This is a genomic window from Pseudoalteromonas sp. PS5, from assembly GCF_004103255.1.
Taxonomy (GTDB): domain Bacteria; phylum Pseudomonadota; class Gammaproteobacteria; order Enterobacterales; family Alteromonadaceae; genus Pseudoalteromonas; species Pseudoalteromonas peptidolytica.
Window position 1 is genome coordinate 57,672 of the sequence record NZ_RCSQ01000056.1, and the last position, 57,671, is coordinate 115,342.

Below are 57,671 nucleotides of genomic sequence, written 5' to 3' on the forward strand. Positions count from 1 at the left end.
ATTGGCTTTGTTAGCTCAAGATACCAGTCGCAGAATTGGTTCCATGTGAACTCATAAATCGTATTTGCTGCAAGGTCAAAACGGTAGTTATCTAAGTGCTCAGAGAACACCTTAACCGTATTTTGGAATTGCCCTAAAATCCAACGATCGGCAAGAGAATACACTTTTTCGTTCTCATTGAAGCCACAGTCTTGTTCTTCTGTGTTCATCAATACATAACGGCTAGCATTCCAAAGCTTGTTGCAGAAGTTACGGTAACCTTCAAGACGATTCATATCCCAGTTGATATCACGTCCCGTTGACGCCATTGCTGCTAGGGTAAAGCGCAAGGCATCTGTGCCGTGTGCTTCAATACCATCGGCAAATGTTTTGCGCGTGTTTTTCTCAATTTTTGCAGCTAGTTGTGGCTGCATCATGTTGCCCGTGCGTTTAGTCACTAGGCTCTCAAGATCGATACCATCAATCATGTCTAGTGGGTCTAACACGTTACCTTTTGACTTAGACATCTTATCGCCATTTTCATCGCGAATAAGGCCAGTCACATAAACGGTCTTAAATGGAACTTGAGGTTTACCATCTTCATCTTTGATGAAGTGCATGGTCATCATGATCATGCGAGCTACCCAGAAGAAGATAATGTCGAAACCAGTAACCAAGGTATCTGAAGGGTGGAATACCTTTAGATCTTCTGTGTTTTCAGGCCAACCTAATGTTGAGAAAGTCCACAGTGCTGAAGAGAACCAAGTGTCTAATACGTCTTCATCTTGTGTAAGTACTACGCTTGCATCAAGGTTATGGTTTTGACGTACTTCTACTTCGTCACGGCCAACATATACATTACCTTCATTATCATACCAAGCTGGGATCCTGTGGCCCCACCAAAGTTGACGGGAAATACACCAGTCTTGAACATCACGCATCCAAGAAAAGTACATGTTCTCGTATTGCTTAGGTACGAATTGAATATCACCATCTTCTACCGCTTTTACCGCAGGCTCTGCAAGAGGAGCTACGCGAACATACCACTGATCGGTAAGTAGTGGCTCGATAACTACGCCAGAGCGGTCGCCGTAAGGCACAGTTAGGCTGTGGTCGTCGATTTTCTCAAGTAGACCAAGCTGCTCAAACTCGTCAATAATTAGCTTGCGCGCATCGAAACGGTCAAGGCAGTGGAAACGCTCTGGAATTGGGGCATCCATCGCTTCAAGTGGCTTACCATCAAAAGTAAAGCACTCACCCGTATTCAGAACAGCTGCGTCTTTGTTGAACACGTTGATCATTGGCAGCTCATGACGCTTACCAACTTCGTTATCGTTAAAGTCGTGTGCTGGTGTGATCTTTACGCAGCCTGTACCTTTCTCCATATCCGCATGTTCATCAGCAACGATAGGGATGCGACGGTTGACGATAGGAAGTAGAATTTCTTTGCCAATTAAGTCTTGGTAACGTTCATCATCCGGGTTTACTGCAACACCAGTGTCACCTAGCATGGTCTCTGGACGTGTGGTTGCTACGATAATGTAGTCTTTACCATCTTTAGTGGTTACGCCATCCGCAAGCGGGTAGCGCAAATTCCACATATGACCCTGTTTATCTTTGTTTTCAACTTCTAAATCAGAAATCGCAGTGTGTAATTTTGGATCCCAGTTAACAAGGCGCTTACCGCGGTAGATTAAGTCATCTTGATATAGGCGCACGAATACTTCTTTTACCGCTTCAGACAGACCATCGTCCATGGTAAAACGTTCTCTATCCCAATCTACAGATGCACCTAAACGGCGTAACTGTTTGGTGATTGTGCCACCTGATTGCTCTTTCCATTCCCAGATTTTATTGATGAATTCGTCACGGCCTAAATCATGGCGTGATTTACCTTCTTCGGCTGCAAGCTTACGCTCAACCACCATCTGAGTTGCAATACCTGCATGGTCAGTGCCCACTTGCCAAAGCGTGTTCTTGCCTTTCATACGCTGGTAGCGGATCAACGTGTCCATGATAGTGTCTTGGAACGCGTGGCCCATGTGTAGACTACCTGTGACATTCGGCGGTGGGATCATAATCGAGTATGCGTCACCATTGCCTGATGGCTTAAAGTAGCCATTTGACTCCCAGTCTTGATACAAAGACTGTTCAATATCTTGTGGATTGTAGGTTTTATCCATTACACAGAACCCTAAAAATGCTATTTCTCAATGTCTTCAGTGGAAATTGTTGCGCCAAGTGCACGAAGTTGCTTAAAGCGTTCTCGCGCGGCTTGCTTAGCGCTGGCTTCAACAGGCACAAAATCTATCACCTGCTCAAAGCGACGAATAAAGTCAGGGATGACCCGAGCCAGATTAATGAGCACGGGGCGACGAGCAGCAGGAGGCATAGTGCCAATTTCCACTGGTGCGCCGCCTTTGGGGCCTTCGCCTTGTAAGTTGTGGGGCACAAATCTGTCTGCGTCAAAACACCAAAGATGCTCATCGAATAAATGAGCGTCGTCAGTATTATCAACGTTAACAAAGATACGGTGTCCAGCTTGATATAAGCTCGCCGCAGTTTGTGCTGCCAGATCAAAATGAGCCGGAACGCTAACCCCCGGCTCATCGTTTTGTTTTAACACGTAAAAGCGCGCTTTGATAGTCATGATAATAATACCAATTGCGAGGAGTCCTGAGGTTTGCCACAGACTCCACAGCTGCTCAACATCTGTAATGTTTTTACTGTGATTGAGTAGACTAATAAAGTTAGTATGCGCGGCTTAGTTTAAAACTAAATATAGCGCCATATAAATGCACATAAATAAGGCTGTATTCTGCCATATAAAGGCAATACCATCAATCAAGAACCAAACTAAGCAGAATAAAATATAATTAAGTGGTGGGGATCGCCGACTTGGGAAATTTAAGTACTCTGTAGCCTTTGGCTATGATGGGGGAATAGGCCGTGATTTGATGTCGCGAACTTGCTTAAACAAGTTCGCGACCAAAAGTGTTAATCTTGCTGTGCATCCGTGATATTGGCGCGGTTAAGTAAATATTGCATCAGCATAGGCACAGGACGGCCCGTGGCGCCTTTGTTTTTGCCGCTACGCCATGCGGTACCCGCGATGTCTAAATGCGCCCAGTTGTATTTTTTAGTAAACTTAGATAAGAAGCATGCTGCTGTGATTGTGCCAGCTGCACGACCGCCTAAGTTAGTAAAGTCTGCAAATGGGCTTTCTAACTGCTCTTGATAATCATCCCAAAGTGGCAGTTGCCATGCTCTGTCACCACTTTGCTCAGATGCTTTGAGTAAATCATGGGCTAGCGGGTTGTGGTTAGATAACAAACCTGTAGCATGACTGCCAAGTGCGACAATGCAGGCACCAGTGAGTGTTGCAACATCTACAACCGTCTCTGGCTCGAAGGCTTCAACATACGTTAAGGCATCACATAGCACCAACCTACCCTCGGCATCCGTGTTAAGTACTTCAACGGTCTGGCCAGACATAGTTGTTAGAATGTCGCCAGGGCGATAAGCATCGCCGCTAGGCATGTTTTCACAGCCTGCTAATACACCTATGACGTTAAGTGGTAGCTGCATTTGTACTACTGCGCGCATCAAACCAAGCACGCCAGCGGCACCCCCCATGTCGTATTTCATTTCGTCCATGGCTTCTCCTGGTTTTATAGAGATGCCACCGGAGTCGAAAGTGAGCCCTTTGCCCACGAATACGATTGGTGCTTGCCCTTCATCACCACCATTATAGTGGATCACCGACATCACCGACTCGTTATGGCTGCCACGGCCAACTGCTAGGTAAGAGTGCATACCCAGCTCTTCCATTTCTTGTTCGCCAACAAGGTTTACCGTCACATTATCAAAGTCTTCAGCCAATTGTTGTGCCTGCTCACCTAAATAGCGTGGGTTACAGATATTTGGTGGCATATTTGCTACGTCTTTACACAGCTTGCTTCCCGCGGCGATCGCTAGGCCATGTTCAATCGCGCTTTCACCAATAGTTAGTTCACGGCGTGTGGGGACGTTAAACACTATTTTGCGAAGTGGGCGTCTTGCTTCGCTCTTTTTACTCTTTAATTGATTAAAGGTATATAAACAGTCTTGTGTGGTCTCAACAGCTTGGCGAACTTTCCAATAGGTGTCACGGCCTTTTACATGTTGTTCTGTTAAGAAACATACCGCTTCCATTGAGCCGGTTTCATTCAATGTATTGATGGTCTTTGAGATAATTTGTTTATATTGCTTGTCGTCTAATTCTCTTTCTTTACCACAGCCGACCAATAAAACACGTTCACTTAACACGTTAGGAACATGGTGCAGCAGTAAAACTTGCCCTGGTTTGCCTTCAAGATCACCACGTCTGAGTAAGTTGGAGATGTAGCCTTCGCTTATTTTATCCAGCTGTTCACCAATTGGTGAGAGACGGCGTGGTTCATATACACCTACAACAATACATGCACTGCGTTGTTTCTCTGGACTACCACTTTTAACGCTGAATTCCATTGCGACTCCTGAGTCTTGTTATGTCTTTTTGAACTTTTGATGTCAACACACTTTCCTACATTAAAGTCGTGATTATGCTTTAACCTTAGGTAGGATATTGCGTTACATTGACATATAATAAACTGACTAAAATAATCAGTTTACTCAATTTTTCCCACTATTCCAGTGAAACGAGACGTTTTATAGGGACGAACATTGCTTATTTTCCGCTATTTAACGGGTGAGGTACTAAAATCTCAGATTGCGGTTTTTCTCACCCTAATGACAATTTTTTTGTCACAAAAGTTTGTACTCATTCTGAGCTCTGCATCTGAAGGAGGTATACCCGGTAAGTTAGTGCTTGCTATGCTAGCCTTAAAATTGCCGCAACTGGCTGGCTACATTTTACCGCTGAGCCTCTTTCTTGGGATAATTCTTGCGTATAGTCGCATCTATGCTGACAGTGAAATGACAGTATTAAAAGCCTGCGGGGTAAGCGAATGGTATGTTGTGCGAGTGACGTTGGTGTCTAGCGCCTTTTTCGCGTTACTTGCGGCTTGCGTGAGCATGTATATAGCGCCATGGGCCAGTGAAAAAGAGTATCAGCTAAGAGAGCAGGCTGATGCCGAGTCAGGTTTATCTGCTCTTCGTGCAGGTAGGTTTCAACAAACCGGAAATGAAAAAGCGGTGGTATTTGTCCATGGGATCAGTGACCAGGGACGTGAACTAAACAAAGTATTTGTAGCACAACTCCCTGAAAAAGATTCTAATCAGGCTGCACGCTTAGTGTATGCCAAAAAAGGTGAAGTCATAGAATTAGAGACCGGTGAGCAGCAGCTGTTGCTTCATGATGGTAAACGCTACGAAACCGATGGTTTCAGTCAGGCGCTAAATAGAACTGAATTTGGTAGCTATCAAGTGCAAATTAAAGAACAAGAAATAGAGCATCAGCGTCGAAAACTAGAGGCTATTCCTAGTCTACAGTTACTAGAAATGGATACGCCTGAAGCCAAAGCACAATTTCAGTTGAGACTGTCAGTACCTATTTCTATTTTGTTGCTAACCCTGCTCGCAGTCCCATTGAGTGTGGTTAACCCAAGGCAAGGCAAATTTGCGAAATTGGTTCCTGCTATCGCATTATATTTGGGCTATTTTATCCTCCTCAATGCCGGTAAATTTTTACTAGCGGAAGAAAAAGTTCCTGCATCTGTTGGTTTATGGTGGATCCACCTATGTGTACTATTTATTGGTGTTTATTTAATCGCTAAGGGGCGGCCGTTTGGTGTTTGGGTGCGATCGGTATTTATGAAGCGGGAGACAACGGCATGATGAAGACACTAGATTGGTATCTAGGCCGAAGTATTCTGCAAACTACTGGGTTTGCACTGCTGGTATTTGTGGGTATTAATACCTTAATCAAGTTTATTGAACAGTTGCGCTCTGTGGGTCGTGGAAGCTATGACCTGCTTGGTGCGATGTTATATACCCTTTATAGCATGCCCAGTGATGTCGTGGTGTTTTTTCCTATGGCCGCATTAATAGGTGGCTTAATTGGGCTTGGCGCGTTGGCATCTAGCAGCGAACTTATTGTGATGCAGGCCGCTGGTTGGTCACGCCTGCAAATTATAATGTCAGTAATGAAGACCGCGGTGGTACTGGCGTTATTTATGATGGCTTTAGGAGAGTGGGGCGCTCCTAAGGCAGAGCAAACTGCAAAAAAGCTTAAAAATGAAGCTATCTACGGTGGTGAAGTTTACAGTGCTCAGCGTGGTGTTTGGGCTAAAGACGGGAGCAATTTCATCAACATCAGTAATGTTGAAAAAAGTGGGCAATTAAAAGACATTGCCATCTACTACTTCGACGATTCGCTAACTCTTGCAAAAATTGTGCGTGCGCAATCGGCACAAAGTACCCCGAGTGGCTGGCAATTGCAGGATGTTGAAGAAGTGCTTTTGAGTCAGCAGCAAATCACTACTCACTATTCCAAATCCATGTTGTATGAATCTGAGTTAAGTGAGGACAGGCTTGGCGTAGTCTCAGTAGAACCAGACGCGCTATCTTTTACGGGGTTATGGTCGTTTTTAGCGTATTTGAAACAAAATGAGCAAGACGCAAGTAGTTACGAGCTGGCGCTATGGCGTAAGGTGATGCAGCCGCTGACGATAGGGGTGATGCTGTTGGTCGCACTTTCTTTTATTTTTGGGCCTCTTAGAACAGTAAGCATGGGAGCCAGAATTATCATGGGGGTGATCACTGGTTTAGCATTTCATTTGAGTAATGAAATTTTTGGTCCCATCGTGATGGTGTATCAAGTGCCTCCCGTTGTTGGGGCGCTGATGCCAAGTTTATTATTCATTGGATTGGCAATACATCTACTAAAAAGACAAAATTAATACCAATTTGCTAACTTTACTCCCTTAAATTTAGTTGGTATTACCTTTTCAGCTAAAAAATATAGGCCTTCAAGTGAGGCCTATATTTTTGCACACAGAATAACGGTTATTGCTGAGCGAAACTTCAGTCCAAGCTGTTGTATACCTTTTTATTTTCTTCTTTACTTAATACGATAACTTGCGTTCCACAGAGCAAATCTTGCAGCGATCTTTTCTTCTTAAAGTCGATTAACACTAATAAATTGCCAAGCCCAAGTAGAGCACATAAGCTTCTCGCAATTGCGGTTGGCCAAGTTAATAACTCACCATTATGTGTTTGTACTTTTAAGCGCCAAGCTCGCATACCGATAGTCTGACCGCTCTTTGTCCAGAAATAAGCGAAAAATAGTACAGATACAGCCACTAGTAAGACTGTTCTTGCCGTATATAAAATTGGGGTTGCTTGGATCAAAGCAGACACATCTTCATGGCTACCTAGTGACAAGAGCCCAAATGAAATAAATCCATTAATAATAAGCAGAAATACAATAGTCGTAAGCATGGCAAATGCAATTACAACTAAGCTGTCGTATATAAGTGAAGCCAAACGGCGTGCAAAGTTCGCAGGAACGATGTTGGACATAACAACTCTCATCATTACAAGGTTGACGCGTATTCTACACATAAACGTGTAAAACGTTTACTCAATTACATTAACTAATGGCCTAGCAATACGTTACCTTTATCATTTTTACAGCAATAAAGTTGACGTTTGGCTGAAATCTAGCATCTTGTGTGCAAATAACAAGCAGTTAACGCGATATTGCAAAAAAATTACTTGCCGTTCTGTATCGCCTTTGTATAATGCAAAGCATAGAGACGAAGGCAAATAAAAAAAGCCCAAGCTCAAAGTGGTTTTTCTTTATTTTCTCTTGTTTTAGAAGATGAAAGAAAAATTATGCCAGTGTGATGGAATTGGTAGACATGACGGATTCAAAATCCGTTGCCTTCGGGCGTGGCGGTTCAAGTCCGCCCACTGGTACCACTTTTTATAACCCTTGCTTTTTAGCAAGGGTTTTTTTATGCCTCGAATTTGTGTATTGAAAATAGTGGTGTCGGACTTGGTCGCCACGCGGGTGGCGCTAATACAAATTCAGAGTCCGCCTACTGGTGCCACTTTTTATAACCCTTGCTTTTTAGCAAGGTTTTTTTTATGCCTCGAATTTGTGCATTGAAAATAGCGGTGTCGGACTCACAGCAAGTGGATAGCGCCACGCAGGTTGCGCAAATATGAGTTTAGCGTTGACTGTGTGGCTAAGTGTTAGCCCGTATCGCGTTCTGAAAATGCGAAGCCAAACCATAATAACGCAGGCCAGAATAGATAAGATAAAATTTCTAAATTTTCGAAAAAGCTGTAGCAGATTAGTACAGTGAGCAAGCAAAACGCAATTTGCGAGGTTTTTGAGGTTTGTGCGTGCCATAAAAAATAAAGCGCTGATATAATCATCGGAATAGCCAGTGCGAATGCACCGACTAACCCTTTAACAAATAGCAGTCCGTACCAACTATGATGCGACCCTATCGGCATAAACTCAACCATCTTAGGCCCTCTTTCAACAATGCCATGCCCCCAAATCGGTGCTTCGGCCTGCCAGCGTTGGATAGCAATATTGGCAAGCGCCTGTCTGACTCGGGTAGAGCCTGGTCTTTGTTGCTTTATGGCTTCATAAGAGTCCATGATGGCGTTATAAATAGGTTCTCCCAAGAGTAAGATGGTCGGCACAATAACTCCAAGGCAGATAAGGAGCCATGGCTCTTTTAGTTTGTCACTAAAAATCACAAGTGGAAAAAGCATAATAAAAATAGCTATGCCGGCTCTTGATTGAGACAACAGTAACATAGCCCAGCACCCTGCAATTGCCCAGCGGCGTATTCGTGTGTTTTTTTCTTGTAAACAGAATACTAAATACGTACATGCCATAAAGCCAGCAGCAGGTGCCCATGGGGTGAAAAAGCGCCAACGTCCAGCCCCTGTTTCGGGGTTGATACCATAAAAACTCACCATAAAGAAACTTTCGCCTGGGCCTCCTATCACTTTTAACGGAGACAAAAATATATCTCCGGGTAATCTGACAATGTAAAAAGCAAGAGAAACTAGCGCAAAGATAAAAGTATGAATCGCAATAATACAAACGCCACGGACAACAACTTCTTTACGGATCTGTGCAAGATTTGCAATCAATGGGAAAATTGCCAGTAGTGCCCAGCCTTTCATCCACCCTATTGACGATTTTATTGTTTGTGGCAGCCCGAGAGACCATTCACTATGTGCCATTAGTAAGGCTACAAGCATGACTAACATAGCGATGAGCCAGAGCCAAACCATGAACGAAATGGGAGTATATTTGCGATGTGTCTGGACATACATACGCAGCATTATAACAAATGCGATTATCCACCCGATTACTGAACCCATCACGTATAGCATACCCAATAAAAACATCGGGTAGGTAAGAACAAGCCCAGCCCACACCAGCATCTCTTCGGTACTGATGAAGCGCTTGTCCTGCCCTGGCAAGGCGGCTTTCATTAACATCGTTAGCTCCTTGATTTATTGTCCTGATTAGCTGCGTCTACTCTGGTTTTTGCAAAATAGCTGACACTATCTCTCTGCGCTTGTTCACCATGAGCATACCCATTGTTAGGAAGATCATTGCAGCTAATGCTGCTGCTATCGCAATACTTTTTTTCGGACTTGTCGAATTGATTGCAAGTGAAGGCGGTGTCATTAATTGGATAACCGGGTATGATGCAAATACGTCCGCTTTGCTCGCCTCTAAGCGGGCTGCTGCTGAAGTAAATACGGCTTCAGCTAAGTCAAACTCTCTTTCTAGCCGATCTAATTCAGCGGCTTCACGTGCATATATTTTGATTTTCTCACTCAATAATTGTGCTGAATTTTCGAGTTCAGAGCGCTTGGCTTCGATGCCTTTTTTGGCAGCAAAAGCGCTAATAAGATCAGCAAATAGTTGCGCTCTGTTTGGATTGCTCTCAAGATCCATTGTTTGAAAAGCATGTGCTGCATGTGGACCTATCAAACCTTCTGAGCGTGCTCGAAGGGCTTGTTTTGATTGCTCAAACCTGGCCCGTTCTGCTTTTACTTTCGGATGTCCTTCATCCCAGCGAGAGCGGTATTCACTTAACTGTGATGAGGACTCAGTGAGTTCAGATAAATAAGCTCTAAACTCACCATCGGACTGCAAAGCGAAGGCCTGTCCTGCCATTGACGGTGAAACACCAAGGTCAACGCTTAATTGCGTGACATAATATTCGGAGCGGCCAATCTCTGCTTTTGTTATAACAATTTGTTCTTTGAGGTTAGCAAGGGTGGCAATATGTTGTGTTAGCTGGTCTTTGGATACAAGTAAGGAGCGCTGTTGGAAGTCTGTAATATTATTTCTGGCAATGTTAAGGCGTTCTCGGTATTGATCTAACACAGCTTTAATGCTCTCGTCTCTGCGAGATACTTCATCAGCTCTTAAAAATTTAAGTTGCTCCTGTAGCGCGTCGAATAATGCCCATGCTTTTTGCTCTGCCAGCTTGGCTGACGAGGCGCTTATCTCAACATTTAGAATTGAGGTTTGTTCGGTAAGTCTAACCTTTGGGCGACCAAAACTTTTCAGGTCCATGTTGAGTGACATTGCTGCGCTTTCAAGTAAGTTTCTGCTCATCAACATTTCTTTGTAATTGACTCTAGGGTTGTAGCCCTTTCCAAAAGGAGCGCTGGTGGATGAGACGACTTGACCTACTTCATCTAGCGATACATTACTATTTGCACCTGTACCGGGTAAAACCATATCTAAATCACTGCTGTATTTTGGGGGCTGTTGTAAATAGAACAAAACCAGCAGCATGATCACGCAATAGCTGATCAGACAAGTCACCAGATATGGTCTTCGTAATGTGCGATAGATTGATGCTCTAAAGCGACTATATGGAGTCGTAGTTTGTAAGTGGTTACTCATAACAAGTCCCCCTTAATTTAGAGCCGAAAACGGCGCGATTAAGTCAAGTAGTGTACCCGCGATGTCTCTAAGGTTAGTAACATCAGAGTCGTAGCAAGCAATGGCATCATTTGGCATGACATAGGGGTTAATTAAATCCCGATATGGCATTCTCATTAACTGTTCAACAGAGCGCTCTATTACTTGAGTTTGACCTGTAATTGGGTTATTGCTCACCAACGCCACACGTCGAGGGGCATTAGTGTAGGCTTTGCCACCAACACAGTTTGCAGAGATAGCAGCTTGAAGTAAACGCGTTCCATAGGGTAGGTTGCTAGAAAAACGTCCAATAGCTGCATTGGAGTTGCTCATTGCTGAGTCAATTAAATTTGACATAAACACCCTGAATCCTTTTGGTGTTATTTGTGACGGTCTAACTAAGTGCGGTTGAAAGCAACCAGTACTTGGCACTATCACTTGATCGCCAGCAATCAACGCATAATCTTTAACAGGTTGACCGGTTAGTATGCCGCTGAGGTCAGCTTCAATCTGCCAGCCTTGTCTGATTAGTATCACTTGATCAAGCTTTGCGTCAGGACGGATCCCAGCCGCAGCTCGGATAGCTTCAGACAGCAAGCGTTGGTTAGAATAATCACCAGAGGCACCAATGCGCTCTTCCATTACTTGCTCCGGTAAAGCAGAGTTAATAGTCACTCTTCCTGGTTGAAAAACAGCACCGGACACAGGTACTTCTATCGCTGCCCAATTTAACACTTTAACGCTGACATCAATGGTATAAGCTTTAAATATTTTTGCTTTCGTTAGGGTCAACTCTAATTTTTGTGCTAACTGGTGACTAGTTAAGCCCGACGCTTTTACTGCGCCTGCGACCGGCAAGAAAATGGAACCCGTAGTATCGAGAATATAACGGCCGTTAAAGCCCTCACCATACTCCATACTCAGTTCTATCAAGTCTCCAGGGCTTAAGGGGAGAGACTCTGATGAAAGTGAAGTGGTGATGGCATGTAGCATTTGTTTTGAGTCAGGTAAGAGTAATGGTTTGTCGACACGAAAATTAGTGGGGGCGGCGAATTGTTGTGCATCAACACAATCAATATTAGTGGCAAACACGGAACTTACGGCTTGGTGTTTGATTGCTTTACCTGTAGCGTTTGGATAGCCATAAAACTGCATATCGTCATCTTCAAGCTCCACTAATGCAGCGTTGTTAGCGCATCCCAGTAATATCCCACTCACAAGGGTAACTGTAAGTATCTTTATCCATGTGGCTTTATGTACATGTTTCATAGTGGGCTCCTTGTGGATGCGTTCACTTTGGTTGTTGCATTAATTAGACCAAGTTAATGGCTTGATGCAATCAAAACCCAGTTGTATTACCATTATGTTGTTACTTCACCATTTTATATTAAATAAAAACAATAACTTATTAGTAGTTTGCTGCTAAAGGTTATGTGTAGTGTGCCTTTACGAGTTGCAACTAAGCTGCTGCGCTGAGAAGCCCACTTTTACTTCTATATTAGTAACTATATGCGGCATTTTGAGATTTGCATTGCAAAATGAAAAAGGCCAGCTGAGCTGGCCATAAGGTCGAGGGCTTATGCGGTAGTGCGTTTTTGTAATAGTCCGATGGTGCGCATCGTTAGTCGCTCAATGGTGGAATAGACTTTATTGGGCAAAATGCACAGCAGTGAGCAACACCAGGTTAATGTAGTTCTGGTTGGTTCTTCTGTGAGTATTCTCCAGTTAGTCCAAATCGCTTGATGAATAAGTTTTAATGCTTGGAATTTATTCCGTGACTGCAATGCTCGGCGGCTGAGATATCTAAGTTGATAGGCCTGAGCCAAAGAACCAAACTGCTCAAAAAACCAAGCATGTTTTTTACTATTTTTATTTATAGCGTACTGCCAGCTTTTGAATTGATTTGTTAAATTAGCAGACAAACCAGATGCGTTTACACGATAAAAAGTCAGTGGTTCTTCAATACCTTCAAATTTCCATTGAGTGTTTAGTGCTATGCGCAGCCATGTCTCGATATCTTCTGACTGTTTTAAATTTTCATCGAAATACTGGCGCCAGCTTCGTTTTCCGTCATTAAATGCGATCTGGCTAAGTACATCTTTTCTAATGACAGGCGCAGAACCATTGCCGATAGGATTTCTACATAGTATGGTTTTAGCATTGATGTGCTTAAGTGATGGAAATTGTCCAATACCTAATGGTTTGCTCTGCTCATCGACAAATAAAGAAGGGCAGTAGCTAACCCCTAACTCATAATCACGATCTAAGTGATATACATGCTTTTCAAGCTTTCTAGGATCCCAAAAGTCATCAGCATCAAGAAACGCAATATATTTACCACGTGCAACACGGATCCCAGTATTTCTAGCCCCGGAAAGTCCTCTATTTGGTTGGCGGACAATTTTGATCCGTGCGTCTTTATAGTCAGTCAAATAGTTCAATGTGTTGTCTGTACAGCCATCATCGACACAAATAACTTCAAAATTCTTAAAGGTTTGATTCAGCACCGAGCAGATACACTCATCAATATATTTTTCGACGTTGAACATCGGGATAATGACACTTACTTTTGGATACACCTTATTTTTTGAACTTTTCATAGTACTCTCCGATAAGATTTTAAGCTGGATCAGGCTGTAGATATCTTGATGTGATATCAGCCAAAGGAAATAGAAGCCAAACTATGCTGCCGCCTAATAAGGTAACAGCAAGTTGAACGGGTGAACTGGGCATGACAATTGCGACGCTAAGTAGCGATACGACTAATGCAAACACGCAAAAGTGGCAATCTCGCTTGTACTGTGCTTCGCTTCTTAGCACTGTGGTGTAGGTGTCGACCCATACTGAGCTTACCGCCACAAGACACAGTAACGATGTGGTATCAAAACTGCTTTGCCATTGTGACGAAAATAAAATTGGCACGTATACTGGCACTGCTAGGGCTTGAATCATAAATATGCTTGATACTGCAAACGTTGTTATAAAAATAAGCTTTTGACTATTGTGGTCGCTGTTGTTTTGCAGTGCACGGCGGCATATAAACGGATATAGCGCGCTGGTGTAGGCTTGACTAATCGACATCGCCAGCCCAATTCCTGCGCTTTTTGCAAAACTGTAGATCCCAAATAACTCCGGCGTTAATAACCGTGCTGCGATAAAGGTATCCATGTTTATTCTTAAAGACCGCAAGATTTCGCTGATGGCGAGTTGCGATGAGGACTTAAGTAATAAACGAAAGGTGTCTTTGTGATAACTCAGTTTGTGTGAAAGGCAAGGTACGAACGAAAAACACGCGAGCCACAGAAGGGCGAAACACCACTTGGCTATGACTACAGCCATCATGTGCGCATCAAAATAGAGAGCAACAGCAATAGTGACATTTTCAACAATAATGCACGCGCTACTTATTAGGCTAAATAAGCCCATTCTGTTGCTACGTTGAAGAAGAAAAACGCGGGTACTTACTGCGGGAAAGGCAAGATATGTGAGTGCCATTAAAGCAACTAAAGCGAATATATCATGCTCTGGAAAAGCCCATTGTGCACTCCATCCTATGGCAATTTGAATGAGACACAGCGACGTACAAAGCAGCCATTGTATCAACAAACCATTTCCTAAAAATAATGGGAGCGATTCATCCGAGGCGCGAATTATTTGCACGCCAGCGCCAGAGCGAAGAAGTAATCTAAGTACTTCATGGATGGTGAGAGCAAGCATCACTGCACCATACTCTGTGGGGGTGAAATACACCGCCATGGCCATGATGCTAAAAAGTCGAGAACCTTTTGCAACGATTTCAGCACCAACCAAATATGAGGTGTTGGATACAAGAATACTTGATGTGCTTTTTGGATTACTCATAGCAGGCGGCCTCTAGAAACTATGGGTATACATTTCCAAGAAGCATGCCAAATAGAGGTTAGATAGTAATTTTGCTTATTCTATTGATTTTTATTGGTTTTTATTTTTTTTCAGGACGGTGAAGCAAATTTGGAGAGGAAAATCGCACTTTGCGAATTTTATCTTTTGCAAAGTGCAATTCATTTTACGTGTACTAAATTAATGCTATGAAGTCGCCTCTGACCATTGTTGTATCTTTCTATATAAGGTAGAGGGGCTAACTTCTAATAGGCTCGCTGCTTTTACGACATTGTCATCACATAAAAGCAATGCTTGTTCAATGGCAACACGTTCAACTTCCGCTAAGGGTGCTACGTTTTTACTCTCTTTTTGAATGCTAGTGGAATCTTGTCCTATCGGTGGAATGTCAGCAGCCTTTGGGTTCAGTTCGGTTTTAGTAACCAAGGGGGTTGGGGTATCACCAGGAAGGTGCGCTTGAACAACATCATAATCTATTAATGGCCCGTCTGACATCACAACAATGCTATGCACAAAGTTTTCTAGTTGGCGCACGTTTCCTGGCCAGTCAAACTGTAATATGAGTTGCTCTGCACGGTCAGAGAACCCAACAAAAATTTTATTCTCTAATTCGCTAAATCGTTGTAAAAAGTGTTGTGCCAGTAGTAAGACATCCCGCCCCCTATCATGCAGTGGCGGTAAATCGATAGAAATAACATTGAGTCGATAATATAAATCTTCCCTTAGGTGATTATCTGCAATAGCTTGATAGGGATCTCTGTTGGTAGCACAAACAAAGCGCACATCGACTTTTTCAGTTTTTGCACTGCCCACTTTTTGAAACGAACCAGTTTGCACAAAACGTAAAATTTTAGCCTGTAAAGCAATATCCATTTCTCCTAATTCATCAAGAAACAGAGTACCACCATCGGCCTCGGAAGCTGCGCCATCACGATTGGCAATTGCACCAGAGAAGGCGCCTTTGATATGGCCAAATATTTCAGATTCCATAAGATCTTTAGGGATCGCGGCGCAGTTCAAGCATATAAAAGGCTCATTACTGCGTTCACTTGAGTGGTGAATGGCCTCTGCTGCAAGTTCTTTACCCGTACCGCTTGGTCCCGTGATGAATACATTTGCTCTACTTGGTCCTGCTTTTTCTATTGCTCTATATACGGTTTGCATGGCGATAGAATCACCAATAAAGCGATGAAACCCTGCGCGGTATTCGCTTTTGTAGCGTGCGAGGCTAGAGCGCAGCATATTGCGCTCGGCAATCAGCATCTTAGTCTGTAACGCCTGTTCTATCGTTAATTTAATGCTATCAACTTCGAATGGCTTTTGCAGGTAGCCCCAGACTTTTCCTTGGTTAATGGCATGGATCAGCCCGTCTAAATCCGTAAATGCAGTAAGCATAATTCGTAAGGTATCGGGGTATCGCTCAGCTACTTTGCCAAGGAACTCTATCCCCGACATATTGGGCATCATTTTATCGGAGATAACGACATCAATTGGACGTTCCTCAAGTAGTGCAAGCCCTTCCTCACCACTGTTTGCAGTAAGAACTTCGTATGGCTCGTCTCTTAACGCCCTGATCAGGGAGCGAAGTATAAGCGGCTCATCATCTACAAATAGTAGCGTAATATTGTGTATTGGCTCCATTAATCTCTCACTACTTTGGCTTTCCTGTAACTTATTTATAGCAGTTCAACGGCTATCTAATCAAAAAGAAGTGCTGTTTAATTAAACATATTTGATTATTGTTTATCTAAACCGAAAAAGCTGCACTTCTAATCCAGAAGCGCAGCTGTCATCGGGGCGAGGGCTTATTGGCCAGAGTTTTGCAGAATTAACGCGGTTCTGGTGACCGTCTTCTGTGCCAAATCACGTTAACACTATGCTCTTCGGTCAACTAGTGATGTATAACTTCATCAAGTTATCCCCAAAGCGCCACTACTGAGCAATAAGTTGATGAGAGCTTTAACACAATGCGTTACCTCATTCTTAACCTCCGTCGTTTATCAGTAAAACTGATGGCTAATCGTTGATTGCTTTTCTACTGGCACTAGCAAGTGATTGTTCTCCAACATACCATCAACACTGATCAACAGGGTCTTATAGTGAGAAGGAATGTCAAGGTTAAGGCCGAGCTGTCCTGCCGAGTTAAATCGGGTGGTTGCAAGTAGCGCCTTTTCTACTAATGCTTGCTCATCGTACTGACTTACGCGGTTTTTTAACGCATACACTTTCACTGTTTTAGTCGCTAAAGAAGCACCAAAAACGTCATTGCCACTTAAGTCCAACGTCACAGCGCTACTAGTTTTGAAGGCAAACTTAGGTTTGACATGAAGTTGCTTGGATGTGGCAGCAGTCGAACTTAGCAGCATAGGATCCGGCTCATACTGGTTGGTTTTAATTTGAGAAACAGGTTGAGATGCTGTTTTCATCTCAGTTTCGTTGTTTGTATCGCCGTCACTGCATCCAAGTAGTGCCAAGCTTACGAGCATAAATAATTTTGTCTGTTGGTTATGTATTTTCATCACAGCCTCCGATTACTGTTCACTATACGTATGTGTTGTTCTTTCGTTGGTGAGATACCAATCTTGTGCCTGTTCACCATTGCTCTCGACCCACTGCTCATAGTCTGGATAAGCCCAAACAACATCAATATATTCTCTTGGGTAATTCCAGTCTTCACTGATCATTAATCCCCAAGATAGGTTTTCAGCTGTTCTAAAGTAGCGACCACTGGCAGCATCTGAGGTATCATCTTTTCTACCAAGTCGACTATCGTCAAATAAGTCAGTTGGTGGATAATCAGCCATATGTACTTCCCACGAGCGATCCCAACTGCGATATAAGAAAAAGTCGAAGTCTGCCAAAGCCAAAGCGGAAATGCTGTAGTCGAACTTTACATCTAGTGTAAATGGTACTGGGCTGAAGTTGTCACAGCTCATGACCGTGTTAAAGTGGGAGCAACTGCCTGATTGTCCAGTTGTCGTAAACACATGAGTATTGCGCCAAAGTGTAATAACTGCATTTGATTGATATTCTTCTGCGCGTTTTTCATAAGTTTGCCCATCTATTTGGATACTTGCTTCTCCAATTAAACCTGGTTCAGAGTCCATCAACCTCAACCCGAACCCGTTATTGTTAGCCGCACCTCTGGCTGTTATAAAACCATTTAAAATAAAGCCACTTACTTGGTTATCTGCGTCATAGGTGATCCGAATTTGCTGTTTGACCACTAAATCATTGAGGTCATGGTCGCCACGATTCGGCCAATTATCTTCAAAAGCGAAGGTTGCTATACCCGATTCTGATGGGAAATACTGGCTGGATACACGATCATAATCGTTTGGAAATTCATCTTGGTCATCAGGCACGCCATCTGCATCGCTGTCGTTCGACTCCGGCATGGGGTTTAGATTTGTGGCAGCAATAGCACTAGCGGGAGAGCTTTTCACACTGAACAGAGCGTCGTTAAAGTCGTTGTCACCCCATGTTCTTGGTAAGTCTTCAAAGCCTATTACGACTTCATCCTGCTCCTCGTCATAGAGTAAGACACAGTGCTGCTTGAGAGACTCATCAGCTTCTGGATTTAAGTTAGATAAGGAGTAGTAGTAGGGAACCCTGAATGGTTTAACTCCAGTGTAATACCAAAAGCCATTAGCAGCGATAAAAAAGCCAATACTAGTACCGGCAGGAAACTCACCAATACTTACCCGGTGTCCATTGGTTAAATGTGGATAGCTGAGGTTGGGAAAGACGATGGTTTCTTGCACTTCTTCCGGTGACTGTGGTGGATTCTCTGGGTCAAACGTAAAGTAGCCGAATGAGTTTTTGTAACCAGCGCCTTCGTGAATGAATGTGATAAATACTTCTGCATCCTCAGATAGGTGGATTGTTGAACCTTGGTCGCCAGTGATAAAAGCCTCGTTTACTCGACTTTCAGGGAGTGCATTGGCGATCCGCTGAAAAAATTCTGGCGTGTATTCCCCGCGGTTGTAGGTAAGTTGATCAGGCTTTCCGGTGTTTTGGTTATAGCCTAGTGGCCAAGATTGGCCAGAGTTGAATTGCCATACGTAGTTACCACCTTGCTGCTCTACTGAAAGAGATGCTGTGCTCACACATAGTGTGCTTGCAACAAACAACGACTGCGGTAATAAAGACCTATTTTTCATAATTGCCTCCGTGGGCATGAATGGAGATACGACTCACAACGCAGTTATCATGCCAAAATAAAAAGCTTATACTTATTAATGCTTTACGCCTTTTGGTGTACTTGTAATTTGAATTTTTCGCATTTTGCAGCGCAGTGTGGTTTGCACAATGGTGAAAAAGATTAGAAAGTCATGAAGAGTGTCAATTAGCTTTCTATATTGCGACTCTAGTTATTGAGTTTGTTTGAAGTCAGAAATAATAAAAGTATTTTAAATCAGTTTGTTACTGTGTTTTGTTTTGTTCGAAAGGTTTGTTATTGGCAGCTGGAGTGGTATTTGCATACCTTTATATCACCTTGGAGGTGATCTATGACAAACGACAACATACTAATATTCAGCATAGCCTTGAATGGTTATCAAATTCGATACCGCCGCCATCTTGCAAGCCAGCGGCGTTACGCTGAGCGCATGGGGTACGACTACACTGTGGTGGCAAAGCCTTGGGTGACAAATCTTGGTGCGGAGTGCTGCTGGTTAAAGCTGTATCTATTACGCTCAGCGCTGTCGGCTGGCTATGATTATGTATTGTTTGTCGATGCCGACGCTTACATTCAAGACTCTTGCCCCAACCTATCGAGTGTTATTAAGCCTGATAAGTTTTTGTTTATGGCAAATGGTTATAGCGGCAGGCTAAACTCAGGGGTGATGTTAATGAAGGCCTGCCCCGAAGCGTTGTTGTGGCTCGATAGTATTATCAACGCTATCACTGAGCCTGTTGTCGATATTGAGTCAGTAGGGTGGGGAGAAAATGGTCATGTCATTCACTTTGCGAAAAATTGTGATGGACTTGAGCTATTAAACGAAAAATGGAATAACACTAAAAGCCCACAGTGTTCAGACTATATTAGACATTATAATTACGGACCGATGAAAAATTCAGTAGTCGACCGATTATTTCACAAATTAATATTTAAGCTTTCAAAGCTATTGCTCCACTGCAATTTAAATAATAAGTCAGAAATGCCGCTTAAATTAAAAACGGTAAAAGAACGCATTCCTATATTATTCCATCGTGTCATTTCCGAGTACAAACACTTTTCCTGAGGCCCTATAGGCCTCTTTTGTTATCTGGTATTTGTTTTTTAATTTCATTTTTTAATTCGGAATTGCTTTTGCATTTTGCAACAAATTTACTCTGATATTCATCTATTTTTATTTATAAACAATGGGTTATAGGTTTGGCACGGTAATCGCAGAACTAAGACAAAGCAAACCACACTGAGGTGGATTATGAAAGTCTTAGATTTTGAAACTCAAGTCTCTAGTTCAAAAAGCACACGCATATTCGCGGTGATGATAGCTTCTTTGCTACTGGTACTCCTTATGCCTCTATATGCCGTTAATGTGGTCATAGCGGTTTTATTCTTTTGTGCACCGATAAAGAAAAGATCTTGGATGGACATAAGTGGATGTAGAGTAGAGTTGTACCAGTGGAGTAAAGGCATATTTGCTGATAGCGCTGCATTATTTAATGTCATCAAAGGAGACATTGAGTTCGTGGGAAACCCGCTGGTGAGAGACAATGTTTCTATCCCAAAAGTAGATAACTTCCGCTCGCCGTGTAGCAAATCAGGATTATTTGATTATCTACAGCTTCATAGCCTTACCGGATTAAAGGCCGAAGACCCACAGGCACTGCTTAATAAGCAGGTACAACAGAGCGTCTTGGCCGACCTTGTCATGGTGTTTAAGATTCTCATCTGCCGACTGCTTTATTCAGGCAAGACACTTGACCACACGTCGCGCCCCGTTTTTGGTCTGCCATTCAGTAATTGTCAGATGGAAGAGGCGGTTTCTTGGGTACTTGACAGCACGGCATTGCAAACTTGTCGTACCGCGTTTTTTATCAATGCGAATTCTATCAATCTTGCGGCTGAGAACTCTGCGTTACGCTCAGCGTTAAAAAGCAGCAACTGTAACTTTATCGACGGCTCGGGTATGCGGTTAGCTGTAAGAAAAGTTGGAGTACAACTAGCTGATAATTGCAATGGTACAGATATGCTCCCGCAACTTTGCGAACGTATGGAAGTGTCTGGAAAATCAGTATTTTTACTTGGTGCAAAACCCGGTGTTGCTGAAAAAGCGGCGCAGTCCCTACGTCAAACATATCCAAATTTGCGGATCGCAGGGTCACACCATGGCTATTTTGACGATGATGAAGCTGTGATTGCGCAAATCAACCAAAGTAAAGCAGATATCGTACTGGTGGCATTAGGCTCACCTCGTCAAGAGATATGGGTAGATAGCAACAAACATAAGCTTGAAGCCAGCTGTGCGCTAGCGGTTGGTGGATTATTTGACTTCTTTTCCGGTGATGTTCCAAGAGCACCACTTTGGCTGCGTGAGCTAGGACTTGAGTGGGTTTGGCGATTAATACAACAGCCTAAAGCTAAGTTTCACCGCTACGTTATTGGAAATCCGATATTTTTATTCCGTGTTTATATTCTGAATCAGGCATTGAGAGGGCTTTAATCATGACTACTATCAAAAAATTATCAACCAATATGGCATTTACTCAAACTGCAACCGCGCCCGACTCAACCTCTGTGCGCGACGGTCGTCACCACGGTATCCCTGTTATGCTACAAAGAGCAATAGCTGGACTCGGTATGCTATTTATCTCACCATTACTTATACTCGTGATGTTGCTGATTAAACTAGAAAGCCAAGGACCATGTGTGTACAAGCAAGTGAGAGTGGGCAAACTCGGTCGTCGCTTCACTATGTATAAGTTCCGTTCTATGTATATGGCAGATGACCCAAAATTCAAAGCGCCAGATCCAAGCCAAAGTAACCGTGATGGCGTATGTGCAAAATTTCATAATGATCCTAGGATCACAAGAGTAGGACGCTTTATTCGTAAGTACTCGATTGACGAGTTACCACAATTATTCAATGTTGTATGTGGTGATATGCTGCTGATCGGTCCACGACCAGCACTAGAAAATGAAGTGAGTGCCTATCAAGTTAATGAACTTGCGCGTTTAAACTGTGAACAAGGACTTACAGGTCTTTGGCAGGTAACTGGGCGCGCTGACACCACCTTCGAGCAGCAAGTGATGTTGGATACGCAGTATATAGATAATCAGAGTACGGTTCAGGATATTAAAATTATATGCAGAACAATACCATGTGTATTAGGAGCGCGGGGTGCGTACTAGCACGTCAACGTGATTGCTAGTAACGTAACATGAGGTAGTGTGTAATAACATTAGTTTTAATACCTACAATAAAGAATCTCATGTGCTTTAGCTGAGGGTACATATTGCTCGCCAAGTAGAGCTCAACACAAACAGGGTCACCAGTTATCTCGGTGACCCTGTTTTCACTTTAATAATAATGCAATGCAATCTGCGAATAACGCCAAATGAAATGCAATATAAACCTTTAAAATCAACATCTTAAATTTTGGCATGCTAACTGCAATATCAAGTTATCTTCTTGAATCGGTGGAATTAGCATGATGAAAAACTTGGACGCGTATCTAGTCGGGTACTACGGCATGAGAAACAGCGGTGACGATGCCCTCATGCAAGCAACAATGCTAGGTGCTAAGACATTTCTTGGTAGCGCTTCGATTGCGGTGAATGCCCTAATCAATAATCCCATAGTACGAGAGTCGGGATGTATAGGCCAAACTGACGTGGTATTTCGCGGTCATCAACGGCTTAAACATTATCACAGATCGCTACACTCAAAAGCGGTGATATTTGGTGGCGGGTCGGTGTTACACAGCTGTCGCGATATCGCGCAGAAGCGTCATATGATAGCACTTGCCGGCGCTAAAAATTCAATGGCGTTAGGTGTAGGGATTGAAGGTTTTAGTGATATCAATGCTGAGAGACAATGTAAGAAGTTTTTGAATGAGTGTGGACTTGTCACTGTCAGAGACAAGCAAAGCTATGAGATTGCGACTTTACTAGCGCCGCATGCCAATATTAGGCATACATTTGATCTAGCTCCGTCTTTACTACATTACTTCGCTGATAGGCTAAACCCGGTTGAGCGCCAAGGCATCGCTTTTAATTTTTGTCCAAAAGTGATCACACCATTTGGTGATGTTAATGAGCAAGCAGAAGTAAACCGTGTCAACAAAGCTGCCAAGCTGATCACGGCAACTTGGGAAGCCACACGAGAGAAAATCTATTTGATTGAGCTGAATGATCAGCCGCTGATAAGCGATAGATTAGTTCACGACAAAATTATAGCTGCGCTGCCCAGTTGGGTGGAAGTCCAGCGCATAAGTTATGTTGCCAACCCATTAGCGACACTTAAATGTATCTCCATGTTCAAAGCCCTGATAGGGATGCGCTTACATGCGCTGGTTTATGCTTACATGATGCAAACACCTTATCTTAGCCTTGAATATCACAATAAATGTGCACAGTGGTGTATGCAAACAGCAACGAGTACTGACAATCGTTTTGATGCCAATGAGTTTAGTGTTGCTGAAATACATAATCGAATTACCCACGGGTTGAGATATGGCTTCATACAGCCGAAGTTTCCTCTACATCAAGCAATTTCTTTATCAATTTCTAATTGGAGCGAGAGCCATGAGCAAAATACAATTCTCCGTCATTATTCCCCTATACAATAAAAGCGGCTGTATTGAGCGTGCGTTAACAAGTGTTATGGCGCAAAAGCATCCCGCAGCTGAAATTATCGTAGTCGATGATGGCTCAACAGATGATAGTGTAGACAAAGTACGAGCATTGAACTTGGATAACCTAAAGCTGATCCAGCAACCAAACCAAGGCGTTTCAAGTGCGAGAAACAACGGGGTAAGACAGGCATCAAGTCGTTATATTGCATTTTTGGACGCAGATGATACCTGGTCCCCCTTCTTTCTTGCGAAAATAGCTCAACTTGTCCAGCGCTTTCCTAACGCAGGGCTTTATGCTAGCCGCTACCAAAAAGTGAGAGGAGAGTGTGACTATCTTGATGCAAAAATTGCGTTAACGCACTGGAACCCTGATGGTTATCAAATGGATAACTATTTTGAAATTGCTGCCAATGGTGATTTGCCATTTACCGCTTCAAGCATTGTGTTAGATAAACAGACTTTTCTGAAAGTCGGTGGTTTTCCTGAAGGGGAGTGGATGGGAGAAGACCAAAGTTTGTATGTGCAAGTTGCATTGAATTCAACCATCGCGTACACACCTGCAATCGAGAGTTTTTATTATATAGGTATTGCTGACAGTGCCTGTGATAAAGCTCCCCCAAGCACCATTTGCCCCTTTGCTGAGCGTTTGATGACAGAGATTACACTAGGCAAAGTAGCCGATCGTACTGCCAGCATGGCGAAAAAGTATATAGGCGCACATTTGTGTGATTTGGCCAAGCGTAACATTAAACATCGCAGCTATCGAGCCGCACTTGCTCTGTTGGCTCACCCTGCGGCAAAGAGCAGGGTATTGCATTGGGGGCTTTATAGTTTGATAGCAAAACCTATGTCATTACTTAGCCGATAATTAAGAATAGTTTTGCTGCGCCAAAACAGAGTCATTGATTTGTCCCTTTTTGGCGTAAAACTCGCTATTTTCTTATCTTTGCCTATGCTTCAATAAAGCCAGTTGTTGTGATACTAAGTTTTAATTTACAGTGATTTAAGCACATACTTTTGGTAATAATATCTCAGGATACTCGGTCATATTAGTAAATTGCAGTTCAAAATGTGTCTGGCGTGATTGCAAGTGGCATCAAAAAAATACGCTTTTTACATAGCTATGATCTCGCATATGCGGTGGGCGTGTAGCATGTTAAGTGAAGAGCATAGGACAACAGTTTAGTTTTGAGCTGGCGACATTAACCTCATTAAGCGGTCATGAGTAAAGTACGGTGATAAGAATAACGATAGAAAAACCAACCATAGCGCTATTACTTTTATTTAGCTCAGTATTTTGGGGCCTTACATTTTATGCCGCAAAGCATATCGCCCACTCGATTGTCGTGCAGGAAATAAGCGAGAGAAAAGAAGTCGTGCGCTCAAATATTGCCCTAGTTCGAGCCAAAATAGAAAATGCAATCTTTATGGATACATACTTGGCTGAGAGCTTAGCTACATTTGTGACGATTGATTCGGACTTTGCTATTGAACATTGGTCTCTTGTAGCTGCAAAAGTGGTAGATGAATCGAGGTTAATTCGTCATGTCGGTCTAGCGCCAAATAACGTTATCAGTCATGTGTATCCTGCTGAGGGAAATCGCGCTGCAATTGGATTTGATTTTCGAACTCGCCCCGAGCAGTTTCGTACCGTTGAGTTAGCTCGAACTTCAAAGCGCGTATTTATTGCCGGACCGTTACAATTAGTACAAGGGGGAGAGGCGCTTATCGCTCGGTTTCCGGTCTTTTCTGATTACCCGCTAAACACAGAGTATTGGGGGGCTATCAGCGTTGTACTAGACTATCAGAAGTTACTTGATTCTAGCGGGATATTGGCACTTGATGACGCGAAAGTGGCTTTGCGTGGGCGGGATGGTCAAGGGCAAAACGGAGCTGTGTTTTTTGGAGATAGTGCGCTGTTCGGCGCACCAGACGTTACGATTCCAATCAGTTTGCCATCAGGTCAGTGGCAACTTGTTGCTGATTACCAAATTGACCCGAGCACTTATTCAAAATCTGAAAATCAAGTACGACTTTTTGTTCATGTGATAGCACTCGTACTTTTTTTATCTTTATTGATCCTTTATCGCGCTTACTATCTTGCACGTACGGCTTCGTTGCAAGACGAGCTCACAAAATTACCTAATCGCCGTCATGCTATCCGTCAACTGAGCTCATTACTTGGAAGAACTGAGCCACCATCATTTGCACTACTCAATTTGGATTTAAATGATTTTAAGCTAGTAAATGATAAATTCGGTCATGAGGTTGGTGATAAATTGTTGCTGCATGTGTCGTCGATATTGAGGAACTCAGTCAGGGTGTATGACTTTATTGCTCGGTTTGGAGGAGATGAGTTTATCATTATTGTTCACCGTGTCTCAGAAGAAGAGCAAGTAAATTCTATAGTTCAACAAATAAAGCAGCAAATCCAGCAGCATCCTTTTCAAGTCGATAGGCACTTGATAGCAATTTCAGTGAGCATCGGACATGCTTTCCCTCAAGCTGGTAATACGAGTGTTTCAGAGTTAATGGCGCGAGCCGACCATAATATGTATTACGATAAAAGTGTGTTTCGACAACAAAATCACAATGCTTTAGAAATTGATTAGCGTAGCTATTTAGACCGAATTGGTATTACTACCCATTTTTTCAACTCGGCCAATATTAATCCCTATTTGTACAAAAGTGCGATAGGGGTCATTAAAGCACGTTTGAACTGTACTAAGCTTATAGAAAACGCGGATAGGAGTTGTGTTGTGCAGCTAAAACAGTCTGTATTATTTTTTAAAGTCGCAGCGTTGGCATCGGCTCTTGTGATTATTTGCACGAGTTGGTTTTTGTATTACGAAGTGCATCTCAGTGCGCGGCTAACCACAGAGCTTGGTGATGTGCAAAAGGCGTTACAACGGGCAATGGATAATGCGGAGTTACTACATCAGCGTGGAAAGAAAGAACCAGCCTCGGCGCTACCCCAACTTAAATACAGCTACCAAGATAGTTTTAGCAACCTGCTTAATTCACTGTCACACGAGCAGCAGTTATTGCCGTTACTATTACAGCTAGATACAGTCTCTAAGTCATATTTTACCAAAAAAGAAGAATTGACCCAGCTCTACGAGCAACTTGGCTATGATGAGAACTCTGGCATTTATGGTGAATTTAGGCGTAGTGCCCACGCATTGCAGGCTAGAGTGTCTGGGCAAACGACAGCAAAATTAGAAATTGCCGTACTAGAGTTGCGGCGTCGCGAAAAAGACTTTTTGTTAAGAGCGGATCTGAGCTACTTACAAATGCACGAGCAGTTGGTTCAAGAAACACAGCATTTACTTGAGCAAAACCAATCAGATGTTGAAGTTAAAAACTTGCTACAACGCTATGTTACGGGGTTTAACCACTACGTTTCTGCATTACAGAAATTAGGACTTCACAGCGCACAAGGGGTGAGAGCTGAATTACTAACTGAAAAACAAAAGCTAAGAAGTCAGTTTGAACTGGTTGCAGTAAGAACACAAACGCTGGCACAGGAGCGAAAAGAGAATATTATCGTGTATGGTCTCACGCTCATTATATTAATGAATATTGCGGTGCTGATTCTACTCAATTACCAAAACAGTAAGGTGACGCGCCATATTTTGGCTATTAATAAAGTGCTCGTAAAAGTAGCCAAACTTGAAGATTTTAGTCTTCGGGTTGGAATAGAGGGAAACGATGAGATTGCGCAAATCGCACATCACCTAGACGATTTATTGTCGTTTATAGAAACCTTATTAGCACGCCTCAGCGCAGCGCAGCAGCGACTTATAGAAGAAGCGAAAATGGCGAGTTTAGGTAATATGGTCAGTGGTTTTGCCCATGAATTAAATACGCCGCTGGGCGTGGCCATAACCAGTCAATCACATTTAAAAGAACAAGTTGCGACGCTTAAGTCACAGCTTGAGCTTGGCAAACTGCAACGTCAGACACTGACAACCCTAATTACTGAAGCTGAAGCTGCTCTGTATCTTTTAGAAAATAACTTGCATCGTACCGCTTCGCTTGTGGATGACTTTAAGTTAGTGGCTGTGAACCGTGAATATGAGGAGCAAAGTCGCTTCAACCTGAATCACTTAGTACAAAGCGTATTTGACTGTTATCAGTCAGAGATGGAGCGAGATGATTACTCTGTCGAAATAGAAATTCCGGAAAATTTAGTCTTGAATAGCTACCCCTCTGTATTCAGTCAAGTTGTTGGATATTGCATCAATAATTGTATTAAGCATGCCAAGGTAGCCGGTCAAAAACTCAACATTGTGGTGTCAACCGTGGTGATAAACGATTATCTTCATTTTTATTTTAAAGATGATGGAGCGGGGATAGATAAAGCGCTTTTACCAGTAATTTTTGAGCCGTTTGTAACTTCTAAGCGCTTTTGTGGTGGCACGGGACTGGGCCTAAGCATTGTGTATAATTTAGTAACTCAAAAGCTCAAAGGGGAAATCAAAATGCAGAGCCCCGCACATGGTGGCGCATGCTTACACATTATTCTAAGTGGAACCGAATTTTTCTTGAATGATACCAATTAGCTTAATGCAGCTTTATATTGTGAGGTGAAATCAACCTAGCTAATGTTGAAACTGGTTGGAAAAAGGCGTTAATCATTAATTGGTTTAGATTGTTTTTTGTTCTAAATAAGAAACTTTTAATTCAGCTAGTATCAGATTTACTCCTTCAAATTGAGCAAGTATAAAGGCTAATTGATATATGTATTGATTGGCATGAAAAACAAGCACAACCAAAAAGGCCAGCTTTATCTTGCTGGCCTTGTGTTGAAGGTGGTTTGCGAGTGTTAGTCTTGTTTGCTCGCTACCCAGTCATCAACAAATGATTCAAGTACGTTAAGTGGCACTGGGCCATTTTTAAGTACAACATCGTGGAATTCTCGAATATCAAACTTGTCACCTAGTTCTTTTCTCGCCGCTTCACGAAGTTCCAAAATCTTCAACATACCAACTTTGTATGCGGTCGCTTGTGATGGCATGACAATATGACGCTCAACCATCTTCACAGCATCTGATTTCGCATTTGGTGTGTTGTTTACATAGTAATCGATGCCTTCTTGACGTGTCCATTTCATAGCATGAATACCGGTATCTACTACTAAGCGACAAGCACGCCATAATTCCATCGCTAAACGACCAAAATCAGAATATGGGTCTTCATATAATCCCATTTCTTTAGGTACAAGTTCAGAGTATAGACCCCAGCCTTCAATATATGCAGTATAGCCACCAAACTTACGGAACTTAGGCATATCTTCCAGCTCTTGCGCGATAGCTATCTGCATATGGTGACCAGGAATACCTTCGTGGTAAGCGAGGGCTTCCATTTGATAAGTTGGCATGGCCTCCATATCGTATAAGTTAGCGTAGTAGATACCTGGGCGAGAGCCGTCAGGTGCTGGTTGCTGATAGAACGCTTTACCCGCTGACTTTTCGCGGAATGCTTCTACACGCTTCACTATCATGTCAGCTTTTGGTTTCACGATAAACAGCTCATCTAAGCGTGATTTCATATTATCGATCATCGCTTTTGCTTCTGCTAAATATTGCGCTTTGCCAGCTTCTGTATTTGGAAGATAAAATTGTTTGTCGGTTTTCATGAATTCCATAAAGGCTTGTAAATCACCTTTAAAACCAACTTTATCTTTAATAGCGCGCATTTCGTCATGAATTCGAGCCACTTCCGCTAAACCGATATTATGAATTTCTTCTGCGCTTAATGCTGTTGTAGTCGTTCGCGCCAGTGCATTGTTATAAAACTTTTCACCGTCAGGGAATTTCCATGCACCATCGCGATTATCTGCTTTTTTCTCCAGTTTATGTAGATAACCGATTAGCTTGTTATAGGCAGGTTTTACTGAGCTAGTTAACGCTGCGGTGGCTTCGCTAATCAATGCTGACTTTTCTGTTTCCGTAATTTCAAGCTTAGCAATTTTACGCTTAAAATCTGCCAATAAGGTTGAATCATCACCTGAGCCAAATGGTGCGCCTTTGATGATGTTTTCACTTGATTCAATAACGTGAGGAAATACAAACTTTGGTGCAATAATACCTTTGTCTGCGCGCGCTTTTAAATCAACAATTAGCTGATCAAACACGGCTGGCACGCCGTTCAAGCGTGATATGTACGCTTTTGCATCTTTAACATCAGCGATTTGGTGCTGGTTGATCAAAAATGCTGGCACCATCGAGTGTGTACCAAACATTTGATTTACTGGGTAAGAGTGATGACGCCATTTGAAGTCTGCAATGGTATTTTCTAGGCTTTGCTTGAATAAGTCATAGCTAACTTGCGTATTTGCGTCTAACTTGCTGCGATCAATGGCTTTCAGAGCGGCTAGGTCTTGCTTTGTTAATTCGAGGTTTTCAAGCTGGCGAGCTTCACTGCTGTCATCCCACTTGTCATAGTCCTGTTTGATACCCATATAAGTTTGGTAAATTGGACTGCGCATAACGCCACGCATAAAAGATGCTTCAAAAAGCGCATTGGCTTTTTCAACTTCACTTTGCACGATTTGTTGCTCAGCGTGTTGCGCTGGCGCTTGAGAATGTGTGGTTTGTTGACAGCCAGCAAGAAGCGCGACGCTTACCGCTGCTGCTAAAATGGTTAGTTTACGCATTTTATACCCTTTTATTATATTTTGCCTAAAGGCGGTTTTCATACAGGAGCCAAGAATACTCCTGCATAATTTTGAGTTCTGATTAAACAAATAACTCTAGCAGATCGTTAAGATAGCGGTGGCCTTTATTTGTAACTAGCCATGAATCCGCTGTTTCTTCAAGAAGCCCCTTATTTACAGCAGTATTAATTTGCTGGGAAATTGCACTGAGTTGAAGACCCGTGTACTCGACAAACTGCTGCTTCGATGCTGGTGCTTTCAAGCGAAATACGTTCATAAAAAACTCAAATGGTTTGTCATCGTTTGCAACATGCCACTGCTCGTATAAATAAGGCTTGCTCAGATCCATGTAGCCACGAGGGTGCTTTACTTTTACTGTTCTGAGGATTTGCTGTTGCTCTGGTAATGTAATTTTGCCATGCGCACCACAACCGATCCCAAGATAATCGCCAAACTGCCAATAATTCAGGTTGTGTCGACATTGCATTTCAGTTTTGGCATACCCCGAAATTTCATATTGTTGATAACCGTGCTCTGCAAGCAAAGCCTGGCCGCGCTCTTGGATCTCCCACAGTGTGTCGTCTTCAGGTAAGACAGGAGGTTTAGAAGCAAATTGCGTATTTGGTTCTATTGTTAATTGGTACCAAGAAAGATGTGGAGGAGACATTGCTATGGCTTTTTTCAAGTCCTCCATTGCATCATCAACTGATTGATTGGGAAGGCCGTGCATTAAATCAAGATTAAAGCTGTTTAGGCCCGCTTGATGGGCTTCTTGTGCTGCATTGAGCGCTTCTTGTTCGCCATGAATACGACCAAGTTGAGTTAATTTATCTTGCTGTAAGCTTTGTACACCAATGGAAATACGATTAATGCCAGCAGCAACATAGTGTTTAAACTTGTCAGTTTCGACTGTACCTGGGTTGGCTTCTAGTGTTACTTCAATATCGTCTTCAAACCCAATTAGGGTTTTTATTTCACTCAGTAAATAGCGATAAGCCTCACCAGAGAGTAGGCTTGGCGTACCACCGCCAATAAAAATACTACTGAGCTTTCGACCCTGCACATAATGTAGGTCTGCTTTAATATCATGAAGTAGGTGTTGAATATATTCCGCTTCTGGAATATCTCCTTTTTTTCCATGACTGTTGAAATCACAGTATGGACATTTTTGCACGCACCAAGGTACGTGCACATAAAGACTTAATGGAGGTAGTTTCACGCGAGGCCTTGAAAGTGACTGACGAGTTGTTTAAGTGCCAGTCCTCTATGGCTAATTGCGTTTTTCTCTTCCTTAGTTAATTCAGCAGATGTGCAGTCTAAACCACCTACTTTAAAGATAGGGTCGTAACCAAATCCTTCTCTGCCTTGTTGGGTTTGAGTGATTTCACCTTCCCAGCTCGCTTGGCAGATAATAGGTGTTGGATCATTAGCATGTCGCATGTAGACCAGCACACACCAAAAGCGCGCACTGCGCTGCGTTTGCTCACCAAGCTCGGCCAGTAAATGGTCGATATTATGTTGATCACTGGCATCAATGCCTGCGAAACGCGCCGAGTAAACACCAGGAGCACCGTTGAGGGCATCTACTTCAAGTCCTGAGTCATCCGCAATTGCTGGTAAACCTGAAATTTTAGCTGCGTGACGCGCTTTGATGATGGCATTTTCTACAAAGGTAGTGCCAGTTTCTGCTACTTCAGGGACGTCAAAGTTACTTTGAGGTAACACTTCAATATTGTATTGACTTAGCATCGCGCTAAGCTCATTGACTTTACCTTGGTTACCTGTGGCAAGAACCACTTTATTTGCCATATTTTCTACTCTTCATAAAACTTTTGTGAGAACGTAAGCTTGCGTGTTTGCTTATCTTTGGTTATTTCGACATTAAAACGAAAAATATCTTCATCGTCATAGTCTAATTGAGCAAGATAATAGACCGCTTCACCTTCAACGACCTCTTTAAAATTTAACGGAACAACTTTGCCCAGTAAGTTTTTAGCACTACCCGTAACCTTTGCTTTAATTGCAGGCTTACCGGGTTTATCTGCCAAAACAGAAATATTTACAATCGCTTTGTTGCCACTTCGAGTTAAATTATATGCTTTAGCAATGTTGGGCTGCACAAATGTGGATGGAAAAGCGATGTAGTGCACTTCCCAAGGTCCTAAGTCTTTAAATTGGCCACCTTGCTGTTCACTGGCATAAACAAAAGGGGAAAGTAGTATAATAAAAGCAGCAATCAGTTTTCTCATTTCTCGCTCCTATCTTAACAAGTCCATCATCAGAATTTGTAAAAACTGCATCCCAATGATAAGCACCAAAATAGATAAGTCTAACCCACCTAAAGGTGGAATAACTTTACGGATAGGTCTTAGCATTGGCTCTGTTAATTGTTCAAATACTGCAGCGACCGGGTTGTAACCTTGCGCTACCCAGCTTAAGATTGCGCGAATTATTAGAATCCAAAAAACTAGGCTAAACGCTTCTTTTAAGACGGTAATGGCACCCCCAACCAATGCACCGAGCGCATCGAAGTAACCACCAAACAATGTCATCAGAGCCGCCATTTTGGCAAAGCCAACAATGAATGCCAGTACTAAGGAAGCGAGATCTAATCCACCAACGCCGGGGATAATTTTACGCAGTGGGTTGACTGCAAAAGAGGTTGCCTTAACCACGGCTTGGCTAAGCGGGTTATAAAAATCCGCTCTTACAAGTTGCAGCCAAAATCGTAGTAATACGACCATTAAAAACAGATCAAATACGATCCCAACTAAAAATTGCATGGCATTCATTGGTCACCTTTTAAATTTCTTGTTCCATTGCTTCAGCGCGCGCGATACAAGCATCCATCGCGTTTGCTACGGTTTTTGGTAATTGTTGCGCTTTTAAATGCTCAACAGCCGCATGTGTTGTACCACCTTTTGAAGTGACGTTAGCACGTAATTGGGCAATACTAATATCAGGCTGAGAAAGTGCCATTTCAGCAGCGCCAAGCGCGGTTTGTTGAACTAATTTTCTCGCTTCTTCACGACTAAAGCCAAGTGCAATTGCTTTTTCTTCTATGGCTTCCATAAATAAGAAAAAGTAAGCTGGCGACGATCCAGTTACGGCAATCACATCATTGATCTTTGACTCTTCATCAAGCCAAAGCGCAATGCCTGTAGATGAAAATACTTGTTCGACATAACTTTTCTCTTCATCGCTGATGTCAACGCCATACAAGCCAGATACACCTCGACCTAACAATGAAGGAGTATTTGGCATACAACGTACCATTTTTACTGGCTGTCCTAGCATCTCTCTTAAGCGCGCAACTGTGATACCTGCGGCTACAGAAATAAATAGCTTACTACTAATATCAATATCTGCATCTTGAAAGGTCTGACATAGGTCGGCCATCATTTGTGGCTTGACGGACAACACTATGACGTCAGCAGCAGCGACAGCCTCTAAGTTGTTCTGCGTTGTTCTTACCGATAATTGTGCTGCGACGTTGGCAAGTTTCTCTGCATTACGGTTGGTGGCGATAATTGACTGGGCGTCAAAGCCACTTTTGATCATGCCACCGATAATGGCATAGCTCATGTTGCCTGTTCCTATAAATGCAATTGTCTTGTTTGACATTATATTATTCACCTCACTGTCGTTTGCCAAAAATATCAGTACCAATGCGAACCATAGTGGAACCTGCTGTAATGGCAGTTTCTAAATCACCACTCATTCCCATCGATAAGGTATCTAGCTGTGGATATTGGTGCTTTAGTCTATCAAAGCAAGCGCGCATTTGCTGGAAATATTGCAATTGCTTTTGTTTATCATTGGTTTGTTCGGTAATTGTCATTAAGCCGCGCAGGTCTAATTGACGACATTGATGAATAAAAAGGGCGAGTGATTCAACGTCGTCCGGATGGCAGCCTGACTTTTTATCATCACCGCTGATGTTTACCTGCAGCAGTACGTTAAGCGGCTTGAGGTTATTTGGTCTTTGTTCATTTAAACGCCGTGCAATTTTTTCTCTATCCACGCTTTGCACCCAGTGGAAATTCTCAGCAATCAATCTCGACTTGTTTGACTGAATAGGGCCAATAAAGTGCCACTCAAGCGCTTTGTTGTCTTTAAAGTGTACGACTTTGTCAACGGCTTCTTGTACATAAGATTCTCCGAACTGAGTCTGGCCTGCGGCAATCGCCGCTTCGATGTCAGCAATTGGTTTAGTTTTAGATACTGCGAGTAACTTTACTGTTTCGCTGAATTGACAGTTTTGCTTGGCTTTTTCAATCCTGCCATAGGCGTTATCTAAGCGTTCTGCTATTGTAACCATATAGTACTTGTGCTCATTTTGGAGTTATAAATGGATATTACAGAATTATTGGCTTTTAGTGTGCAACACAAAGCATCTGACTTACACCTTTCGTCTAGTGTTTCCCCTATGATCCGCGTTGATGGGGACGTGCGTCGGGTTAATATCCCGCCGCTTGAAGCAAAAGACGTTAGCAGCCTCATCTACGATATTATGAATGATAATCAACGTCGTGACTATGAGCAAAACCTCGAAGTTGACTTCTCATTTGAAGTGCCGAATTTAGCGCGCTTTCGTGTTAACGCCTTTAATTCAAATCGTGGTCCTGCTGCGGTATTTCGTACCATTCCAAATCAGGTCTTAAGTTTAGATGAGCTGGGTGCGCCAGATATTTTCACCAAAATATCGGATACACCGCGTGGGCTAGTACTGGTGACAGGCCCTACAGGCTCGGGTAAATCCACCACCTTAGCTGCAATGGTTGATTACATCAACAACAACAAACATCATCACATTCTTACTATTGAAGATCCGATAGAGTTTGTTCATCACAATAAACAAAGCTTGATTAATCAGCGCGAAGTACATCGTGATACACATAGCTTTAATGCGGCGCTGAGAAGCGCACTGCGTGAAGACCCAGATGTTATTTTAGTTGGTGAATTGCGTGATTTAGAAACTATCCGTCTAGCTTTAACCGCAGCAGAAACCGGCCATTTAGTGTTTGGTACTTTGCACACAACCTCTGCTCCAAAGACGATTGACCGTATTGTTGACGTTTTTCCTGGAGAGGAAAAAGACATGGTGCGCTCTATGCTTTCAGAGTCGCTGCAAGCAGTTATTTCACAAACACTAGTGAAAAAAGTAGGAGGAGGGCGAATAGCTGCACATGAAATTATGCTTGGGATCCCCGCTATTCGTAACCTTATTCGAGAAGATAAAATTGCGCAAATGTATTCGGCAATTCAAACAGGGGCAATGCACGGCATGCAAACCATGGATCAATGTTTAACGAATTTGTTAAATAGAGGCTTGATCACTCAGCAAGATGCTCGTGCTAAGGCTCATGATAAAAACCAGTTTAGCGGCGGCTATTAAACAGTGGTGTGGTAATGAATATAGAACCATTTTTACAAACTATGGCAGATCAGCAAGCGTCTGATCTCTTTGTCTCAGCAGGCCTTGCTGTGAGTGCTAAGATTGATGGCGAGCTGAGGGCGCTAAGTGAAGAAAAGCTCGATGCTGAGCAATCACTAAACCTTGTTACCTCGGTAATGAGCGAGAAACAAAAGCAAGAGTTTTTCAACGCCAAAGAATGTAACTTCGCAATCGCTAATGAGATTGGTCGCTTTCGTGTTTCTGCATTTTGGCAACGAGATTGTGCGGGAATGGTGTTGAGGCGTATTGTTACTGCTATCCCTGATGTCAATGAGCTGGGCTTACCTTCGGTGTTAACTGATGTCATTATGTCAAAGCGTGGCTTGGTGCTATTTGTTGGAGGCACTGGAACCGGTAAATCTACCTCGCTGGCAGCATTGTTGGGCTATCGCAATCGTAACCAACGAGGGCATATCTTAACGATTGAAGATCCCATAGAGTTTGTGCATCAACACCAAAAAAGTATTATCACTCAGCGAGAGGTCGGAATTGACACGGATAGCTTTGAATCAGCACTAAAAAGTTCACTGCGCCAAGCTCCTGATGTCATTTTAATTGGTGAGATCCGTTCTCAAGAAACCATGGAATATGCGCTTAGCTTTGCGGAAACGGGTCATCTGTGCGTTGCGACGCTACATGCTAACAATGCTAACCAAGCGATTGATCGCATAATGCACCTAGTGCCTAAGGAAAAGCACGACAAGCTCAAATATGACTTGGCACTCAACTTGCGCGCTATTGTAGCGCAGCAGCTAGTCCCCTCGTCAAAAGGGGAAGGAAGAGAAGCTGCAATTGAGGTGTTGCTGAACTCTCCCCTTATTTCTGAGCTAATTAAAAAGGGCGATATTGGTTCTATTAAAGAAGCCATGGCAAAGTCAAAAGAAATGGGAATGCAAACCTTCGACCAAGCGCTGTTTGAACTGTACAAGCAACAGCGTATCAACTATGCAGACGCGCTGCACCATGCTGACTCACCAAATGATTTGCGTTTGATGATTAAGCTTCAAAACAACGATCAAAAAGGTGCAGGCTTCTTACAGGGAGTGACGGTTGATGGCTTGGACCCTAAAAGCTAAATACCGTAGCGCTATTTTTAGTAGCTTAATGTGCTTCACCAGCACGTTATATGCCGGTGAAGCGATTAACGTATTCATTCGTGATGATGTACTCACAGCCTACGAAGACTTTGTTGGCGATCGCGACGTTACGACAATCACTGATTTCAATGAAGGGTATTTACGCCGTGATGTGATAGATATGGTTATCGCACTTCAGGCATTAAAGATAGGTGGGTTCAATCTCCAGTTGCAATTTACTCCTGGTTTTGTGAGCTTTAGAGAATCAAACCTACTTGAGAAAGGAGAGCAGCTCCTTCATTTTGATAGTTATTGGCAAGCAGATTTAACTGCCAAAGCGCACCTGCTCTTTATCAGTGCGCCAGTTATCAAAAAAGGACAATATTATGCAGGGATCTTCCATGCGCCAAGTAACCGCGCTGTAGAGCAACTTAAAGATGCAACGGGATTGAGTAAGTTAACCGCAGTTTCCAGTCCAAAGTGGCACACTGATTGGCAAACCTTGCATTCGCTTTCACTAAAAAAGGTATTTGCTGAACCTGAATGGATCTCTCAAGCGCGTATGGTGAGCAAGGGCTGGGTTGATTTCATGTTAATGCCACTGCTGCCAAATCTGGATAATCGCTTTACGTTATCAGAGGTGGAATTAGTGGCAAACAAACACTTGATTGTATTACTAAATGATAGCCGACATTATGCGGTGTCTAGGCTTCACCCTGAAGGCGAGCGAGCATTTGCAGCGTTACAAAAAGGCCTAACGATGTTACGCCAACAAGGCCGAATTACAAAGGCATACAAGCAGGCAGGTTTTATTCCCAACCTAGATGACTACCAAGTTGTTAATCCACAATAACGGGTATGTTTAGCATTTTATTTATTGTGCGGCACCTGGATGTTGTCCTGTTAGCCAGTTCACCATCGTCTCAATGGCACCTGGAGCAAAATGCTGCTTTTCAATTGAAAATAACGCATCAAACGGAAGCTCTGGCTTGAGTAAACTGTGACTTGCATTAGGAATAGTTACTTGTACTAAGTTTGCTTTGGATGACATTGAACTTGCATAGGCAGTGGCGAATGCTAATTGACTGTGTTCAATATCGACATGGGTATCGCTATCGCCGAAAATAGCAAGCATAGGCACTGTGAGCTGACTAAATCCCTCATGGACATCGGCATCAATATTATTACGAATAAAGTTAAATCGTGCTTCATCGGCGATGGGATCAGACATAAAAGGGTGTTGGTGTAATGGCGATGAAAGGTAGTGGTCGTAGCCTGTTTTGATAAGGTGATACTCTTGTTGGCTCAATTCTTTGATCTTAGCGATGGCTTGCATATCATTAGCATCGATTTTTTCTTCTTCAAGTAAGCGTATCCACATGCTGTACTGGCTTTGTGCCAACCAGTTTGCGGCACCACCGACCAAGATCATCGAGTCAATATTCGGTTCGTCATATAAGTGAGCAAAAACCCAACTGGCTTGACTAAAACCCAATAGATGGATTGGGTTATATTCATAGCCATTACGGTTGAGGTAGCTAATTACGTCTTTTACTTCAGCTGCTCTTTGCGTCATTGATTGTGTCAGCCAGTGCCCTTGAGACTGTCCTATGCCAGGTTTATCCCACGAAAAAGCTGCGATGTTTTCGCTGAGCAATGATTGAATTATAGGTAAATAAAATCCGTTTGCGGTGCTATCCATCGCACCGTCACCATGTACGAGAATAACGATTGGATCAGAGTCTGTATGACCATCTGGTAGATAAAGTCGCCCTGTTAACTGATTGTCCTGGGAGTGAAAGACGTGTATTGAATATGGGTAAGCGCTTTTATTTGATTTGCCATTACATGCCGATAGCATGCAAAGCAGACAAAGTGTCAGCAATATTTCACACCATTTAAACTTCACCATTGCTAGTTTTTCCTTAACAAATTTAGGGAGTTAAACTATACCGATATGAGTTGTGAGAAACTGTCATTTGTCGTCAAATTGTGATGCGTTTTGGTAGACAAGCCAATAGGCGGGGTGTGAATGCTTTTTAACCGAACCTGAAAACACTTTTATGTATTTATGAGCCTGTTGTTCTGTGTCACTACTGCGTGAAATTTGTTTGCAACAGGCTAGTTATTGGCGCACAGACGCCTTCTTGAGCTTAGGGTAATTACTATCACCTTGAAGTGAAATCTAATCTTAAGATTACAGAGTATGGGGGTTATTCCCACATTGCTTCAAAGTAACTTTCGAGAATAATACACGCAGACATACCATCGACCTTGCCTTTTGCGAGGTTTTTGTAACCACCTTGTTCAAATAGTCTAGCCCTTGCGTCCGCTGTGGTCAGGCGCTCATCTTGCGTTTCAACCGGTAGGCGGAAGTGATTATGGAGTCGATTAGCAAACTTTTTCGCACGAAAGGTTAAATCCTGTGTGGTGCCATCCATGTTGAGTGGCAAACCAACAACAAGCAAATCAGGTTGCCACTCATTTATATACGCGGCGATATCATCCCAATTTGGAATACCATCATTCGCTTTAACTGCGCCTAAACTCGAGGCTGTGGCAGTAAGTTCTTGACCGATAGCAAGACCGATACTTTTAGTGCCAAAGTCAAAGCCAATCACACTGCGCTTGCCTTTTTCGACCTTATCTTTTTTATTTTCCATGAATACTTCGTATGTTAGTTTTTGCGTAAAGCGGTTATGCGTGGCCGGCTTGTGAGCTTAACTGCGCGACGTCAATGCCGAGCATTTGTACGGCTTTTTCCCAACGCTTTTCAGGCGGTGTATTAAAAATGATCTCAGGGTTAGCCTCAACCACTAACCAAGAGTTTTCTTTCAATTCTTTTTCCAACTGGCCTTGAACCCACCCAGCATAACCAAGTGTGATGATAAAGCCCTCTGGCGATTGTGGGGAGGTGAGCGAGGCCAGTACGTCTTTTGAGGTGGTGATCATAATATCAGAGCTAAGTTCTTGGCTAGAGGCATAGCCCAACTTCGGCGTGTGTAGCACGAAACCTCTGTCGGTATGGACAGGCCCCCCAGCATAAATCTTTACTTTTGATGTTTGACTCGACTTGTCGTTATCAATATCGATTTGGTCGAGTAATTCTCCAACCGTGACGTCAATAGGGTGGTTAACAACCAGCCCCATAGCGCCGTCTTCGTTGTGCTCACACAGATAAGTGACTGTGTGATTGAAAAAAGGGTCATCCATGCTAGGCATTGCTATTAAAAAGTGATTAGCGAGTGATTTCATAATCAGACCCCTCAATGATTAACTTTCAGTATGGTCGAGTTTTCGCTCGATCGCATCATAAAACTTATCCATAATTGAAATATCGTACGCGGCTTCAATTTCTTTAACACAGGTTGGGGCAGTCACATTAATTTCGGTGAGCTTGTCGCCGATGATATCAAGCCCAACGAAAATTAAACCTTTCTCTTTTAGCGTCGGGGCAACGGCTTCGGCAATTTTACGATCTGACTCGCTAATTGGTCTAGCTTCACCGCGACCGCCCGCGGCTAAATTACCTCTGGTCTCGCCCCCTTGAGGGATACGCGCAAGGCAATATGGCATCACTTCACCATCAACCACCAAAACTCTTTTATCGCCGTCTTTGATTGCTGGAATATAATTTTGTGCCATTGCGTATCGTGAGCCGTGCTCGGTGAGTGTTTCGCAGATCACCCCAATGTTAGCGTCGTCTTGTCGAACCCTGAAAATCGAAGCGCCACCCATGCCATCCAAAGGTTTTAAGATAATGTCACCATGCTTGGCTAAAAATGCACGAATTTGAGATTGGTCACGGGTGACAAGGGTGTCTGGTGTGTGCTCGCTAAACCATGCTGTAAATAGCTTTTCATTGGCATCACGGAGGCTCTGGGGTTTGTTTACAACGAGCGCACCGGCAAGTTCTGCACGTTCTAAAATATAGGTGGCATAAATATATTCTGTATCGAAAGGAGGATCCTTACGCATTAATATTACATCAAGATCGCCCAAATCGATTTCTTGTTTTTCAGCAAGCTCATACCAGTGAGAAGTATTATCAAAGACCTGCGCTTTGGCGGCAGTTGCTTTGGCAACTCCTTGGTATAAAAACAGATCATTCATTTCCATATAATACAATTCATAACCGCGTTGCTGTGCCGCCAGCATCATTGCGAATCCCGTGTCTTTTTTAATGTTAAAGCCACTGATTGGATCAGAAATGATCCCTAACTTAATTGTCATAAATACTTCCATTGAACTTGCTGAATGTAACCATGATATGGGGGTTACTCTGTGTATTTAAAGAGCCAAATCACCAAATTGTAGTTGCAGTGCGCTTAGTACTGTTAAGGCCGCGGTTTCTGTTCTTAGCACGCGAGGGCCCAAACGTACATCAACAAAGCCTTGCTCTGCGGTGGCTACCAGTTCTTCATCAGTAAAGCCACCTTCTGGGCCGACTAAAAAACGTATCCCAGATTGAGTGTAAGGTAGCGTTTTAATAGAGTGCTCAGCACGTGGGTGCAGGGTAACTTTTAGCTCATCACTATGTTGTTTTAACCACTGTGACAGCTCTATTGGAGGGTGGATCACTGTGATGGTGTTGCGTCCCGACTGCTCTGCTGCTGCGATGGCGATTTTTTGCCATTGCTGATGCTTTTTAGCTAGGCGTTCTGCACTTAATTTTACACCGCAGCGGGTTGTGAATAAGGGGGTTATTTCACTGACACCAAGCTCAACTGACTTTTGAATAGTAAAGTCCATTTTATCACCTCGGGAAATGCCTTGACCAAGGTGTATGGCAAGCGGAGACTCTACATTATTGTCTTGAAATGTTTCAGGGACAGCAATAACTTTCTTTTTACTCACTTCGCTCAAATGACACAGATACTCTCCACCTTGACCATTGAATAAGCTTACTTTGTCCTTGGTCGTCATTCTTAAAACGCGGCCGATATGGCCAGCAGCATCATCATCTAAGGTTACAGGAATACCAATTTCGAGCGGTGAATCTTGATAAATATGTGGAATACGCATAATTGAAAATTGAGTGGCTGTTTTTGGCAATGGTAAGCGCTTGTGCTTCGTTAGTCTATATCAGCGCTTGTTTATATCTCAATTTGAGTCTGGCACTTAGAATATTTGCACGTAATAGCTATCATTGATCTACAACAGGGTTGTCCAGTACTTTTTCCTTTGAGCATAACAAGCCTGTGAGCTTAGCAAGAATTAAATCCGGAGCTGGTAAGCTTACAATGTTGGGGTGGCATGATAAGTGATTTAATGTGGTAGAAGCCCGAAGCATATTTAAGGTAAAGCCTTGTGGTGACTGCTCAATTAAAAATCGGTGCGGGTGAAGGGAGTCAAAAATAAATCGTTGTTCTTCGCTTGCAAGGTGGTAGTCAAGCGAGTATAGCAACACTGCACTAATATTATGGTGGCGATGCAGATACGTCGCGAGTTCAGAGACGCTGATTTCATTATCAAAGTCACAATAGCAGTAGTCTTTAATCTGTTCATTAAACATCATTTTGAGCATCTGTTTGGTGTTATCGCCAGCAATGATAATGTTGCTGGCAAGACCCTCATGTAAACTTTGTATATGCGCGACGAGTTCTAGGCTAAAGTCCCAGTTGCTATCAACTAGCAAAAATCCGTCACTTTGTGCATTCATACAAGGCCATGTTACACCGAAAACAAGTTAATAAGTAAATAGCCCATAGAACAAAAAACCGCAAACTCTAAACAGGCGATCCCGACATTGTCTTGGTGATCGACTTCAAGGCCAATGTTGACCTTTGGCAAGGATAGATGCAAAAGGACATGACTGCCCAGATACAGAAATATCCACATCACACCGCAATGAATAACGACAGAGAATAAGTTTTCGACGACTTTAGCACCATGGTAGGGTGCACTATGAAGCCCAGCATAAATGGCCAAAGCTAGGCCAATGGTTTTCCCTGCATAGCGGATCCCAATCGAGGTGTTTCGCAGATTAAAGTTTTGCTGCAAGGACGCGCCCTGATTGAGTTTAGCAAAGCGACTTTCTCTTACTTTACTGTCTAACGTAAATAAAAGCTGTAGCAGTAAAAAGCCAAGTGCTACCACAAGCAAATCACTCCAGCCTTTCGGATGCACCCAGTGATACAAGCCCAGCACCAAAATCGTATTGCCAAGTAACATACCCGAGTCAACCATCGCGGCGCAGATATTCTGTTTTAAAATCGCTTCTTCTTCATTGAATTGATATAAAATCCACTTGCGATGGATCCATTGCCCAAAATATATAAACGCGACAACTAAGCTGATGTGGAGTCCGACTTGCAGTGGATATGTTTGCGCTCTCACCACACCTAGGTCATTGAATAAATAGGCGACACAAATACACAACATGGTTATTTGACTTGCATAACTGATCCCAAGAGCAAAGTTGTCACGTTGGGCTAGCTCTTCTTCAAGTAGGTTATTGGCAATGCGTTGGATCATTAAACGTAACAAAATAGTGAGTGCACAGACGATAACAAAGCAAATTAAAATCGCCAAAAAATTGATATTGTGTAAAGACAAATAACTCATACTCGGTGTAAGGTTGTGTTTTAGATAGAGTTACTATAACACTGCTCACAAAGAGAGCCAGCTAACCGTGGAGTTTTTATGTCGGAATTGTTTTCACAACAGGCATTAAATGCGCTTGCGCTTGAACGTTTTAAAATTGTTTTTGGCGATAAAACGGTGCAGCCCAAACTGGCTCGTTTGCTCGCTTTGAGTGACTTTGCATTTCGTATCTTGTCGCGATTTCCCGAATGGGGCGCATGGCTTCTTGATGATGCACAGATGAAAAGACGCGATTGCCCAGCGGTGTTTGACTTTTCTGCCCCACTGCCTGATGAGCAACAAGCCTTTGCACAATTACGTCATTACCGGTTGAAGTATTGGTTGAAGGTGATGTGGCTGGATTTGGTAGCAGATAACCCAATTGGTGACAGTATTGGCTATATTTCAGCCCTGTCAGACACCTTGATAGCCAATGCCTACCAATGGGCGTACTCATCTTGTGAAGTACAGTCAGGTTCTCCAAAGGATGAAGCTGATAATCCACTTCCAATGACAGTATTGGGCATGGGCAAGTTAGGTGGTAAAGAGCTGAATTTCTCGTCTGACATTGATCTTATTTTTGCTTACCCTCGAAGTATTTCGACTACAGGAGGGAGGCGTAGCATCGAAGCACAGGTGTTTTACACTCGTGTGGCTCAAAAGTTAATTGCAGCACTAAACCAAGTGACTGTGGATGGCCAAGTGTTCAGAGTTGACATGCGGTTGAGACCTTTTGGCGATAGCGGCCCGCTGGTGATGAGTTATGCGGCAATGGAAGACTACTATCAAGATCAAGGTCGTGAGTGGGAGCGCTACGCCATGTTAAAAGCGCGTCCCATTGGTGAGCCATCAGCGTATTGGCAAGAGTTTTATGATTTGATAAGGCCTTTTGTTTATCGCCGTTATATTGACTTTTCAGTAATTGACTCTTTGCGCAAAATGAAACAGATGATAGCCCAAGAAGTTAGACGCAAAGGCTTAACAAATAACATTAAGCTTGGTGCTGGTGGTATCCGCGAAGTGGAGTTTATCGTACAAGCATTGCAGCTTATTCGAGGTGGACGTGAAACACCATTACAAACGCCGTCGTTGTTAACTGCGCTTGCACAACTAGAAGCGCTAGATATAGTACCTAAAGAGGTTAAGAACACGCTCTACAATCATTACCTGTCACTTCGAAAAGTTGAACAATACTTACAAGCATTCGATGACAAACAGACTCAAACTTTACCCGATGATGCACTTGCTTGTTTGCGCCTTAGCTACTTATTGCAGTGTCAGGATTATACTCAGGTCGAACAAACACTTCAGCGAATAATGGAAGAGGTTCGAACTGAGTTCAATCAAGTTATTGGTGAGCCGCCTGAAGAGGCGGTAGAAGATGATGACAGCGCAGTTTATGCTTGGCAAAGTGCGGAAATTATGCAGCTTGGTGAGTGTAATGCGACACCTTGTTTTCCACAGTGGCAGGCTGATCTGGAAGCATTTAAATCCGGGCTAAGTAAAAAACAAGCCGGTACCCGAGGCAGAGATATTCTAGATAAGTTGATCCCTGCGCTATTACGTGAATTGAGTAAACAGAACATCGAACCTGCTTTGGCACGTGTATTCAGTGTTATTAATAAAATTGTTTCTCGAACCGCTTATCTAGAGCTGCTATATGAAAATCATGGTGCGTTAACACAGCTAATTAAACTTTGTTGTCACAGTGCCTGGATTGCAGAGCATATTGCCAAATACCCCATCTTACTCGATGAGCTAATAGACCCACAAAGTCTATATAAACCACTGCCATTAAGTGCTTATCACAGCGAGATCCAGCAACTCTTTTTACGTATTGACGAGCAAGATGTAGAAACACAAATGGAAGCGCTGCGCCAGTTTAAGCAAACTCATCAGCTTAAGATCGCAGCAGCAGATGCCACAGGAGTGCTCGACATAATGAAGGTGAGTGACCACCTTACAGCCTTAACCGAAGCGATTATTGCAAAAGCGGTAGACATTGCTTGGGGGCATATGGTGGCTCGCTATGGTGCGCCACAGGGTGCTACGATTACAGAAAAAGGCTTTGCTGTCATAGCCTACGGTAAGGCCGGTGGCTATGAATTAGGTTATAACTCAGATTTAGATTTAGTCTTTGTACACAATCGAGATGGTGAAAGCTACACGCAAGGTGAAAAGTCGATTTCATCGAGACAATTTTACATGAAGTTGGCACAGCGTCTTATGCACTTGTTCAATACCAAGACGCTATCGGGTATGTTATATGAACTTGATACCCGTCTGCGCCCAGAAGGAAATTCAGGTTTACTGGCGATTAACCTTGAGAGCTTTTATCAGTATCAACTTGAGCAAGCTTGGACTTGGGAGCATCAGGCTTTAGTGAGGGCACGTATGGTACTCGGTGAAGAAACAATGCAAACACGTTTTACTGAAATTCGCCATGGGATCCTGACGCAAAAGCGCGATAGCACTAAATTAGTCGATGATGTGTGTAAAATGCGTGAAAAAATGCGCCAGCACCTAAATCAAGACAACGAGCAACGGTTTGACCTAAAGCAAGGCGTTGGCGGCATGACAGATATTGAGTTTATGAGTCAATACATAGTGCTCCAATATAGTCATACCTATCCTCAACTGTGTAAGTATACGGATAACATCCGTATTTTAGAGCAAGCAGGAGCTGTTGCTATGATAGAAAAACTTGAGATGGAAACACTGGTTTCAGCGTATTGCCTATTTAGAGATAGGTACCACTTTAACAGTTTGAATCAGCTCGGTAGGGCGGTTGAGCGTAGCGAATTTACACAGTACGCTCAACAGGTTACACAAGTTTGGCAGCGCTTATTAGGCTAACCGGCCAACTTGCGACAATTTTCACGTACGTACAGCGGTGGGTTTTGAGTGATCACCGCAGCACGCTCCCGTGGACAGAAGAAAGTATATACTTGAAATTCGAAGTCATCGTTAATCGCCGTGCCTACCTGATATAACGCGGTGACAAAGTCAGTATCAAGGCGGAAGTTATACTTCACCACATAATCTCGTTCAAGGTACCAAAACAGCTCTACACCTTCTTCCTTTGCTTGTTTTGACAGCACATCTTTTAATGTATCTCCGGTGTCGAAGCGTCTTGGTTGTTTTTCGCCTGTCCACTTCGAGTTTGAAGGTTTTACTGCCAATGCTCTTTGGGCGAGGGCATCATCTAACGGGTAGGTTGGCTTGCCTAATGTAATCACGTACTTTTCGCGATCGGTATCGCGATCACTCATTCTATTTCTGAAGCTTTCGTAAAATTGTGATAACCCTTGGGCGGCAACATTTGTGGTTTCTTTAAAATTTAAATTCTTTGATGCGCCAAAAAGAAAATAGTAGGCAGCCCATATCAGTAGCACACCCAAAGAAAGGTGCTTGGTCCAAAACCAAATTGCGGATACATTGCTTTTTCTTCTTTTTTTTGCCATAAAAAACTACTCCGAGCTGCTAGTATAGCGAAGGTGCTTTCTCATCTGGACGCGTTTTAAAGCGTCGATGTACCCACATGTATTGATCTGGTGCGCAATTGATTGCTTGTTCCATTCTCTCGTTAACACGGGTGACATCAGCAAGGTTATCACCGCTTGGAAACGCTTCCAAAACAGGTTGTATTTCTAGATGATACATCCCTTTGTTGTCCCTCGTACAGTGTAAGCTTAAAGTCTCAGCATTTTTACTAGCAGAAAATAACAAAGTACCAGTAGTAGTAGCTGCATCAGGTACTGCAAAGAACGGTGCAAACTCACAGCGCTTGCGGCCATAATCCTGATCCGGTAGGTAATAACACACACGCTTACTTGCCAAAGTTTTTAGGAGCCCTTTTACGTCTCGTTTGGTGACTAGGTATTCGTTAGAGCGCAGTCGACCACGAGTCATGAAAAACTCCATAAGCGGATTGTTATGGGGACGATAAAATCCAACCCCTTGTATTTTGGTACCTAGAACTCGACTAACCATTTCTAAATGCAGCATATGTGGCACCAGCATGAGCACGCCTTTACCTTGTTGCTGAACAGCCTCAATGTGCTCTACTCCTTTGATTGAGCCAACAACTCGGTTTACACGCCATGTAGGCCACCACCAAGCCATGCCGGTTTCAAGCGTTGCTATGGCTGTGTTCTCCATATTTTGTAGCAGCATGGCGTGATGCTCAGCTTCAGTAAGATGCGGAAAACATAGCTTTAAGTTCACATCAGCAATGTGGCGGCGTCGTTTCATATATTTGTGGATCAGGCGGCCAAGCCCTTTGCCAATGACAAACTGCCAGCGTTGTGGTAACCAAGAAATGAGATAAAGAACAAAGACACCCAGCCAAGTTAGCCAAAATTTAGGTGCTAGAAATGACCATTTAAAAGGTGAATGCGTAACCAAAGTAATATACCTAAGACTTAATTGAAGCAGCTAGTTTATCGATATTGCTGTAAAAATACAAAAAGCCAGCGTAGCTGGCCTTTTCAGAGGTAATAATTGAAGTACTTAGCCTTCGATCAAACCTTGGTTAATTGCTTCAAGATCAGCACGAGACAATGTCCCTGAAGCTTGTTTTAAACGAAGCGAAGACAACACATAGCGATAGCGAATATCCGCTAAATTGCGTTTGGCGTTATACAGGTTTTGTGTGCTTACTAATACATCAACAATGGTACGAGTACCTACATCAAATCCTGCTTCAGTAGCTTGTAATGCACTTTCTGCAGAGACTACCGCTTGCTCTAGTGCACGATAAGTTGCAACATCAGAAGCCACTTGGTTATATGAAGTGATGACAGAGCGTGTCATATTGCGCATTGCAGCTTCCATATCTTCACTACTTGCTACAAAATTAGCACGAGCCTGATCTGTCGCGGCTACTGTACGACCGCCAGAGTAAATTGGTACATCAAGCGTTAGCCCTACAGTGGTTTCATCACCACGAGGAGCATGCTGTCTACCCGTTGAATCAGCTAATGAGTCGCTGTATGTTGCGCTCAAATTTAGCGTTGGATAATGGCCTGCATTTGCAAGGTCAATCTGATCTTTTGCAATCTCAACCGCAGATTTAGCAACTTGTAAGTCTAGGTTTTTACCTTTTGCAATTTCAATAAAATCAGAAGTATCTTGCGTTGGCTTTACAGTTGAAAACGTTTCGGTATTAAGCTTATCCAACTTAGCATGGTACTTACCCGTAATGGTACGCAGTGTCTCTCGAGCAGTTTCCACTGCATTACTCGCGATTATCTCGTCGGCAACTGCACGGTCAAACTGAGCACGTGCTTCATGTACGTCAGTAATTGCCGTTAAGCCCACTTCGTAGCGCTGTTTTGTTTGCTCAAGTTGGCGTTCAATCGCACGCTTTTCAGCTTGTACAAACTCTAGGCTGTCTAACGCACTAAGCACATTAAAGTAACCTTCAGCGATACGAACAATCAGAGATTGCTTTTCACGCTCATACTGAGTCGTAGCTTGCATTGCACGTTTTTCAGCGATAGATAAGCTCTGCCACGAAGCCATATCAAAAATGGTTTGATTTAGTGTAATCGAACGGCTAAATGTATCACTGTCTGATTCTACTAACGTATAATCTGTGGCATCGTTTTGACTATTAGGTGCACCCTCAGAGTTGCTGTCTGAGTAGCTCATTCTAAAACCAAGTTGAGGTAACAACACCCCTAAGGCTTGATCTTGGGCATACTTCTGTGAGTCCGCTTGTGCTTTTGCTTTTAATACAGTGGGATCATTAGCCGTTGCAATGTCGTATACTTGCAGTAGGTCTTCCGCGTGGGACAGGCTGCTTGAAAGTGCGCACGACAACCCAACAACCAACGATAGTAGAGTTTTTTTCATTTTTCGCTCAGTCCTTAGACAATTTTTATACTGTCAGCATGTTACCCTGTTTTTACAGCCCAATTAAAGACTTAATGCGTAAAACATCGCCAACAAGTGTAACAGAATATATTAATACCTTCGGGGTATTGTAAAGTGGAAAAAGTTAAAGGTAAACGACTTCGTTTACTTTTTAGAGTATGAAGCTAATATAAGGGCGATTGGTTAGCTTTTAAACCGTTGCCGTGAAAAATAACAGGATTATTTTATGAAATCTTTGAGTCAGTTTAATAAAGCCGATGTCACTGTTTCGTCAATGGAAACAGTCTTTGATGGCTTCTTTACCATTCACAAATACCAATTTAGTCATGCTTTATTTGCCGGTGGAGTCTCACCAACCGTTACCCGAGAGATACTTGAGCGAGGACATGCCGTTGCTGTATTACCTTATGATCCAGTAACAGATAGAGTGCTACTTATTGAGCAAATTCGAATAGGTGCCTTGGCATCTAAAAACACACCGTGGTTACTGGAATGTATAGCGGGCATGGCAGAAGGAAGTCAAGATTATGAAGCTGTAGCGCGAAAAGAAGCAAAAGAAGAGGCAGGTCTTGACCTTAGTGAAATGATTTATATGCGTTCTTACTTATCCAGCCCAGGTGGCACAACGGAGCGATTGTATTTATATCTGGCGCTTACCGACTTGACTGACGCAGGTGGAATTTTTGGCCTCGATACAGAACATGAGGATATTAAAGTACATGTTATCCCCTTTGAAGACGCCTTAGCTCGATTGGATAATGAGGAAATCGATAACGCTGCGACTGTTATTAGTCTACAATGGTTGGCACTAAATAAAGCGCGAATTATGCAAGCAGGATAGGAGTTGTATTTTTGTCACAGGTGCTCAGTTCAAAGCAGTATATTCAATCTCTGCCTCGCTACATTACTCTGTGTGAGCGTAATTATTTACGGATGCTTAAATTGCTGCCTGAGGAAACGCCCGGGGAGTGTCGTATTATTGATCTGGCCTCTGCTCGCTACAGCCTGACAATAGAAGGGGTAAGTAAGTACACCACAGACATTCTAATTGAACAAGTTACGGTGGTGAGTGAGCATTTACCACATTTCTCTTTGTCTGTGCGTTTATATCACGATGCGAAAGTCGCTGAAGTTATCCATCGTAATTATCATCGCCGGATCAAACCCTCTTATGGCTACCCAAACCCTGATATGCATCAGAAGGACGAAAAGTATCAAGTTAATGCTTTTTTGGCTGATTGGTTAATGGTGTGCTTAGAAAAAGGCCGAGTAGAACTAAACTGGGATGTGAATAATGGCATGGTTTGAGTCTGCATTAACAATCAACAAGCAGCAAATTAGGATTGGACACTTCAGCGATAGTCATTTATTTGCTGACGATTCGGGTGAGTATTTTGGTGTGAATACTGCAGCCAATCTACAACAAACATTGGCTGCGATGGCACAAGAGCATTGCGATGTAGTCATATTTGGCGGCGACTTAACTCAAGACCATACGACTGAGTCGTATCAAGCTTTCGCCCGTTTGGTCACTAACAGTGAGCTGCATTGCCCAGTATTGTGGGTGCCAGGGAATCATGATGACATCGCCTTACTTGAGCAAATTAGTACTGGGAAGATTTTTCCCCACAAGAGGATCACAGCCCCGTTTGGTGAAATACTGTTGGTAAATTCAAAAGGCGAAACACCGGCAGGGTGGTGTGAAAGGGCGCATCTCAACGCGCTAAAACGTCATATAACACGACAAACGATTGTGTTTACACATCATCACCCTAAGCCCATTGATGGATATTTAGATAAACACATGCTTGAAAATGGACCTGAACTGCTCAACACGTTAGTGGATACCAAGCAGGTCATAGGACTGTTTCACGGTCATGTACACCATGAGTATCAACAAACATTTCGTACATTACCTATTTATGCCACGCCTGCAACTTCAATTCAGTTTGTAAAGCATACTAAAGAGTGGCAGCAGTGTGATTTAGGGCCTGCATATCGTCTAATAACCTTTAATAACAACGGTATAAATACAGAGGTCAAATGGCTCGACAGGTAGTCTACATTCATGGCTTTAACAGCTCAGAGCTATCCTTTAAGGCAACGGAGTTTGGTGTGTATATGCGTGGAAAGCCAGAGCGTTATATAACCCCTAGGCTGCATTTCGATCCTCGAGTTGCACTCGCACAGTTGGATAGCATCATTGATTCTGATACTGTGTTATTAGGTAGTTCACTGGGTGGATACTATGCCACCTACTTTTCACAGCTAAAAGGCTGCAAAGCTGTGGTGATAAACCCTGCTGTTAGGCCTTTTTTATTACTTAACGACTACCTTGGGCCACAATACAACCCATATCAGGATTGTCATTATGAGTTACTGTACGAGCATGTTGAAGCGTTAAAAACAATATACACACCAAAGCTTAGTAATCCAGAAAACTTGCTATTATTGCAACAAACAGGTGATGAGGTGCTGCCTTTTGAAGAAGCGGTACGCTATTATAGTCATTGTCGTCAAATTATAGAGTTTGGTGGGGATCATAGCTTTGTCGAGTTTTCACGCTATTTTACTACCATCGCCAAATTTTTAACTATCACAAATTGAAATCTGTGCACAAATATCTGCGTAAATCGTCATGTTGTGCATATACTAGCGGATAAAAAGATAACCAGAACTAGCCTATGAGTCAGCAAAACTATAATGCCGAAGCTATTGAGGTACTCAATGGCTTAGAGCCAGTTAAACGTCGCCCCGGCATGTATACCGATACCACAAGACCAAATCATTTAGGTCAAGAGGTTATTGATAACAGTGTCGATGAAGCCTTAGCTGGGCATGCCACTAAAATAGATGTGATCCTACATGAAGATAACTCGTTCGAGGTCATTGATGATGGCCGAGGAATGCCCGTTGATATTCACCCTGAAGAGGGAGTACCTGGGGTTGAGTTGATATTAACCAAGTTACATGCCGGTGGTAAGTTTTCCAATAAAAACTATCAATTTTCAGGCGGTCTTCATGGCGTTGGTATCTCGGTGGTGAATGCGTTATCGACTCGGGTTGAAATTACCGTTAAGCGCGATGCTCAAGTCTATGAAATGGCATTTGAAAATGGCGATAAGGTAGAAGACTTGAGGGTTACAGGCAGCGTCGGTAAACGCAATACTGGAACCTCAGTGCACTTTTGGCCTGACCCCAGCTATTTTGATTCTGCCAACTTTTCACTTACCAAACTGAACCATTTACTCAAAGCCAAGGCCGTATTATGCCCAGGGCTGCGCATTCGTTTTGTGAATAAACAAACGAAAGAGACACAAGAGTGGCATTACGAAGCTGGGTTAGAAGATTATCTAAAAGACAGTGCCGAAGGGTACGAAGTGTTACCAAAGTCTCCTTTTACTGGGAGCTTTAGCGGTTCTACTGAAGGCGTCGATTGGGCGCTTCATTGGCTACCGGAAGGTGGCGAGTCTATAGCTGAGAGCTACGTAAACTTAATCCCTACCGCGCAAGGTGGAACGCATGTAAATGGCTTGCGCCAAGGCTTGCTTGAAGCCATGCGTGAGTTTTGCGAATTTAGAAACTTGATCCCGCGTGGTGTTAAACTGACACCTGATGATGTGTGGGATCGCTGTAGTTATGTTTTATCGGTAAAAATGCAAGATCCGCAGTTTGCCGGTCAAACGAAAGAAAAGCTGTCTTCGCGCTCCTGTGCCACTTTTGTGTCAGGTATCGTCAAAGATGCTTTCAGCCTCTGGCTAAATGAGCATACAGAAACCGCGGAGCTACTGGCTGAGCTGTGTATAAGTAATGCTCAAAAGCGTTTGCGTGCAGCAAAGAAAGTCGTTCGTAAAAAAGTCACTTCAGGTCCAGCCTTACCCGGTAAATTAACCGACTGCTCAGGCAGTGAAACAGAGCGCTCTGAAATCTTCTTAGTGGAAGGGGACTCAGCAGGTGGCTCGGCAAAACAAGCGAGAGACCGTGAATTTCAAGCAATCATGCCACTACGCGGTAAAATCTTGAATACTTGGGAAGTCGAGTCGGGTCAGATCTTAGCGTCACAAGAAGTGCATGATATTTCTGTGGCATTAGGCATCGACCCAGATTCTGAGGATTTATCTGGTCTTCGCTACGGCAAAGTATGTATTCTTGCGGATGCTGACTCTGATGGACTTCACATCGCCACTTTATTGTGTGCCTTATTTGTAAAACATTTCCCCGAGCTTGTTCGCAAGGGCCATGTATTTGTTGCCATGCCGCCGCTGTTTCGTATTGATGTTGGTAAAGAAGTTTATTACGCCCTAGATGAAGACGAGAAAAAGGGCATTTTAGACCGCATCGAGGCCGAAAAGAAACGCGGTAAAGTTAACGTGCAGCGCTTCAAGGGGTTAGGTGAAATGAACCCAATGCAACTACGCGAAACTACCATGGATCCGAATACTAGACGTTTGGTGCAGCTGACATTAGATGAGCCAGAGCAGACGCTCGAAATGATGGACATGCTGTTAGCAAAAAAACGCTCTAGCGACCGCAAGGTATGGCTTGAGCAGCACGGAGATAAGGCAGAGGTTTAAGATGAAAAAACAATATAAACTGACCACAATAACGAGTGCATTTGCCGCAGTTTTGCTCAGTTCACAAGCACTTGCAAGTGACATTCTATCACGCCTAGTGGTGCCAGACGGTTATAAAGTCAGCTATTTTACCAAAGATGTTGAAAATGCAAGGCAAATGGCTGTAGGTAAAGACGGCACCGTTTATGTCGGGTCGCGCAAAGCTGGTAAAGTTCATGCGCTTATCGACAATAATCGTGATGGTATTGCTGACAAAAAAATCCTAGTGGCAGAGGGGCTTAATATGCCCTCTGGTATCGTATTAAAAGACGGTGATTTATACGTTGCCGAAGTGGAGCGTATTATACGTTTCAAGCAAATTGCAAAAAATCTCAAAGCCCCAGTAAAGGACGTGGTATTTGATGATTTACCTGATAAGCGCCATCATGGCTGGAAGTATCTCACGGTATCGCCAGAGGGGGAGTTAATCATCCCTGTTGGTGTACCTTGTAATATTTGTGCTGAAGACCCTAAATTTGGTCGTATCTTCTCATTAAACCTAGAGACGAAAGCGTTTTCGACGGTTGCTAAAGGCGTGCGTAATACGGTGGGGTTCGACTACCACCCCGTGACAGGAAAGTTGTGGTTCAGCGACAACGGCCGAGACATGATGGGAGATGATATTCCACCTTGTGAAATCAACCGCGCGGATGAAATTGGTCAGCACTTTGGCTTTCCTTATGTACACGGCGGTAGCGTGCTTGACCCTGAATTTGGCAAAGGTAAGTCCGTGACTGACTACACGATGCCTGCACTGGCGTTGCAAGCGCATGTTGCACCGCTGGGCATTCATTTCTATCGTGGTGAGCAATTTCCAAAAGCAATGAAAAACCAGTTGTTTGTTGCTGAACACGGCTCATGGAATCGCAGCAAAAAAGTAGGTTATCGGGTGATGCTTGCGACAATAGAAAATGACCAAATTACCGGTTATCAACCTTTCCTTAGTGGTTTTATGGAAAACGAAACAACCTATGGCCGACCTGCTGCCGTAGCTGAACTTAGCGATGGTAGCCTACTCGTTTCCGATGATTACGCCAATGCAATTTACCGCATCAGCTACAACAACAAGTAAGGTGTAACATGACAGATCCTCAAGCTTTGTCATTACAAGGCATTGAACAACTTGCAATGGGACGTTTTACTGAAGACGCCTATTTGAATTACTCCATGTATGTGATCATGGATAGGGCGTTACCGCATATTGGTGATGGCCTAAAACCTGTACAGCGTCGTATTGTGTATGCGATGAGTGAGTTGGGTTTATCTGCCCAAGCTAAATATAAAAAGTCAGCTCGTACTGTTGGTGACGTACTCGGTAAGTATCACCCACACGGTGATAGTGCTTGTTATGAGGCAATGGTACTTATGGCACAGCCTTTCTCATACCGCTATCCGCTCGTGGATGGTCAAGGTAACTGGGGGGCTGCGGACGATCCTAAGTCTTTTGCCGCAATGCGTTATACCGAAGCGCGCTTGTCTAAGTTCTCTGAAGTGTTACTAAAAGAATTAGGACAAGGGACAGTAGATTGGACGGCTAACTTTGATGGCACCTTGGATGAGCCAAAAGTATTACCTGCTCGGTTACCTCACATTTTACTAAATGGTGTTACAGGTATTGCGGTTGGTATGGCAACCGATATTCCACCACACAATGTGCGTGAAGTAGCACAGGCCTGTTGCTTATTATTGGATAAGCCAAAAACTGAGCTAGAAGAAATTCTAGAAATAGTGAAAGCGCCTGATTATCCAACCGACGCTGAAATTATTACCCCGCAAGAAGAGATCAAGAAGCTATACACTACGGGGCGTGGCTCAATCAAAATGCGCGCTGTGTACACTGAAGAGCAAGGCGAAGTGGTGATCACAGCTTTACCACACCAGTGCTCAGGTGCCAAGGTATTAGAGCAAATCGCTGCCCAGATGACAGCCAAAAAGCTGCCGATGGTAGCTGACTTGCGTGACGAGTCAGATCATGAAAATCCGACGCGTATTGTTATCGTGCCGCGTTCTAATCGGGTTAAGGTTGAGCCATTAATGGCGCATTTATTTGCCACCACAGATCTTGAAAAGAACTACCGTGTAAATCTGAATATGATTGGTTTGGATGGTCGTCCACAGGTCAAAGATTTACGTCAGATCTTATCTGAGTGGTTAATATTCCGCCGTGAAACGGTGCGCAGACGCTTACAGTATCGCCTAGACAAAGTACTGGCTCGTTTGCATATTCTTGAAGGCTTGATGATTGCGTTTTTGAATATCGATGAGGTCATCGAAATCATTCGTAATGAAGACAAGCCGAAAGAAGAGTTGATTTCACGTTTTGGCCTCTCAGATAAACAAGCGGAAGCGATATTAGACCTAAAACTCCGCCACCTTGCAAAGCTGGAAGAAATGAAGATCCGTGGCGAGCAAGATGAGCTAGAAAAAGAGCGTGATGGGCTGGAAAAAACCTTAGGTTCTGAGCGCCGCATGTCAACCCTGATGAAAAAGGAGATCCAAGAAGCCGCTGAGCTCTATGGTGATGACAGACGCTCTCCAGTCGTTGAACGAGGCGAAGCCAAAGCGCTGAGTGAAAAAGATTTAATCCCATCAGAAGCGGTCACTGTGGTACTGTCTGAAAAAGGTTGGGCACGGGTTGCTAAAGGCCATGATATTGATGCTGAAGGCCTAAACTACCGCTCAGGAGATAGTTATAAGGCCTCCGCTAAAGGTAAAAGCAACCAGCCTGCGGTATTTTTAGATACCTCTGGCCGCGCTTTTGCGACGGATGCACATAGCTTGCCATCGGCTAGAAGCCAAGGTGAACCGATGACGGGCCGCTTTAATCCTGCGCCCGGGTGCAACTTTGAGCATGTCGTTATGGGTGAGGAGAAGTCTACATATTTAATGGCTACCGATGGTGGCTACGGCTTTATCAGCGACTTTGCTGATATGGTCAGTAAAAATAAAAATGGTAAAGCATTTGTAAGCGTACCGAAAGGCGCACACTTGATTGCACCTATAGAGGTATTTGATGTTGCCACAGATAGGTGTATGGCTATCTCAAGTGAAGGTCGTATGCTGCTATTCCCACTGCGTGACTTACCCAAGCTTGGTAAAGGTAAAGGAAATAAGATCATCTCTATTCCAAGTGCCAAAGTGCAAAGCCGAGAAGAGTTCGTCAAGGTGCTTGCAGTGGTACCAGAGGGGGTTTCCGTTACCCTACATGCAGGTAAACGAAAGTTGACCCTTAAACCGAGCGACTTAGAACATTACTATGGTGAGCGCGGACGACGAGGCAACAAGCTACCGCGAGGCTTACAGCGTGTTGACAGTTACGATTTAGAGAAAAGTAGTGCTGATTTAACTGAAGAAAGCGCAAACCCAGACAGCGAACAATAGTAAAAGTACTGCCTTTCCTGAGCGTAAACTCAGCTGTTTAAGTCGAAGCAAAGAAAAAGCCGCTACATGAGCGGCTTTTTTTATGCAATATTGCACTACGCAATCGATGGATATTCTCGATATGCTTTTTCAAGCTTTTTAGCTTGCTTTTTAGAAACACCAACATGCTCAAGCGCTACTCTTAAGCGCGCACGAGAAAGGTCAGAGCCTAACACTTCCATTGCATCAACTACTGAGGTTGATGATGTTTTGCCTGTAATAGCAACAAAAATAGGCTCTAAGAACTCTTTTATCTTAAGCTCATGATGTGTAGCCACTGATTTTGCAATAGCGAAAATCTCAGACTTATTCCAAGTACGCAGCTTTTCCAGTTCCCAAATAAAGAATTGAAGTGCCTGACGAACGACTTCCTCGTCCGCTTTACCCGTTGTTAATAATGCTGGGTCGT

General features: G+C 43.2%; 50 protein-coding genes and 1 tRNA gene (2 of these 51 cut by a window edge). 21 read left to right on the forward strand and 30 right to left on the reverse strand.

All coding sequences use genetic code 11. The features are described from left to right. The 3 genes from D9603_RS07945 to pepA form a co-directional block, all read right to left on the reverse strand. Positions 1-2,162 carry the 5' portion of a valine--tRNA ligase gene (locus D9603_RS07945; RefSeq protein WP_128730890.1) on the reverse strand. The gene continues 688 nt to the left of window position 1, outside the view, so the window shows 2,162 of its 2,850 coding nt (coding positions 1-2,162); its start codon is at positions 2,160-2,162; the stop codon falls past the left edge of the window. A gap of 20 nt (positions 2,163-2,182) precedes the next feature. Beyond that, positions 2,183-2,629, reverse strand: coding sequence for a DNA polymerase III subunit chi (locus D9603_RS07950; protein WP_125250569.1), 447 nt, complete (start codon positions 2,627-2,629; stop codon positions 2,183-2,185). A gap of 347 nt (positions 2,630-2,976) precedes the next feature. Continuing rightward, a complete protein-coding gene (pepA, locus tag D9603_RS07955) occupies positions 2,977-4,488 on the reverse strand; it encodes a leucyl aminopeptidase (RefSeq protein WP_125250568.1) in 1,512 nt (503 codons plus the stop codon). A gap of 195 nt (positions 4,489-4,683) precedes the next feature. Between pepA and lptF the strand changes: the two genes are divergently transcribed. Together lptF and lptG are read left to right on the forward strand one after the other, a co-directional pair. Further along, positions 4,684-5,796, forward strand: a complete 1,113-nt coding sequence (gene lptF / locus D9603_RS07960) for an LPS export ABC transporter permease LptF (RefSeq protein ID WP_128730891.1) — start codon at positions 4,684-4,686, stop codon at positions 5,794-5,796. Then, positions 5,793-6,860: an LPS export ABC transporter permease LptG gene (lptG, locus tag D9603_RS07965; protein ID WP_125250566.1), complete on the forward strand. Its 1,068-nt coding sequence runs from the start codon at positions 5,793-5,795 to the stop codon at positions 6,858-6,860. The genes lptF and lptG overlap by 4 nt, the downstream gene beginning before the upstream one ends. Positions 6,861-6,984: 124 nt before the next feature. On the opposite strand, the gene D9603_RS07970 is transcribed toward lptG, so the two are convergent. After that, a complete protein-coding gene (locus tag D9603_RS07970; RefSeq protein WP_128730892.1) occupies positions 6,985-7,482 on the reverse strand; it encodes an RDD family protein in 498 nt (165 codons plus the stop codon). Between the two features lie 317 nt (positions 7,483-7,799). Between D9603_RS07970 and D9603_RS07975 the strand changes: the two genes are divergently transcribed. Beyond that, a tRNA-Leu gene (locus D9603_RS07975) sits at positions 7,800-7,884 on the forward strand. A 276-nt stretch (positions 7,885-8,160) separates the two neighbouring features. Here D9603_RS07975 and D9603_RS07980 read toward each other — a convergent pair. From D9603_RS07980 to D9603_RS08015, 8 genes are all read right to left on the reverse strand, one after another. Beyond that, positions 8,161-9,435, reverse strand: coding sequence for an O-antigen ligase family protein (locus tag D9603_RS07980; protein ID WP_125250652.1), 1,275 nt, complete (start codon positions 9,433-9,435; stop codon positions 8,161-8,163). A 37-nt stretch (positions 9,436-9,472) separates the two neighbouring features. Next, a complete protein-coding gene (locus tag D9603_RS07985; protein WP_128730893.1) occupies positions 9,473-10,864 on the reverse strand; it encodes a hypothetical protein in 1,392 nt (463 codons plus the stop codon). Positions 10,865-10,876: 12 nt separating this feature from the next. Continuing rightward, complete coding sequence (locus tag D9603_RS07990) at positions 10,877-12,151, reverse strand: polysaccharide biosynthesis/export family protein (RefSeq protein ID WP_128730894.1); 1,275 nt, start codon at positions 12,149-12,151, stop codon at positions 10,877-10,879. 308 nt (positions 12,152-12,459) lie between these two features. Next, on the reverse strand, positions 12,460-13,482 hold the full coding sequence (locus tag D9603_RS07995) for a glycosyltransferase family 2 protein (RefSeq protein ID WP_128730895.1): 1,023 nt from the start codon (positions 13,480-13,482) through the stop codon (positions 12,460-12,462). 19 nt (positions 13,483-13,501) lie between these two features. Beyond that, positions 13,502-14,743, reverse strand: coding sequence for an oligosaccharide flippase family protein (locus D9603_RS08000; RefSeq protein ID WP_128730896.1), 1,242 nt, complete (start codon positions 14,741-14,743; stop codon positions 13,502-13,504). Positions 14,744-14,947: 204 nt separating this feature from the next. Next, positions 14,948-16,402 carry a sigma-54 dependent transcriptional regulator gene (locus tag D9603_RS08005; RefSeq protein ID WP_128730897.1) on the reverse strand — a complete coding sequence of 485 codons (1,455 nt, stop codon included), beginning with the start codon at positions 16,400-16,402 and terminating at the stop codon, positions 14,948-14,950. Positions 16,403-16,761: 359 nt separating this feature from the next. Beyond that, complete coding sequence (locus D9603_RS08010; RefSeq protein WP_128730898.1) at positions 16,762-17,280, reverse strand: hypothetical protein; 519 nt, start codon at positions 17,278-17,280, stop codon at positions 16,762-16,764. A gap of 12 nt (positions 17,281-17,292) precedes the next feature. Beyond that, complete coding sequence (locus D9603_RS08015; protein WP_128730899.1) at positions 17,293-18,924, reverse strand: LruC domain-containing protein; 1,632 nt, start codon at positions 18,922-18,924, stop codon at positions 17,293-17,295. Between the two features lie 348 nt (positions 18,925-19,272). Here D9603_RS08015 and D9603_RS08020 point away from each other — a divergent pair, with 348 nt between their 5' ends. From D9603_RS08020 to D9603_RS08050, 7 genes are all read left to right on the forward strand, one after another. Then, a complete protein-coding gene (locus D9603_RS08020; protein WP_128730900.1) occupies positions 19,273-20,007 on the forward strand; it encodes a hypothetical protein in 735 nt (244 codons plus the stop codon). Positions 20,008-20,193: 186 nt separating this feature from the next. Further along, entirely contained in the window at positions 20,194-21,435 is a 1,242-nt protein-coding gene (locus tag D9603_RS08025) for a WecB/TagA/CpsF family glycosyltransferase (RefSeq protein ID WP_128730901.1), read from the forward strand. A 2-nt stretch (positions 21,436-21,437) separates the two neighbouring features. Then, a complete protein-coding gene (locus D9603_RS08030; protein ID WP_128730902.1) occupies positions 21,438-22,124 on the forward strand; it encodes a sugar transferase in 687 nt (228 codons plus the stop codon). A 299-nt stretch (positions 22,125-22,423) separates the two neighbouring features. Then, positions 22,424-23,563 (forward strand): polysaccharide pyruvyl transferase family protein, encoded by a 1,140-nt coding sequence (locus tag D9603_RS08035; protein ID WP_128730903.1) that lies wholly within the window; start codon positions 22,424-22,426, stop codon positions 23,561-23,563. Beyond that, positions 23,520-24,437: a glycosyltransferase family 2 protein gene (locus tag D9603_RS08040; protein WP_161972730.1), complete on the forward strand. Its 918-nt coding sequence runs from the start codon at positions 23,520-23,522 to the stop codon at positions 24,435-24,437. The genes D9603_RS08035 and D9603_RS08040 overlap by 44 nt, the downstream gene beginning before the upstream one ends. A 367-nt stretch (positions 24,438-24,804) precedes the next feature. Beyond that, positions 24,805-26,181: a diguanylate cyclase gene (locus D9603_RS08045; protein WP_241651619.1), complete on the forward strand. Its 1,377-nt coding sequence runs from the start codon at positions 24,805-24,807 to the stop codon at positions 26,179-26,181. A 147-nt stretch (positions 26,182-26,328) separates the two neighbouring features. Continuing rightward, positions 26,329-28,134, forward strand: a complete 1,806-nt coding sequence (locus tag D9603_RS08050; RefSeq protein WP_128730905.1) for a HAMP domain-containing sensor histidine kinase — start codon at positions 26,329-26,331, stop codon at positions 28,132-28,134. Between the two features lie 263 nt (positions 28,135-28,397). Here D9603_RS08050 and D9603_RS08055 read toward each other — a convergent pair whose 3' ends face one another. From D9603_RS08055 to D9603_RS08085, 7 genes are all read right to left on the reverse strand, one after another. Beyond that, a complete protein-coding gene (locus D9603_RS08055; protein WP_128730906.1) occupies positions 28,398-30,230 on the reverse strand; it encodes a DUF885 domain-containing protein in 1,833 nt (610 codons plus the stop codon). An 82-nt stretch (positions 30,231-30,312) separates the two neighbouring features. Next, positions 30,313-31,449, reverse strand: a complete 1,137-nt coding sequence (gene hemW, locus D9603_RS08060; protein WP_128730907.1) for a radical SAM family heme chaperone HemW — start codon at positions 31,447-31,449, stop codon at positions 30,313-30,315. Next, the gene (locus tag D9603_RS08065; RefSeq protein WP_128730908.1) at positions 31,446-32,039 is read right to left on the reverse strand and encodes an XTP/dITP diphosphatase; all 594 of its coding nucleotides are present in this window, start codon (positions 32,037-32,039) and stop codon (positions 31,446-31,448) included. The genes hemW and D9603_RS08065 overlap by 4 nt, the downstream gene beginning before the upstream one ends. Positions 32,040-32,044: 5 nt before the next feature. Then, positions 32,045-32,479 carry a DUF4426 domain-containing protein gene (locus tag D9603_RS08070; protein WP_128730909.1) on the reverse strand — a complete coding sequence of 145 codons (435 nt, stop codon included), beginning with the start codon at positions 32,477-32,479 and terminating at the stop codon, positions 32,045-32,047. A 9-nt stretch (positions 32,480-32,488) separates the two neighbouring features. After that, on the reverse strand, positions 32,489-33,022 hold the full coding sequence (locus tag D9603_RS08075) for a YggT family protein (RefSeq protein WP_125250547.1): 534 nt from the start codon (positions 33,020-33,022) through the stop codon (positions 32,489-32,491). A 10-nt stretch (positions 33,023-33,032) separates the two neighbouring features. Continuing rightward, positions 33,033-33,854: a pyrroline-5-carboxylate reductase gene (gene proC, locus D9603_RS08080; protein WP_128730910.1), complete on the reverse strand. Its 822-nt coding sequence runs from the start codon at positions 33,852-33,854 to the stop codon at positions 33,033-33,035. A gap of 13 nt (positions 33,855-33,867) precedes the next feature. Continuing rightward, entirely contained in the window at positions 33,868-34,551 is a 684-nt protein-coding gene (locus D9603_RS08085) for a YggS family pyridoxal phosphate-dependent enzyme (RefSeq protein WP_128730911.1), read from the reverse strand. A 30-nt stretch (positions 34,552-34,581) separates the two neighbouring features. On the opposite strand from D9603_RS08085, the gene D9603_RS08090 reads away from it, so the two are divergent. The 3 genes from D9603_RS08090 to D9603_RS08100 are packed head-to-tail and all read left to right on the forward strand — an operon-like array spanning position 34,582 to position 37,617. Next, positions 34,582-35,628, forward strand: a complete 1,047-nt coding sequence (locus tag D9603_RS08090; protein ID WP_125250544.1) for a type IV pilus twitching motility protein PilT — start codon at positions 34,582-34,584, stop codon at positions 35,626-35,628. Positions 35,629-35,642: 14 nt separating this feature from the next. Next, positions 35,643-36,764: a PilT/PilU family type 4a pilus ATPase gene (locus D9603_RS08095; protein WP_128730912.1), complete on the forward strand. Its 1,122-nt coding sequence runs from the start codon at positions 35,643-35,645 to the stop codon at positions 36,762-36,764. After that, complete coding sequence (locus D9603_RS08100; protein ID WP_128730913.1) at positions 36,742-37,617, forward strand: hypothetical protein; 876 nt, start codon at positions 36,742-36,744, stop codon at positions 37,615-37,617. Before D9603_RS08095 ends, D9603_RS08100 begins: the two co-directional genes overlap by 23 nt. A gap of 21 nt (positions 37,618-37,638) precedes the next feature. On the opposite strand, the gene D9603_RS08105 is transcribed toward D9603_RS08100, so the two are convergent. From D9603_RS08105 to D9603_RS08135, 7 genes are all read right to left on the reverse strand, one after another. Continuing rightward, complete coding sequence (locus tag D9603_RS08105) at positions 37,639-38,676, reverse strand: alpha/beta hydrolase (RefSeq protein ID WP_128730914.1); 1,038 nt, start codon at positions 38,674-38,676, stop codon at positions 37,639-37,641. Positions 38,677-38,977: 301 nt separating this feature from the next. Beyond that, positions 38,978-39,427: a Holliday junction resolvase RuvX gene (gene ruvX, locus D9603_RS08110; RefSeq protein ID WP_125250540.1), complete on the reverse strand. Its 450-nt coding sequence runs from the start codon at positions 39,425-39,427 to the stop codon at positions 38,978-38,980. 34 nt (positions 39,428-39,461) lie between these two features. Beyond that, positions 39,462-40,019: a YqgE/AlgH family protein gene (locus D9603_RS08115; protein WP_128730915.1), complete on the reverse strand. Its 558-nt coding sequence runs from the start codon at positions 40,017-40,019 to the stop codon at positions 39,462-39,464. Between the two features lie 18 nt (positions 40,020-40,037). After that, positions 40,038-40,997 carry a glutathione synthase gene (gshB, locus tag D9603_RS08120; protein ID WP_125250538.1) on the reverse strand — a complete coding sequence of 320 codons (960 nt, stop codon included), beginning with the start codon at positions 40,995-40,997 and terminating at the stop codon, positions 40,038-40,040. Positions 40,998-41,054: 57 nt separating this feature from the next. After that, positions 41,055-41,789 (reverse strand): 16S rRNA (uracil(1498)-N(3))-methyltransferase, encoded by a 735-nt coding sequence (gene rsmE, locus D9603_RS08125; RefSeq protein WP_128730929.1) that lies wholly within the window; start codon positions 41,787-41,789, stop codon positions 41,055-41,057. Positions 41,790-41,910: 121 nt separating this feature from the next. After that, complete coding sequence (locus D9603_RS08130) at positions 41,911-42,426, reverse strand: hypothetical protein (RefSeq protein ID WP_128730916.1); 516 nt, start codon at positions 42,424-42,426, stop codon at positions 41,911-41,913. Positions 42,427-42,437: 11 nt separating this feature from the next. Next, entirely contained in the window at positions 42,438-43,331 is an 894-nt protein-coding gene (locus D9603_RS08135) for a hypothetical protein (RefSeq protein ID WP_128730917.1), read from the reverse strand. 78 nt (positions 43,332-43,409) lie between these two features. Here D9603_RS08135 and glnE point away from each other — a divergent pair, with 78 nt between their 5' ends. Further along, complete coding sequence (gene glnE / locus D9603_RS08140) at positions 43,410-46,205, forward strand: bifunctional [glutamate--ammonia ligase]-adenylyl-L-tyrosine phosphorylase/[glutamate--ammonia-ligase] adenylyltransferase (RefSeq protein ID WP_128730918.1); 2,796 nt, start codon at positions 43,410-43,412, stop codon at positions 46,203-46,205. Here glnE and D9603_RS08145 read toward each other — a convergent pair. The 3 genes from D9603_RS08145 to tolC all read right to left on the reverse strand — a co-directional run bounded on the left by D9603_RS08145 (position 46,202) and on the right by tolC (position 49,208). After that, entirely contained in the window at positions 46,202-46,813 is a 612-nt protein-coding gene (locus D9603_RS08145; RefSeq protein ID WP_125250534.1) for a TcpQ domain-containing protein, read from the reverse strand. The two genes, glnE and D9603_RS08145, sit on opposite strands and share 4 nt — an antisense overlap. A gap of 19 nt (positions 46,814-46,832) precedes the next feature. Then, positions 46,833-47,756 carry an LpxL/LpxP family Kdo(2)-lipid IV(A) lauroyl/palmitoleoyl acyltransferase gene (gene lpxL / locus D9603_RS08150; RefSeq protein ID WP_128730919.1) on the reverse strand — a complete coding sequence of 308 codons (924 nt, stop codon included), beginning with the start codon at positions 47,754-47,756 and terminating at the stop codon, positions 46,833-46,835. A 105-nt stretch (positions 47,757-47,861) separates the two neighbouring features. Continuing rightward, on the reverse strand, positions 47,862-49,208 hold the full coding sequence (gene tolC / locus D9603_RS08155) for an outer membrane channel protein TolC (RefSeq protein WP_128730920.1): 1,347 nt from the start codon (positions 49,206-49,208) through the stop codon (positions 47,862-47,864). Positions 49,209-49,455: 247 nt separating this feature from the next. On the opposite strand from tolC, the gene D9603_RS08160 reads away from it, so the two are divergent. The 7 genes from D9603_RS08160 (at position 49,456) to parC (ending at position 57,223) form a co-directional block, all read left to right on the forward strand. Then, entirely contained in the window at positions 49,456-50,070 is a 615-nt protein-coding gene (locus tag D9603_RS08160; protein ID WP_128730921.1) for an NUDIX domain-containing protein, read from the forward strand. An 11-nt stretch (positions 50,071-50,081) separates the two neighbouring features. Beyond that, a complete protein-coding gene (locus tag D9603_RS08165) occupies positions 50,082-50,537 on the forward strand; it encodes a DUF1249 domain-containing protein (RefSeq protein WP_128730922.1) in 456 nt (151 codons plus the stop codon). Further along, complete coding sequence (locus tag D9603_RS08170; RefSeq protein WP_128730923.1) at positions 50,524-51,288, forward strand: metallophosphoesterase; 765 nt, start codon at positions 50,524-50,526, stop codon at positions 51,286-51,288. The genes D9603_RS08165 and D9603_RS08170 overlap by 14 nt, the downstream gene beginning before the upstream one ends. After that, entirely contained in the window at positions 51,273-51,836 is a 564-nt protein-coding gene (locus D9603_RS08175; RefSeq protein ID WP_125250528.1) for a YqiA/YcfP family alpha/beta fold hydrolase, read from the forward strand. Before D9603_RS08170 ends, D9603_RS08175 begins: the two co-directional genes overlap by 16 nt. Before the next feature lie 77 nt (positions 51,837-51,913). Continuing rightward, complete coding sequence (gene parE, locus D9603_RS08180; protein ID WP_125250527.1) at positions 51,914-53,803, forward strand: DNA topoisomerase IV subunit B; 1,890 nt, start codon at positions 51,914-51,916, stop codon at positions 53,801-53,803. Between the two features lies 1 nt (position 53,804). Continuing rightward, positions 53,805-54,914, forward strand: coding sequence for a PQQ-dependent sugar dehydrogenase (locus D9603_RS08185; RefSeq protein WP_128730924.1), 1,110 nt, complete (start codon positions 53,805-53,807; stop codon positions 54,912-54,914). 8 nt (positions 54,915-54,922) lie between these two features. Then, positions 54,923-57,223 carry a DNA topoisomerase IV subunit A gene (gene parC / locus D9603_RS08190; protein ID WP_125250525.1) on the forward strand — a complete coding sequence of 767 codons (2,301 nt, stop codon included), beginning with the start codon at positions 54,923-54,925 and terminating at the stop codon, positions 57,221-57,223. A gap of 95 nt (positions 57,224-57,318) precedes the next feature. Here parC and gltX read toward each other — a convergent pair whose 3' ends face one another. Then, positions 57,319-57,671: the 3' end of a glutamate--tRNA ligase gene (gene gltX / locus D9603_RS08195; protein WP_128730925.1), read on the reverse strand. The gene runs 1,135 nt beyond the window's last position; only the last 353 of its 1,488 coding nucleotides appear in the window; its start codon lies beyond the right edge, outside the window — the gene reads right to left on this strand; the stop codon is at positions 57,319-57,321.

Bases quoted from the DNA above. Each gene is read 5' to 3' on its own strand.
- D9603_RS08135 (WP_128730917.1), bottom strand. From the start codon at position 43,331: ATGAGTTATTTGTCTTTACACAATATCAATTTTTTGGCGATTTTAATT.
- D9603_RS08085 (WP_128730911.1), bottom strand. From the start codon at position 34,551: ATGGTTACAATAGCAGAACGCTTAGATAACGCCTATGGCAGGATTGAA.
- D9603_RS08070 (WP_128730909.1), bottom strand. From the start codon at position 32,479: ATGAGAAAACTGATTGCTGCTTTTATTATACTACTTTCCCCTTTTGTT.
- glnE (WP_128730918.1), top strand. From the start codon at position 43,410: ATGTCGGAATTGTTTTCACAACAGGCATTAAATGCGCTTGCGCTTGAA.
- D9603_RS08005 (WP_128730897.1), bottom strand. From the start codon at position 16,402: ATGGAGCCAATACACAATATTACGCTACTATTTGTAGATGATGAGCCG.
- D9603_RS07995 (WP_128730895.1), bottom strand. From the start codon at position 13,482: ATGAAAAGTTCAAAAAATAAGGTGTATCCAAAAGTAAGTGTCATTATC.
- ruvX (WP_125250540.1), bottom strand. From the start codon at position 39,427: ATGGAAAATAAAAAAGATAAGGTCGAAAAAGGCAAGCGCAGTGTGATT.
- D9603_RS08090 (WP_125250544.1), top strand. From the start codon at position 34,582: ATGGATATTACAGAATTATTGGCTTTTAGTGTGCAACACAAAGCATCT.
- D9603_RS08035 (WP_128730903.1), top strand. From the start codon at position 22,424: ATGATGAAAAACTTGGACGCGTATCTAGTCGGGTACTACGGCATGAGA.
- D9603_RS07990 (WP_128730894.1), bottom strand. From the start codon at position 12,151: ATGAAACATGTACATAAAGCCACATGGATAAAGATACTTACAGTTACC.
- D9603_RS08020 (WP_128730900.1), top strand. From the start codon at position 19,273: ATGACAAACGACAACATACTAATATTCAGCATAGCCTTGAATGGTTAT.
- D9603_RS08160 (WP_128730921.1), top strand. From the start codon at position 49,456: ATGAAATCTTTGAGTCAGTTTAATAAAGCCGATGTCACTGTTTCGTCA.
- D9603_RS08040 (WP_161972730.1), top strand. From the start codon at position 23,520: ATGAGCAAAATACAATTCTCCGTCATTATTCCCCTATACAATAAAAGC.
- D9603_RS07950 (WP_125250569.1), bottom strand. From the start codon at position 2,629: ATGACTATCAAAGCGCGCTTTTACGTGTTAAAACAAAACGATGAGCCG.
- D9603_RS08010 (WP_128730898.1), bottom strand. From the start codon at position 17,280: ATGAAAATACATAACCAACAGACAAAATTATTTATGCTCGTAAGCTTG.
- D9603_RS08065 (WP_128730908.1), bottom strand. From the start codon at position 32,039: ATGGCAAATAAAGTGGTTCTTGCCACAGGTAACCAAGGTAAAGTCAAT.
- D9603_RS07970 (WP_128730892.1), bottom strand. From the start codon at position 7,482: ATGTCCAACATCGTTCCTGCGAACTTTGCACGCCGTTTGGCTTCACTT.
- D9603_RS08000 (WP_128730896.1), bottom strand. From the start codon at position 14,743: ATGAGTAATCCAAAAAGCACATCAAGTATTCTTGTATCCAACACCTCA.
- D9603_RS08075 (WP_125250547.1), bottom strand. From the start codon at position 33,022: ATGAATGCCATGCAATTTTTAGTTGGGATCGTATTTGATCTGTTTTTA.
- parE (WP_125250527.1), top strand. From the start codon at position 51,914: ATGAGTCAGCAAAACTATAATGCCGAAGCTATTGAGGTACTCAATGGC.
- D9603_RS08175 (WP_125250528.1), top strand. From the start codon at position 51,273: ATGGCTCGACAGGTAGTCTACATTCATGGCTTTAACAGCTCAGAGCTA.
- parC (WP_125250525.1), top strand. From the start codon at position 54,923: ATGACAGATCCTCAAGCTTTGTCATTACAAGGCATTGAACAACTTGCA.
- D9603_RS08105 (WP_128730914.1), bottom strand. From the start codon at position 38,676: ATGGTGAAGTTTAAATGGTGTGAAATATTGCTGACACTTTGTCTGCTT.
- D9603_RS08095 (WP_128730912.1), top strand. From the start codon at position 35,643: ATGAATATAGAACCATTTTTACAAACTATGGCAGATCAGCAAGCGTCT.
- D9603_RS08130 (WP_128730916.1), bottom strand. From the start codon at position 42,426: ATGAATGCACAAAGTGACGGATTTTTGCTAGTTGATAGCAACTGGGAC.
- D9603_RS08185 (WP_128730924.1), top strand. From the start codon at position 53,805: ATGAAAAAACAATATAAACTGACCACAATAACGAGTGCATTTGCCGCA.
- D9603_RS08015 (WP_128730899.1), bottom strand. From the start codon at position 18,924: ATGAAAAATAGGTCTTTATTACCGCAGTCGTTGTTTGTTGCAAGCACA.
- proC (WP_128730910.1), bottom strand. From the start codon at position 33,854: ATGTCAAACAAGACAATTGCATTTATAGGAACAGGCAACATGAGCTAT.
- D9603_RS07985 (WP_128730893.1), bottom strand. From the start codon at position 10,864: ATGAGTAACCACTTACAAACTACGACTCCATATAGTCGCTTTAGAGCA.
- D9603_RS07980 (WP_125250652.1), bottom strand. From the start codon at position 9,435: ATGTTAATGAAAGCCGCCTTGCCAGGGCAGGACAAGCGCTTCATCAGT.
- D9603_RS08030 (WP_128730902.1), top strand. From the start codon at position 21,438: ATGACTACTATCAAAAAATTATCAACCAATATGGCATTTACTCAAACT.
- D9603_RS08025 (WP_128730901.1), top strand. From the start codon at position 20,194: ATGAAAGTCTTAGATTTTGAAACTCAAGTCTCTAGTTCAAAAAGCACA.
- D9603_RS08145 (WP_125250534.1), bottom strand. From the start codon at position 46,813: ATGGCAAAAAAAAGAAGAAAAAGCAATGTATCCGCAATTTGGTTTTGG.
- D9603_RS08115 (WP_128730915.1), bottom strand. From the start codon at position 40,019: ATGAAATCACTCGCTAATCACTTTTTAATAGCAATGCCTAGCATGGAT.
- D9603_RS08055 (WP_128730906.1), bottom strand. From the start codon at position 30,230: ATGCGTAAACTAACCATTTTAGCAGCAGCGGTAAGCGTCGCGCTTCTT.
- rsmE (WP_128730929.1), bottom strand. From the start codon at position 41,789: ATGCGTATTCCACATATTTATCAAGATTCACCGCTCGAAATTGGTATT.
- D9603_RS08170 (WP_128730923.1), top strand. From the start codon at position 50,524: ATGGCATGGTTTGAGTCTGCATTAACAATCAACAAGCAGCAAATTAGG.
- D9603_RS08100 (WP_128730913.1), top strand. From the start codon at position 36,742: ATGGCTTGGACCCTAAAAGCTAAATACCGTAGCGCTATTTTTAGTAGC.
- gshB (WP_125250538.1), bottom strand. From the start codon at position 40,997: ATGACAATTAAGTTAGGGATCATTTCTGATCCAATCAGTGGCTTTAAC.
- pepA (WP_125250568.1), bottom strand. From the start codon at position 4,488: ATGGAATTCAGCGTTAAAAGTGGTAGTCCAGAGAAACAACGCAGTGCA.
- lptG (WP_125250566.1), top strand. From the start codon at position 5,793: ATGATGAAGACACTAGATTGGTATCTAGGCCGAAGTATTCTGCAAACT.
- tolC (WP_128730920.1), bottom strand. From the start codon at position 49,208: ATGAAAAAAACTCTACTATCGTTGGTTGTTGGGTTGTCGTGCGCACTT.